The organism is Polyangium sp. 15x6, from assembly GCF_029960785.1.
Classification (GTDB): Bacteria; Myxococcota_A; Polyangia; order Polyangiales; family Polyangiaceae; genus Polyangium.
This window is the reverse complement of sequence record NZ_JASBQE010000066.1, coordinates 1-57,671: the sequence shown is the minus strand read 5'-3', so window position 1 is coordinate 57,671 and position 57,671 is coordinate 1. Positions and strand designations below refer to the sequence as shown.

Genomic DNA, 57,671 nt, shown 5'->3' with positions numbered 1-57,671 from the left:
CACGCTCACCGTATTGCTGTCGTGGTTCGCGACGGCGAGGTCGGGGTTGCCGTCGCCATTCAGATCCGCCACCTCCACCGCGCTCGCATTCGCGCCCGTGGGATAATCGACGACGGGCAGGAAGCCGTCGCTCCCCTTGTCGAGCAACACGCCGACGCTGTTTCGATTCACGACCACGAGGTCGAGCTTGCGATTGCCGTTCATGTCTGCCATCACGACCTTTTCGGGCTCCGAGGCCGTAGGGTAATCGACCATCGTCGCGAAGTCGCCATTGCCTTTGCCCAACAGAACGGTCACGGTATTGCTGCCTTCATTGGCGACGGCGAGGTCCTGCTTTCCGTCGCTGTTCAGATCCACCACCGCGACCGAGCTGGGACGCCCGCTCGTGAAGAGATCGATCATGGGTCCGAAAGTCCCATTCCCCTTGTTGAGCAAAACGCCTGCCCTGATCCCGCTCGCGACGGCGAGGTCGGGTTTGCCATCGCCATTCAGATCCGCCGGCGTGACGGCGCGGGGGTTCGAGCCCGCAGCGTAATCGACCTTGGCCGCGAAGCCGGCGCCCGGATTCTTGAGCAGCACGCTCACGGTCTTGCCGAGCGAATTGGCGACAACGAGGTCCTGTTTGCCGTCGCCGTTGAAGTCCGCGGCCGCGACCGCGACGGGGGCCGCGTCCGTGGCGAAGTCTCCCCAGTCGTCGAAAATGCCCTTGCCCTTGTTGACCAGCACGGTCACCCTGTTGTCGTCCTTGTTCGTGACCGCCAAATCAGGCTGATTGTCTCGATTGACATCTACAACAGCCATCGCCGAAGGGATGGAGCCCGCGCGGTAATCGACTCCGGCCGCGAAGGTGCCATTGCCGCGATTGAGCAGCACGGCCACGCCGTCGCTGCTCGCGCTGGCGAGGTCGGGCTTTTGGTCGCCATCGAGATCCGCCGCCGCCACCGCGAAGGGGTGCCACCTCGCGTGGGAATCAGCCTTGGCCTTGAACGTACCGTCACCCTTGTTGAGGAAGACGCTGACCTCGGATCCATCGCTGTTCGCGGCGACGAGGTCTGGCTTGCTGTCACCATTCAGATCCCCTGCAATGACCGAGCTCGGGGCCTTGCCCGTGGGATAATCGACCTTGACCGCGAACGTGCCATTGCCATGATTGAAGAGCACACTCACCGTGTTGCTGCCCTTGTTCGCCACCGCGAGATCGGGATCGCCGTCGCCATCGAGATCCGCAGCCGCGAGGGAATGCGGGTCATTACCCACGTTCACGAGCGGAACCCCAGGGAGCCCCAGGGTCCCTTTACATGGACGAGCGGCACACGCTCCAGCGACGCACCTCGCATCTCCGTTGCAAACGACAGGACGTGCGCCGAGACAAACACCAGCTCGACACGTATCGCTTTCGGTACACAGGTCCCCGTCGTCGCATGCCGTGCCTTCGGCCTTGCCCTGACAGAATGGCCTTTTTCTCTCCGTGGCGCTGGGTTTTACCTGGTGATCCTCGACGTGCCCCTGCGACCCGCCACACCCGCCGGCCGTCGCGCCGACTGCGGGCAAGCTGGAGATGGCCAGCAACGAGATCCCTATGCCACGGAAGGAGCACCGCATTTCGGCCATGATCGGCCGGGGCTTGCCTCATGTCAATACCGATGCGATATCTGTCCGTGCGAACGACTTCTCAGCGTCGCGCCGGGCTCTGCCCCGGACCCCGCGGGGGCCGTTCGCCCCTCGACCCGGATCCAGGGCGAAGCCGAGACGCAGAGATGCATGGTCGAGCGCCGGAGCGGAAGAATGGGGGCACAGGACGCATACGGCGTTCTCGGCCTCCGCCCATGCCTTCGCTTCTACCCTCAGCGTCCGGCGATTTCACCGCCTTCTGATTTTTACGCGCGGGCACGTCGGGCAACCGAGTAAGCTCCTTCAGTTGCCAAGTGTCTGCACTCGAAAGGCGCATGCCTAGAATCGCATCGAACTTCCCTTCGTTTGCCGCTTCGGTCTCTGACGAGACTCCCCGTTCGGCAAGTGCGCCACGCACGATGCAATCGATCTCGCGCCAGGCCAGAGTTTGGAGGTAACCGGCCAAGCTGCAGTTTCGGCCACTTGAGGCGGCTATGGCAAACCGCTTGCTGCGGAGTGACGTTGCAGGCCCCGCGATGAGGGGTGCAGGGCTGCGGGGCCGATCGCGGGAGGCCATTGCTCGCGGCGGCGCGACGGAATCGTGCTTCCGGGACCGGATCCATGGGAGAGGCGGGACCGAATGATATCGTCCATCCCGATATGAACCTTCGCACCTCGCTCGCGCTCCTCGCTCTGCTCCCAGCCTGTGGCGGCGAACCTCAGCCGCCGGCCGGCGCGCCCGAGGCGACGGTGGCATCGGCGTCTCCGGTGCCCGTCGCGAGCGTCACGGCCGCGCCTGCGGCGGCGCCCCCGCCCGTCGCCGCGGGGCAGAAGATGGCATGCCCGCCGGCGCTGCCGGTGCTGAAAACCGAGAGCACCGTGTGGGGCCCGCTCGTTCGCCGCGGCGCCTGCTGGACGCTGCTCAATCACACGAAGGGGGCGCCTGACTACGACGACACGCTGCTCGTCATGCCGTGGAACGTGCGCAAGGTGGGCAAGGCCGACGTAGCCCAGCTCAAATACACGCTCGGCCGCAACAGCAGCGCTCACGAGTCTCCGGACGACGTGCTCCCCAAGCAGGTCGCCGTCACGGACCAGGGCGTGTGGTTCCTCCCCGCCGACGCCGACGACGCTGCCATCACCGCCGCGCTCCGCAAACCCCCCACGCACGCGGCGAAGCCGAAGACGTTCGAGCCGACCCAGGAGAACGGCTACACGTTCGTGCGCGAGGCCAAGACGTCGGGTGGCCCGATCGTGTGCGCCGGCCACGCGATCCCGCCGGCGCAGGGCAATTGTGGGGACAAGTGCAATGCGATGGTCTGCTTCTCGGCGTCGAACGGCGTGGTGATCGTCGAAGGCACGGCGGCGCCGGCATCGGGCGTGTATGCGCAGAATGGGTTTCGGATCGGGCCGTAGGGCCGTGAGGCGCCGCAAGCGCCTCTCCGCCTTCGACCTCTCATCCACTCCCGAGCTCCACCAGCCGCAGCTCGATGCGGGTGACAACGGAAACCCGGCCGTCTTTGTCAGGACGCCCGTCGTCGACGCTCCGGCGCCGCAGGCTACTTGCCACCCGGTGGGGCTGTTGCGCTGCCTCCCGCGCTGCCCGCGGAGCCCCCGCCTCTCGGTCGCCTGCCGTCCGGTTCGGCCGCTCGCGCCTTGGCGCCGCGTCCGTCGGTCTAATTCAAGTCGAAGGCCGCGAGGATGCACGCCCCGACCTCGCCGCACGGCTTCTCCAGGCACGCCTGCGCCTCCGTCACGCAGCTCTCCCGCGCGGGGGTGGAGTAGCAGCTGTCCGCGGGCCAGGCATTCATGCATTCCATGCGGCGGGCCGAGCAGGCCTCGAGGTACGCCATGTCGACCGGGCGCATCTGAAGCCCGACGACGGCGTCCTCCCGGCAGGAATCGTACGAGGTCTGGCACTCGGGGTTATCGTCGACATAACATTGCACCGCACGGCAGCGAACCGGTCGGCTACGTCCTCCTCGCGGACGCGACGACGTTCTGCTGCCGCGAGCCCGTGACCTGACCTGGATCAGAACCAGTAGAGGAGCGACGCACCGAAGTTCGCCGTCACTGGCTCCGTGCGCCATCGCGTCGGCTTCTCTTTGGAGATGAACCTCGACCGAAACAGGTTCCCCGCGATCTCCGCGTCCATTCGGATCTTCAATCGATCGCCGATCTTGCCGAACACGCTGAAGCCGTACGCGAATGGCTGGGATGTCTTTCTTGAAGACCAGCGCATCGGGCATGTGCGAGAGCGCGGTCGTTCAGGAGCACTCGTCACGACGTGTGTGTTTTTTTCTGCCCGTCGCGACGCTCACGGAAGCCATAGCTCTCATCTTCACGGAGTATCGCCATGCGGTCGTGAAGCTGGGCGTAGCAGAAAGTACGTACCCGTCGGCCGAACCCGATAGCCGGAGATGACCATGGCGTGCGTGGAGGTGACACGCACTTGTCCTTGGCCGTGGGCACTGCCGGGCCCAGGGATGAGGAGCTCAATGCCTCGGTCGCGTCGCGAGCCATCGATTGAGCTCGGCAGCTTCGGGGATGTTTGCTTTCGTGGAGCGGGCGAAGGCATCCTTCGCCGCATTCGCGAGCGTGAGGGCGCGTTCGCGATCGCCTCCGCCCTCCCACAAGGCCCGCGCAAGAGAAAAACGTGCGTTGGCGAGGACCTCGGGACGACCCTCCCAGGTCGGCCCCTCGCAGAGAGCGAGCGCCCGTTCGAGCGGCGCAAGTGCATCTTTGGGGCGGTGCAGCGCGAGGAGGGCTCTCCCCATCGGAGTTAGCACCTCGGGAAGGGATGGGTGTTCATGACCACCGACTTTCTCCATAATGCCGAGCGCACGCTGGATATGCGGGAGCGCTTGCAAAGGTTTGTCGGCGCGGAGCAGCATGTCTCCCCAGTCGAGGCGAACGATGGCGTCGTTCTGGGATTCGACTGCGGATGCCTTCTCATACAGCCGGATGGAACGCTCGAAGCGAGCAGCCGCGGACGCATACAGCTTCTCCTCTGTATCGACCTTGGCCAGACAATGCGTCGCCAAGGCCAGCCGAGCGCTCTCCTTACCCATTTTCGCTTCCGTGATCGAGAGGGCCCTCTGGCAATATTCTCGCGCTTTTTCCAGTTGGCCTGTATACCGGTACGCATGACCGAGAACCTGGATGGCGTCCGCGATCGCTGGGGTATCGCCATTGTGCGTCTTCCACCAGATATCCAGGGCACGGCTCACGTAAGAAATCGACTCCTCCGCCTTTCCTTGCTCGAAGAGTGCAAGTCCGATGAGGAACAGGGCTTGGCCAGAATCGCGGTTGTATTGCCCGTACGACAGATCCGTGAGCGGAAGCGCGTTTTGGAGTAATGTTATGGCCTCCGCGTATCGACACTTCCCAAAGAGTGCCACCGCGATCCGACGCCGTATCCCCGCGGTCCGGGGGTGTGTCGAGCCGAGGTCCTTGACATAAATATCGAGTGCCTGTTGAAGGGCATGGTGGGCCTCATTGAACCGTATCCCCTGGTTCAGATACGTAGTGGCCAATTCTGCATGCGCCCTGGCCACGTTGATGTCGCCTGGTCCGAGCATCTCGAGCCGTAGCTCGAGGACACGCTGGAACTTGTCAACGGCCTGCATCATGTCGCCCTGCTGCCTGAAGGAATGTCCTTCGTACATGAGCAGATCCGTCTCGAACGCCTTGTCTCCACCGAGTCGCTCCAGCGCTGCCCGCGCGGCGCGATTGATGGGCATCGCCTCATCGAAACGCGCTTGCTGGGCTCCGGTGACATAGAACAGCTCCATCTGGGCGCGCGCAGCCACCCGGTCATGTCGGCCTGCTTCCGCGGCCAGGGCGGCCTCGGTAAACGTTTGCGCTGATGCCTTGACATCGACATTTTGCTCGAGGATGCCGCGTTCCAGAAGCGCCTCGGCCTCGAGGGGTCGATATCCCAACAGACGCGCTTCCTCGGTGATTTGTCGGGTGAGCTCGAGGCTCTCTTTGTACTGGCCTGTGCGGGTGAGCGCCTTGGCCTCGGCGAGACGGACGCGCAGCTCGTCCACCTTGGCGCGCGCCGTCGGGTCGCTGGGGGGCCGAACAGGCATCGTGAGCAGGTCCGTGCGTGCACACAGCTCGACGGGCGCCACGTTCCCCGCGGCCTCCACGGCCTTCTCCACCGTCTTTGCATTCGCGCGCTGGAATTCGGTGGTGAGCGCCTTGACCTCCTGGAGCCGGTCCTTCAAGCACTGCATCCGCAGGTCGAGCAGGGACTCGGATTGCTCACCGCGCATGTGTGTCGCCTCGCAAGCGTCCGTGTGCATCGCGACCCACTTCGATGTATAGGCGTCGATGGCGCGCTCCACGCCCTGCCAGGCGTCGCTGGCAAAGGACACACGCGTGGCGAGGAAGGCGTCACGCACCGATTGCTTTCGCGCCTGATCCCAGACACTGGCGAGGTTTTGCTCGGCGCCCTGGCACAGGCGGGGAGGCGTTGCCGCGTGCTTCTCGCGCGCGAACGAGAAGAGGACACTCGCGCCGAGCGCCAGGGCCGTGCCCGCGAGGAGCGCGATGCGGCGAGGACGAGCGCGAGGGTCGTGGGTGAGCGCCGAGAGCAGCTCATCCATTGACGGAAAACGCTCGGCTGGCTCCGCGGATAACCCACGCAGGAGGGCTTGGTGAATGCGCTTCGGAATGCGCCGGCTTTTGGGGGCCGCGCGTGGAAGGCCACGCGAAATGGACGCGAGCAGGCTCTTGTACGTATCGCCCGTGAAGGGGCGCTCGCCGTACAGTGCCTCGTACAGCGCTACGCAGAAGCTGAACTGATCGCTGCGTGCGTCGACCGAGTCGCCCTCGACTTGTTCGGGCGCCATGTACGCCGGTGTTCCCACCAATGCTCCGCTGCGCGTCAGGTTGGCGGCGAGCAGACGCGTGGGCTGCATGCCATCCAAAGCAGGGAGAACTTCCTCGTCCCTCTCCTCTTGCGGACCTGGGGTCGTACCCAGCGTGGCGCGCGCCAGTCCAAAGTCGGTCACGCAAACGCGTCCGTCATGCCCACAAAGTACGTTGTCGGGCTTGAAATCACGGTGAATCAACCCAGCCGCGTGGGCCGCGGCGAGACCGCGCCCTGCGAGCACGAAGCGATCGAGCACCTCGCGTGTCTTGCGTGGGCGCTCGCGGATCCATTGCGTGAGCGTCTGTCCGTCGAGGAGCTCCATGGCGACGAAGACGTGCTCTCCCACCGTGCCGCAATCATGAACGGTGATGACGTTCGGGTGCGAAAGGCGAGCCATGGCCTGAGCCTCCCGGAGGATACGCACCCTCGAGCCCTCGACGCCGAGCTGCTCGATGACCTCGGGGCGCAAGATCTTGAGCGCCACTTTGCGATCGAGCTCGGGGTCGTAGGCCGCGTGGACCACGCCCATCCCGCCCATGCCGAGGCAATCGAGGAGAAGATAACGTCCGACGAGCGTACCGCGCGGTAGGAGTGCAGCCGGTATCGGTGCATGATGGCTGTCCAGCGCGCCGAGGGGAGCGGTGGTGGGAGCAGCACCGACCTCATCCGGGAACAGGGACGAGCGCGCGAACTCCACCAGAGCGCGCCGGCATTCTGCACATCGATCGATGTGCCCTTCGACTCGTGTCGCCTCCTGCTCGGAGAGCACACCTCGAACGAACTTGAGGACAGTGTTTGCGTCGATACAATCCATGGGGAGCCGTCGACGAGTCTACAGCGCGGTGGGTGTCGCAACAATTGCCATCTTTCCGCCTGTGTTGGCCGGAGGTGACGGAGGATGAAGATTTTTTTGCGACAGGTTGCCGAGGTCGGTGTCCATCAGCGCGAGAGGCATCGGCTGTCCAGATCTGGAGTGGCGCTCCCGACGAAAGTACTGCGTGCGCGTGGTGTGGGTATGGCGCGCGCTCATGCGGGCCGGACGCTGCGTGCGTGTCCTTGCGCCTGGAAAAAGAGAACGAACGATGAACGATTCACGTTGGTTTTACCTTGCAGCGGTCTTGGCCATCCCGGTGATCGGCTGTGGGAGCAGCGATGGTCTTTTTGCATCGGGGGGGACCGCGGGAGCGGGAGGCTCCGGCGGCGGAGCGGCAGGAGCGGGAGGCGCCGGCGGCGGAGCGGCAGGAGCCGGAGGCGCCGGCGGCGGATGCGATACGCAGAGCTGCAACGAGCCTCCGCCAGCCGCGTGCGCCGATGAATTCTCAGTGCTCACGTACGAGAGCCAGGGCCTCTGCTGGGAGGGCGCGTGCAAGTACCCCTCGTCGTCGATGACCTGTGATGCCTCGCCTCCGCCCGCCTGCAATGCCGATGGCTCGCTCCGCACCTATTCATCCATAGGCACGTGCGCGGACGGGGCGTGCTCCTACCAGCCGATGGACGTCGATTGCGGCGCCGCGGGCTGCTGCGAGGACCATTGCTGCGAGCTCGAACCCTCCAACGCCGACACCCTCGGGCAGCTCGAGAAGAACGGTCTCGTGGTCTCGGCGCCCCAGGGCACCTTCGACACCTCGACCGACTGCATTACTCCCTCGGTGCTGGGCGACTGCAAGGTGGTCGCGCCGGCCGGTTCGCCGGAGGTGTGCGTCTGCCGGGCCGACGAGCTGACGATCAACTCGCTCACGATCGCGGGCAAGCGCGCGCTCGCCATTTTCGCGACCAGGAGCGTCACCGTGGGGACCCTCAACGTCATGCCGGGCGCGGGCACGGGCTGGACGTACGACAACGTCGACGGCACGTCGGCGAGCGGTGGGAGTTATGGTACGACCGGCGGAAATGCCGTGGCGGCACCCACGCAGGGGACGCCCGCCATCGTGCCGCTGATCGGGGGCATGAGCGGCCAGGATAGCGCGTCCAAGGGCGGCCTGGGCGGCGGCGCGCTTCAAATCAGCGCCGGACAGATGATTACCATCGAAATCGGGATCAACGCCGGGGGAGGGGGCGGGACCCCGGGCGGGACCTCGGGGGGTATGTTCGGGGGGGCCGGGGGCGGGAGCGGAGGAGCCATCCTGCTCGAAGCGCCCAGCATCCTCATGAAGGGGACGCTTGCCGCCAATGGAGGCGGTGGAGGCGGCGGTTCGAGCAATATGCACGGAATTGGCGCGTCCGGTTCGGCCGGGAAGCTCGGGACGACCGCGGCCTCGGGCGGCAGCGGCAAGGACGGCTGGGGTTGCGACCTCCAGGGTTACACCGTCGGGGGCGACGGCGGCCTGGGATCGAAGGGCGACGGAAACGGGCAAGACGGGCAGGCGGACGATTACGTCTACAACTGCCTGAGCGGCACGGAGTACGTGGGAAGGGGCGGCGGCGGTGGCGGCGCCGGTCGCATTCGCATCAACACGCTGAATGGCTGCAACTGCTCCGGCGTGACGTCGCTAACGGCATCGGTCGGGACCGTCGTGCTGAAGTGAATGCGGACGGGCGATGTCTTCGCTGGGTTTGTCGAGCCCCACACCCGGGCGCACGGGCTTCGCGGAGACACCACTCTGATCCTCGCGACGAAACGCTTCCAGGAGGAACTCACGTGAAGAATCATCGATTCAATGTCCCGCTATGGCTCGGGCCGCTCGTTTTGCTCGCGGGGGCCTGTGGCATCGATTCCCCGGGGATGGGCGCAGGAGGCGACGGGGGCGGGCAGGCCGCGCGTCCGTCGTCGGAGGTAACGGCCGAGGCGCAGGCGGCATTGACGGCGGGCGCGGGCAGCCTGGGTAACTGCGACGGGAACCCGGCGCGCTGCGCGGCGGTGAACGTTGCCGTGGGCTTCAATCACACGGTGGCGCTGAAGTCGGACGGCACGGTCTGGGCCTGGGGGTGGAACGGCAACGGCGAGCTCGGGGACGGCACGACCCTCGAGCGACACACAGCCGTGCAAGTGAGCGGGCTGAGCGGCGTCATCGCGGTGGCGGCGGGCGCCTCTTACACCGTTGCGCTGAAGTCGGACGGCACGGTCTGGGCCTGGGGGTTCAACCAATTCGGCCAGCTCGGGGACGGCACGACCCTCGAGCGACACACACCCGTGCAAGTGAGCGGCCTTGGCGGCGTCGCCGCGGTGGCGACAGGCCGGCAACATACCGTTGCGCTGAAGTCGGACGGCACGGTCTGGGCCTGGGGGTGGAACAGCTACGGCCAGCTCGGCGATGGCACGAACATCGATCGTCACACGCCCGTGCAAGTGGGCGGGCTGATTGACGTGACCGCAGTGGTCGGCGGAGGGTACCATACCGTTGCGCTGAAGTCGGACGGCACGGTTTGGGCCTGGGGGGAGAACAGCCACGGTGGTCTCGGCGACGGCACGACCACTTACCGAGACAAACCCGTGCAAGTGAGCGGGCTGAGCGGTGTCACTGCGGTGGCGGCCGGTTTCTTCCACAGCGTCGCGCTGAAGTCGGACGGCACGCTCTGGGCCTGGGGGTGGAACGCCCCCGGCCAGCTCGGCGACGGCACGAGCATCGAGCGTCACACGCCCGTGCAAGTGATCGGGCTGAACAACGTGACCGCCGTGGTGGGGGGCGAAGACCATACCGTGGCGGTGAGGTCGAACGGCACGGTATGGACCTGGGGGAGAAACGATTCCGGTCAACTCGGGGACGGCACGACCAACAATCGATCTACGCCACTGCAGCTGGTGGCGCCGACCGGTTTCGCCGCGGTGGCAGCGGGCCCCAGGCACACGGTGGCGATGAAGTCGGACGGCACGGTCTGGGCCTGGGGGTGGAACAACGAAGGCGAGCTCGGGGACGGCACGATCCTCGATAAACTCACGCCCGTGCAAACGAGCGATCTCAATCTCTCCCCGGCGTGCGGCGCCATGGCTGCCTGTAACGCAGGCACGGGCCTGTGCGCTGCCGTGCCCGTGGCGAACGGGACGGCGTGCGACGACAGCAATGCTTGCACGCAGATGGACTCCTGCCAGGCGGGCATCTGCACCGGAGCGAGCTCGGTGACGTGCGCTGCGCCCGACCCGTGCCACGAAGCGGGCACGTGCGACCCCGCGACGGGCGTTTGCTCCAGCAATCCGGTGAAGGCCGATGGCACGTCGTGCGATGATGGCAATGCCTGCACGCAGGCAGACACGTGCCAGTCGGGCACGTGCGTTGGCGCGAGCCCGGTGACGTGCGTAGCGCCGGACCCGTGCCACGAAGCGGGCACCTGCGATGTCGCGACGGGCGTGTGCTCAACGATCCCCAAGCCGGACAACACGCCTTGCGAAGGCGGGGTTTGCCTCGGCGGCGAGTGCCAGATCGAGGGACCGACGTCGAGCGCGAGCTCGACCGGGACCGGCGTCGGCGGCAGCAGCTCGACCGGGACCGGCGTCGGCGGCAGCAGCTCGACCGGGACCGGCGGGATGATGGAGACGAGCTCGACCACGGGCGTCGGCGGGGACACCGGGGAAATCCCCTCCAGCGAGAGTGGCTGCGGCGCCTGCGTCGTCGGTAGCGGATCGGCGACCGGGGCCCCTTGGATCGGTCTTGGGCTCTTGCTCGTGCTGCGGCGGAAGCGGAAGAGCCTAGCGTTTCGTCAACGCTCCGCTACCGTGGCGGCGATGCGTCTCCTTCCTCGTGTCCTGCATAGCTGCCTCCTCGCTGTCAGTCTCGGGTGCCTACCGGGTTGCGTTGACCTCCTTCGCGGTGGCGCTGAGCTCATTCGAGAGGCGAATGCCCCGGAGGAGGAGCCGGCGACACCCGAGGCTGCCGCTGCCGCGAAAGAGCCGAAAAAGCCCAAAGAGTCGAGCTTTCCTGTCGTCGCGGCGCCGTATCAGCGCCGGATCCTCTTCGCGAACAAGTCGCTGAAGGCGGACGCCAGCAACGCCTCGATCGCGATCGACACGTGGACGCTCGGAGACCCGCTGTACATCCATGCCTATGGGGGGGCCTACGGGGAGGAGGCCCCGAAATTCGTCGTGTTGTACGCAGAGGTCAACGGCGAGCCCGCCGCCTGTGCCGACAATGAGATCATCCAGGGTGCGGATTTCGGGGCGCTCGGCCGTGTCGAGCTTCACGGCGACTCGATCACGCCGGTTCAAGGCGGGGTTGGTCCGCAGGCGTTCGATACGCACATGGGCATGCCGGCGAGCGTCTATGCGGGGGTCTGGGCGAACAACCTGAAGAGCGATCGACCCTGGGCGCGGACCTGGGAGGAGTTCCACAAGCGCATCATCCCCATGCTGCACGTGGGCGACAACACGCTGAAGCTCACGCTCGCGGACGAGAAACGCACCGAGATCTTTGCCGAGGGGACGGTGACCATCAAGGTTCCGAGCGAGGCTGCGTTCAAGGCCGAGCTTTCGGCGAACGTCGAGACATCGGAGAGCGGAGACCCCGCGACCTTGCGCGAGATCGACAAGCTCGTGCGGGCTCATTCCTGGTTTCGTGGCCTTCAGATCGTGCGGGTCTCCTACGTCCTCGACAAGTGGAGAAAAGAGTACGAGGGCCGCGAGGTCGTCAGGGCCACCATGAACGTCGACGTGATTTTTCGCAAAACCGGGGACAAGTTCCCCGCGCGATGTCGCGTGAGAGGCGTCGTCGCCGCGCGCAATGCAGAGGGCAGCCCGGAGACGAAATTCGGCAAGATTTTCCTCGACAGTTACACCTTGGAGACGCGGTGGACCCCGTGTCCATGAGCCGACCGGCCCGAAGCCCTGACGAGATCACTGCGCGGCATCCGTCAGATACCGGTGGATGCTCAGGTTGAGCTCACTCTTGACCAAGGCGAGCAGACTGTTGAAATCCGCGTTGTCGAGCCCCAGCCGCTCGCGGAGGAGGCGTTGTGTCTCGAGGAGGATGGACTCCCGCGCCTGCGCAATCCACCGTGCGACGGTCGAACGGTGGACCCGGTGGATGGCCCCGATCTGATCGATGTTCAATCCATCGATGAAATGGAGACGTAGCAGGTTCCGATCACGCGCTGACAACGCTGCGACCGCCGTTTCGAAGGCATACTTGAACTCGTTCCTGTAGCGCGACTTGAGATATTCCATCTCGGGGGACGCGTGGGTCGCGAGTCCATCGAGGCGGTCGTCCGCGTTGACGTGCACGGCCTCTCGCTTGCGCCCACGCCGCGCGTTGAGCGCCATGCGCACGGCGGTGACCCGGAGCCAGGCGCCCAGCGACCCGATTCCGGCATACTCGCTGATTTTCGGCAGCTCATCGGGCTCTGCAGCAAACAGCTTCTGACGGAGGAGCTGGACGAGATCGCTACTGTCCTCGACCCCGGCGACGCGCGCCATCGCTGCATGGAGCCACGAAAAATAGCCGCGCTCGATCTCTGCGATGGCGGCCCCGTTGCCGTGCGCGGCCGCGCAAGCGAGGTAGAGATCACTGGTGTTCAGGGTTCCGAGGACCTCGAGTGGTTCGTGTGTCGAGGAGAGGCGCCCCCCCAGGTGGCGGGCGAAGGTTTCACCTGCCACATGAATGTCGGGATGCGCTGTATGCGCCGCCTCGAGGATCGCGCAGAGCTTCGCTTCGAGCCCTGGTGCTGCGGCTTCGGTCCGCGTGGACGCGCCACCAAGCACCTCGAGGAAGACGGCTGCGAGCGAGGGGGATGGTACCATGAATTACCAAACATTACCAGGAGGTCGACCCTTCATCAAGCGACGGGCTCCAGTACAGCGCCCCGACCGAGGTACGCCTCGCCGAGCTGCTCTTGGAGGATCCGCTGCTGCTCCGCACGCCCATCGTGCGCTCCAGGGCGCGCTCGGCGGTGGGCGCGGCCCTCACGCGCCCACCGCCGACGTCCGCGGAGGCGGCTTGGGCAGGCAGCCAGGCCACACCTCGAGGAAGTCGCGCAGCGCCGCGACGAAAGTGCTCAGGCGCGCGGGCACGTGCTGGCTGCGGGGATACACCGCGTACATCTGCTCCGCGGGCATCGTGTACGCGTTGAGCACCTCCTCGACCTTGCCCTCGGAGATCGCGGGCGCGGCCAGGTAGTCCGGCAGGCAGCAGATCCCGCAGCCGGCGACGGTGAGGTCACGCAGCAGCGCCCAGCTGTTCGCGGTCGCGTGGCGGTGGACGATCGACAGCTTCGTGCCGCCGCGGGTGAAGCGCCACGTTGCCGCCTCGCGCCGGGTGCCCATCACCAGGCACGTGTGCCGCGAAAGCTCGCGCGGGTGCGCTGGGACGCCGTGACGCGCGAGGTAGTCCGCGCTGGCAACGAGGCGACGACGCGAGGGCGCGCCGAGCTTGCGCGCCACGAGCGACGCGCTGTCGCACGGCTCGACCTCGATCACGACATCGAAGCCGTCGCGCACCGGATCGACACGCTCGGAGACGAGCTCGATCTCGACAGCGACGCCCGGGCATTCCTTCGCGTAGCGTCCGAGTACGCGCCCGAGCACCGCTTGCCCGAACTCGACCGGCGCGGCCACCCGCAGGCGCCCGCGGGCCTCGCTGCCGCGCGACGACACCGCGTCCTCCGCCTCGGCGATTGCGTCGAGCCCGGCGCGCACCTTCTCGAGGTACGCACGCCCCTCCTCGGTCAGGCGGACGCGCCGTGTCGTGCGCTCGAGCAGCCGGGTGCCGAGGCGCCGCTCGAGACGACTGACCTGCACGCTGACGGTCGACACCGGCGCGGATAGAGCGAGGGCGGCGGCGCGGAAGCTGCCCGTCTCGGCGACGCGAGCGAAGGCTTCGATGGCGGCGAAGTCGGGGCGGCTGTTCATGGCGCTGGACAGAGTGATCAATCCATCCTCATTGTTCAAGCTGCGGCGGCTACCTAGACTGCGGGCATGACCGAGACCATGAAGCTTTTCTACACGCCAGGGGTATGCTCGCTCGCGCCGCACATCGCGCTTCGCGAGGCCGGCGCGACATTCGAGCTCGCCCGCGTCGACCTGAGGAGCAAGAAGACCGCGGACGGCGACGACTTCGCGCGCTTGAACCCCAAGGGGTACGTGCCCGCGCTGCTGCTTTCGGACGGCACCTTGCTGACCGAGACAGCGGTCTTGCTGAACTACATCGCCGACACCTGGCCGGAGGCCAAGCTTGCCCCGCCGCGCGGCAATCTCGTGCGCGTTCGCTTCGACGAATGGCTGCAGTTCATCGCCACCGAGCTGCACAAGGGCTTCGCACCGTTCACCCTGATGCCAAATGTGAGCGAGGAATCGAAGCGCTGGGCCGCGCAGCGCCTCGCTGGCCGCGTCACCCTGCTCGCCGAGGCGCTCGCCGATCGCCCGTTCCTCCACGGCGACGCGTTCACCATCCTCGACGCTTACGCATACTTCGCGCTGCGAACGTATCGACACCTGCTGCGGGTCGATCTGCCCGGCACGCTTGGCTCATACCTCGAGCGGCTCTCCGCGCGCCCAGCCGTCCGCGCGGCGCTCACGGCCGAAGGCATTCACTAGCCGGAGGGGCTCGCGTGGCCGACATCACGTCGGCGAACATCGGAGCGCTCGCGACGATGATTCCACGGGCTGCTGGGGCGCTCGCGCTCGTGGTCCGTCGCACCGAACAAAAAACGCAAAAGCGCCCCTGCCTCCCCGTCTCTAGGGCGAGCGCCGGCGACCCGACGGTCCCGGCGACACCGTGAGGAGAACAGGGATGCGCAAGCTCGTGGTTGTCATGGCGCTGCTGGCGGTGGCCGGCTGCAATTCGAACAAGGGCGAGGAGGGGGCCGCCAAGCCGGCCGGCTCGGGCGCACCGGCGGCGAAGGGCGCGGCCGAGGCGCCGAAGGGGGGCGAGGCCAAGGGCGAGCTCGTGGACGTGGAGCTCACCCCGATGCCCCTCAAGATCAAGGTTCGGCCGGGCGGCATGGGCGCCATGGACATGAGCCTCGACGATCAGCACAAGAGCGCCACCGTGGACATCGGCGACGGGGCCTCGCTCAACGTCAGCGAGGCCAAGGACGATTTCGCGGCCCTGAAGAAGGGCTTCGAGGGCGACACCGTGCTCTTTCCCTTCAAGAAGTGGGCGAAGGAGGGCCCGAACATGGCCATCGTCCAGTTCGAGAACGCGGGCAAGACGGGGTATATCGGCTTCAAGCTGAAGGAGATCGGCGGCAAGAAGTACGTCTGCAAAACGACCGGCATGGAGGGGGTTCCCTCGGCCGAGGTCGCGGAGAAGAACCTCGAGCCCTGCGAGACCCTTGCGGGCAAGTGAGGCGCGGAGCCGCACCTTTCAAGGGAGCATCGAATGTCATCCGAATGGTTGTGTGCTGTTCTCGGAGGTTTCCTGCTCGCCACCGCCGCGGGGTGCGCGGCCGGCCATGCGGGTCAAGATCCGTCGAGCGGTGGCTCGGACCACGCAGGCGGCGCCGGCGGGGCCGGCGGGGCCGGCGGCGGCGGTCATGGGGGCGGCGGTAGCGGCGGCGGCGGAGGATCCCCGGGCCACGCGCTGCCGCCGCTGCCGCTTCACACCGAGGGGCGCTGGATCCTCGACGCCTCCGGGGAGCGATTCAAGTTCGCCGCGGTGAACTGGTACGGCGCCGAGGAGATGGACTACGTCCCCGCCGGCCTCGAGATCGCGGATATCGGCGCCATCGCCGCGCGCATTCGCGCTCTCGGCTTCAACGCCGTTCGGCTCCCGTGGTCGAACGAAATGGTCGAACTGAACCCGGTCGTCGCCGACGAGGTCGTCAGCGCCAACCCGAAGCTCGAGGGCAAGACGGCGCTCGAGGTGTTCGACGCCGTGATCGACGCGCTCGCGTACGAGGGGCTCGTGGTCATCCTCGACAACCACGTGAGCGAGGCCGACTGGTGCTGCAGCGATACCGACCAGAATGGTCTCTGGTACACATCGAAATACCCGGAGGCCACGTGGCTGAAGCACTGGGAGGCCCTCGCGAAGCGCTACGCGGCGCAGCCGGCGGTCGTGGCGGCGGATCTTCGTAATGAGCCGAGGCCGGTGCTCGAAGCCGGCTGCCAGGCCTGCACGCAGTGCCCCTGCGGGAGCTGCGGCTGCGTGACGCCCGTGTGGGGCGGGGGCGATCCCGCCACCGACTGGCACGGGGCGGCCACCCGCGGGGGAAACACCGTGCTGAAGCAGAACCCGAACCTGCTCATCGTCGTGGAGGGGCTCAACTATGGGTCCGACCTCGGGGGGCCTTATACGTTGCCCGTCACGCTCGACGTCCCGGGTCGGGTCGTCTACTCGGCCCACGACTATGCCTGGTTTCACGCGGGGCTCGGCGATTATCAGCAGCTCAAGACGGAGCTCGGCAACAAGTGGGGCTATATCCTCACGCAGGGGCAGCCCTTCACCGCGCCCGTGCTCGTCGGCGAGTTCGGCACCTGCCACAACGCGGCCACGTGCGTGAGCGACGCGACGGGGCAAGGGTTCTGGTTCTCGGCGTTCCGAACGTACTTGAGCGAGGCGGACATCGACTGGGTGTATTGGGCGGTGAACGGGACGCAAGCGCGCGGCACCGGCCGGGTCTTCGGCGCCGAGGAGACATACGGTATCCTGGACACGAAATGGGAGGCCCCGGCGTCGGAGCCGCTGCTATCGTCGCTGCAAGCGCTCCAGGCGGTGACGCAGAAGCCGTAGCTGCGGAGCGAGCGCCTCCTCGACACCTCAGCGCCTGACCTGCGAAGCGGCCGTGGTCACCCCACGGGCAGGCGCGCACCGATGAACTCGGCCGCGGTGAGGGCGGCCGGGTGCCCGCGGTTGCACAGCACCACGGTCGCGTAATCACGATAGATCGCCAGATCGCCGTTGACCCCGGGGGCGCTGCCGCCGTGCCCGTAGTAGGTCTCGCCGTTGCGGGTCCGCACCGCCAGGCCGAGGCCCCAATGCGACGTGCCCGCCACCACTCTGGGGGCCGTCATGGCCGCGAGCGTCGCTGCGCTGACCAGCGCCCCGCGGCGCAAGGCGACGACGAAGGCCTGCAGGTCCTCGACGGTCGAATAACCGCCGCCGGCGGGGAGCCCTTCGTAGGGCGCCAGGGCCTTGCGCCCGGTCGCGCCCGCGCCGGTGTACGGCATCGCGGTCGCGCGCGAGGAGGCGAAGGCTTGCGACGTCGCCGGCATCCCCGCGGGCCCGAAGATCCGCTCGTGAAACACCGCCTCGTACGGCTTGCCCGTCACGCGCTCGAGGATCGCACCCAGCAGGACGAACCCGTAGTTGCTGTAGCCCCACCGCGATCCCGGCTCGAACAGCGGCTCACGCGCGCCGTAGAAGCGCACCAGGTCGGCGGTGGTCTCGAGCGCGCCGGCGTTCGCGTCGTACTGCGGGCCGAAGATGTCGCCGGTGCCGCCGGTGTGGGTCAGCAGCTGCTCGACCGTCACTCGCTCGGCCAGGCTCCGGTTGGCGTAGTCGGGTAGATGCCGGGCCAGCGGGTCGCTCAGGCCGAGGCGCCCTTGCTCCACCAGCTGCATGATCGCCACCGCCGTGAACACCTTGCCCATCGAGCCGATGCAAAACCGGGTCGACGTCGTCACGGGGAGCGCCCGTTCGTCGTTCGCCGAGCCGTGGCCCGCGCTGAAGAGCACCTGTTCGCCCCGCGCGATCAACACCGCCCCGTTGAAGCGACCCGCCCGGGCTGCCTCGCCCAACTTCGTTTTCACCGCGGCGAGGGCCGACGCCTGGTCGAGCCGCTGGATCGTCCCCTCGGCAGGAGCGCCGGCGAAGGCGATGTCGTCGAGCTTGTCCGGGCCCGAGGCGGTGAGCACCACCTTCGAGCGCCGGTCCCACGCGTGATCCTTCACCCAGGCGGTGATCTCCTGCGGACCCGTCACCTGCGACGACAGCAGCTCGAAGCCGCCGGTGATTTCGCGGACCGCCAGGTCGTCGTCGACGTACGGGCGCACCGTCGGCGCGAGCGTCTCGACGAACCGCTTGTACACGCCCAGGTCCGGATCGTTGAACGCCGCCAACCAGCGTTCCAGCCACGATTCGAGCACGGGCGGCGGGTCGACGGCCGCCTTGCTCGCGGGCTCGCGCGGACGGGCTCGACAACCGCCGAGTGCGGCCCCCGCGATCAGCCAGCCGGCACCTGCGCCCACAGAGACGAGAAGATCGCGTCTGTTCACGATGTGGGCTCCATCCTAACCCGGTGCATCGCGACGGCCACGAAAATGTAGGGGCGTCGAACCTCAGGGAACCTCGCTGGGGTTTTTCGGATGACGCGACCCGGTTGCCGGAGCTCATCGATCGCCGCGATTCAATGCGGTCGCCGTATCGCTCGCTGAACGCGACCGGCTCGGCACCTGACGGCCGGGCTGCAGGCAATGCAGAAGAGGCATGGCTCGTCGCATGCACCGATCGCCTCGACGATGCGCAGGTCATCCCATGAGAGTTGCTGGAGCTGGTCGGCCATGGTCGTTCCCTCGGACGGAATGCATCGCTCCCGGTCGTGACGCTCCTGCTCGAGTCGACGTCCAGAACGTCACCGTTTGTCAGGAGCACGCTGACGAAACTCCGCATAGCGCATCTTCCTTCGCTCGCCAGAAGCAGCCGACCGAGCAGGGCGAGGGCGCGTTGCGCCGGGTCGAGGTTGAAACCTGCGAATCTTCGCCGTCATGAGGGAGATCGTCGGGATCCGTCATAGGGGGCGCTTTCCGCGAGGAATACCCTGAAAGATTCCCGTGACGTCATTTCCGGGCACGAGTTGCACATCCGTGGGCGGAAAAATGCCGCTTCGACGTCGGCACGCGACGTGTATGGCGAACCGCCGGACATCAAAGGGTGGGTAACCCCCCAGGAGCAAAGAAAAATGAAAACGTATTGCATGCTTTTCGCCATGGCGTTCTCTGCGATGTCGATGGTTGCCGCCGTCGGTTGCGGCGACGACGACTCCGACGGCATCGAGCAGGACAACAAGACGGTCGCGGACCTCGATCTCACCCCCGACACGAGCTCGATGAAGAAGGGCGAGACGCTTCAGTACACGCTGAAGGTGATGTATTCCGACGGGACGTCGGAAGGGGATATGTCCAGACACGCAGGTGTCGAATGGATCTCGAGCGACCCGGCGACCGCCACCGTATCCGCTGACGGCCTCGTGACAGCGATCGACGAGGGAACGGTCACAATCACCGCCCGCTTCGGCGGCCAGGAAGAGTCCGAGAGCCTCGTCATCATGCCCTGAAGCCAGAGGTGCGCTGATTCAGGTTTGGTGAAAGGCCCGCTCTCGGGGGAGAACGGGCCTTTCCGGCTTTGGGCCGCGTGTGCGCCAGCGGATCGGGTGACTGATCTCTCCGCCGCTTCCCATGCGGCGGCCTCTCGCCGGCCACGGGCCCCTCCGGCCCGCAACCGCCTCCGGGCGCTGGTTTGAGCGTGCGAAGGCCATCGGCACCGTCACACTCTCCCGCTCTCCCTCCATCTACCAGCATGCGCCGCATCCTTTTCGCCTTCGCTCTCCTCGCCGCCTGCCGCTCCGAGCCCCCGCCGTCCGTCGCTCTCCCTCCCGCCCCCTCACCCTGGCCCTCCGCCGCACCCCTCGCTGCGCCCTCCGCCACCGCCGCGCCGGAGCCCACGCCCGCCGCCGGCGCCCCTGAGCCCGTGAGCACCACGCTGGCCCTCGGCCGCGCCTTCTCCTGCCTCCTCACCGCGCGCGGTCAGGTTCGCTGCTGGGGCACGAACGACTCCGGCCAGTGCGGCGGCGACGGGCTCGGCGGCGTGCTGGCCCTCGGCGCCGGCCCCGATCACGCCTGCGCCGTGCAGGAGGACGCCATCCGGTGCTGGGGGAAGAACGATCTCGAGCAGCTCGGCGACGGTACCCGCCTCGAACGCCCGAGCCCCGTCCTCGTGCGCGCGATGGGCCGCGCCGGCGAGCACATCCAGCACGAAAAGACCCAGCCGGTGCTCACGCGCGACGGCTCGTGCTTCTTCTGGTCCGAGGAGTATTCCGGCTCCTTCGCGGCGTGCACCGGCGCGCACCACGACATGGACATCTTTCGCCTCACCGGCCGCGGCCCCGCGCCGCCGTGCCCGTCGGGGACGCTCTGCCCCAAGGTCTACGCCGCGAGTGGCGCTGCCTTCGAGTCGGCGCTGTGCACGCTGAGCGATGCCAACGGCGTGCCACGCGTCGCCTGCCCGTTCGGGCCGCCGAGCCTCGCACCGCGGCAGCCCGAACGCGACCCCGGATCGCAGGACGACGGCAAGACGGTGTCCGTGCTCGCGGTGGGGCGAAACTTCGCGTGCGGGCTCGGGGCGGGCGGCGTGCTCTGCTGGGGGAGCAACACGCGTGGCCAGCTCGGCCGGAGGGCGCCCGCCGATACGAGGGATCCGCTGCCAGTCACCGGGATGGCGGGCGCGGTGGCGTTGTGCGCGGGCGCGGAGCACGCGTGCACGCAGAAGGCCGATGGCCGCGTGTTCTGCTGGGGTGACGGGCGCCGCGGGCAGCTCGGGACGGGCGATCCCGTGGCCGCAGGGACGGCGGTGGAGGTGCCCGCGGCGGCGGGCGCGAAGGCGATCGGCTGCGGCGAGGCGCACACCTGCGCGGCATTCGCGGACGAGCGCGTGGTGTGCTGGGGCGCGGACGAAGCGGGCCAGTCGAGCGGCAGCGGGAAGGGGCCCACCGCGGCGCCGCGGGTGGTGGCGATCTCGGGTCGCGATCCGGGGATCAGTAATCGAAGATGACGAGATCCACGCCGAGCTCGATGGTCTTCGCCACCCAGCCCGTGAGCACCTCGATGAACTCGGCGCCGTCGCCTTCGTGTGCGGCGGGGATCTTGGCGGCGAGCGCCGCGAGCCGGCCCCGGGGGACGATGGTCACGAGCGGGTACTCCGGGGTGTTGGGGATGGGAACGGGCCAGGTTTGGTCGGGGTAGTTGAGGTCCGGGCTGTCGACGTCGTCGATGCCAAAGATCGCCTCCATGCTGCGTACCTCGCGCTGGAGCCGGGTCCCGAGCGTGTGCATCAACGCCACCACCGCGTAGCCATACTTCGACGGATCGCGATCGCCGATGGCGCCGGCGAGGATTTCGTCGAGCGCGCCCGCGCTCGGATCGTCGATCGTCGCGAGATACTTGCTGTATCGCGCCGAGAGGACGCGCGCGCGGAGGCTTTCGTCGTTCGAGCCCCATGCCGCCTTCACCCGATCGATGTCGACGGCGACCGCCGTGGTGTTGCTTCCCATGCACGGCACATAACACGAAGGGGGGCGGATGGCCTCGTCTGGTCGCCTTCAGGCCGCTAGCTGCTCGTGATCCACGTGAGCACCTCCGAAAACACACGATCCCCTTCCGCCAGGTTGCCGTGGGTACACCCGGGCATCTCGAAATACGACGACCTGATGCCCGCCCCTTCGAGCATTCGCACCGCGCCCTTCATTCGCCGCGGAGCGTCGAGCGAGCAGGCCATCGTGGCCACCGCGCGAGCACCCTTCAGCCGATCGAGCCGCGGATCGTGCGGCGAGCCGATGAGCACCACGCGCGGATACCGATCGGGCGACGCCTTCACCAGGTTCTCGATGAGCGTCGCGCCCAGCGAATAACCAACCAAAACGACATCGGCGGACGCCGGCGTCGCGTGACCGGCAGCGGCGAGAGCCGCCTGGATGCGCGGCTCCTCGTGTTTTGGATCCGAGGAGATGCTGCGAAAATCCTGCAAACCACCACATGGTCGATCGCCGTCGATCGCGACGGCTCCGCCATGCGCACGCGCCGCTTCCGCAAAACCCCATAGGTAGGCGCCCGCGTTCGAACAAACACCGGGCAAAAACACGATGCGCGGCGGGCGCCCATCCGCGCTCTTCACGATCGACGCCGGCAGGTCGCCAGGCACAGCAAGCGTCTCGACGACGGCCGGGTTCGCGGGGGCGCTGGCAACTCCCGCCGCGGATGGGCCCGGCGGTGGGACGGAGGCGCTCGCGTTCGCGGAGCCCGCCGCGCTCGCCGAACCCGCGGCATCGATTGCGCCCGCAGCCGCCGAGCCTTGTGGTGCCGCCTCCGTGCAGCTCGCCGCGCAGGGAAGCGCCACCAACATGAGCACGAACAAACGCTTGGTGGACCGTGACGACGAAGACACGAACGGGTGAGGCGGCTTCATGGGGCCTTCATCGTCGCGCGGGATGCCGAAAGTGTGACGCCGGTCCGGTCCAGAGGCCCCCGCGGGAACATATGGCTGTCGCCGTGCCTGCCGCGAGCTCGCCGCCGGCGGGCCCGGGCCCAGCCCCCTCCGAATCGAACGGCGTCTCCACGACCCCGAGCGGATTCACCGCGTCCCGGAATTCGCGCACCATCGCGCCTCGCGGGAGCCTCGGCCTGAAGTTCGCGCCTCGAGAAGCGGCGTCGCGGGCGAGTGAAGGACCACGCGCCCCACGAGCTGCTAGGATGACATCGATGTCGCCTCGATCCCGCGCTTCCTTCACCGAGCTCGTGGCGATGCTCGACGACCCCGAACGCGCCCCTAAAGCCGCGCGAGCCCTCGGCCGAACACGCGATCTCGCCGCGATTCCGATCCTGCTCACCCGTTACGACCTCGCCGTCCGCACCTTCGATTCGTGGGAATGGTGCGGCACGATCGACGGGTGGATGCCCGAGACGAGGTTGGCGCTCCTTCGCGCCCAGGCGCTTCGTCGAGCGATCGTGACGGCGCTCGGGGATCTCGGGCGGCCCGCGCTCGAGGCAGCCCTCGCGCTCCCCCTCGGAGCCCGTCCCCGTACGTCCGATCTCGTCGAGATCGCGCGACGATCGGGCCCCACATCCGTCGACGTGATCACGCGAGCGCTCGACGGCCGCAATACGTCCGAGATCAAATGCAACATCCGGCTGCTTCGCGATCTCGGCGATCCCTGCGCCATCCCCCATCTCGTCCCGCTGCTCGGCCACCCCGCGAGCAGCGTCGGGGGCATCGTCTGGGAGACCCTCGTGAGGCTCGGACGGCGGGATCTCGATAGCCTCGCGGCCCTCCCGGAAGCCGCATTGGATCCCCTGTGGAAACTCGCCCTGCGCGCGAGGGCGGGTGATCGGCGTATTTTACCGCAGCTCCTCCGCACTTGCGAGGCGGGTGAGAATGGGCGAGCTCGGAATGCCGCGCTGGGCGCGCTCGGCCATCTGCGCGCCGCCGAAGGCGTGCCGTGGCTCCTGCGTGTCCTCGACGAGGGCTCGCCGGACGCAACCGTCGAAATCGCCGTGGAGGCGCTCGGTAAGATTGGCGATCCGGCGGCCATCGGGCCGCTTCTCCGGATGCTCTCGCATGACCACCTCTACTTCAGGATCGGCTGGGAGGTCGGGCGTGTGTTGCGCCGGCTCCTCCGCTCGCCGCGCCCGCTGCTCGATGCCGTGGCGAATGGACTCGCGCCCAGTCGAGCCGCCGGGGTGCTCTCACTTCTCTCGCCCATCGAGGATGGAGATGCGCTCGCCGAGGCGCTCGCGCACCCGGCGGTCCAGATACGCGAGGCCGCCGCGATGACGGCCCACCATGTCGAAGGGCGAGCGCGACGGCATGCATTGCTCCCGCGGCTCGAAACATTGGCGCTCGAAGACGGCGAGCCGCGCGTCCGGCGCCAGGCCGCGTATGCCCTGGGCCGCCTGCACGTCTCGTCGGCGGTGGCCACCCTGCGGCGGGTCCAAGGTGATCCGAACGAACAGGTGCGCGAAGCTGCCACGCGGGCCCTCGAATGGCTGGCGTGGCGGCACTAGAAGTCATCTCACGACGTTGAAGGCACCCCCGGCCGGGCTCCGTTCCTCGAGCACCCGCACGAGCCAGCCGGCGCGCACGTCCGGCTCACAGCGCCACGCTGGCCCACGGTACGGCATCGAGAAGATTGTACTATGACACTTCTTGGCCTATACTAGTACATACCCGATGCGCAGCCATGCCTGGAGACCACGCCTTCGACGCTCGAGCGCGCCGCTGTACGCGGCGATCGTCGATGCGCTCGCCGCCGACATCAGCGCCGGCAAGCTGCGCGCTGGAGACCGACTCCCGACGCACCGCGAGCTCGCGAACGTGGTCGGGGCGTCGCTGGGAACCATCACGCGCGCGTACGCGGAAGCGGAACGCCGCGGGCTCGTTCGTAGCCAGGTCGGGAGCGGCACGTTCGTGAATGACCTCACCGATCGCGACGCGTACTCGCCCATGCTCGACCGGGGTCGAATCGACCTCGGCCCGACCGCCGCGCCGATCATGTCCGGCGATCTCGGACACTGCGCGCTCGCTGCTGCACTCGCGAATCTGAGCTCGCGCGCGGACCTCGGCGCGCTCAGCGGCTACCAGTCGCATGGCGGTACCATGGCGCAACGGGCCGCAGGCGCGCGCTGGCTCGGCTCGACCGGAGTCGCCGCGTCCCCCGATGAGATCACCGTGTGCAGCGGTGCGCAGCACGCCACCGCGATCTTGTTGTCGGCGCTCGCGACGACGACCGGAGTGCTGGTCGAGGAGCTCACCTATCCCGGAGCGCTCAGCGCCGCAGAGTGGCTCCGGCTGCCGACGCATCCGGTCGAGGTCGACGAGGATGGGCTCGTCCCCGATGCGCTCGCGCAGGCATGCCGATCGAGCAGGGCCAAAGTGCTTTATTGCACTCCGACGAACCACAACCCGACCACGTCGGTCATGCCGCTCGAGCGGCGTCGGGCGATCGTGACGATCTGCCGCGAGTACGGGGTCACGATCATCGAGAACGGCGCGCTCGCTCCGCTCGTCTCCGACGCGCCGCCGCCGCTTTCCGCGCTCGCCCCTGAGACGACGTACTACATCGGTAGCCTGTCGAAGGCGACGGTTCCTGCCCTCCGTGTCGGCTTCATTCGTTCACCGAGCGAGGTTCGACGCAGCCTCGAGATTGCCGCCGGAGCAACGGTGTGGTCGGCCTCGCCCTTGCTGGCCGAGATCGCGACGCAATGGATCGAGGACGGCACGGCAGCAGCCATCCGAGACGCGCGGCGTATCGAAGCCGCCGCCCGCCAGAGGATCGCAGAGGCGATGTTGAAGGGATATCCGTATCTCGCGCATCCCACCGCGTATTTCCTCTGGATGAGGATTCCGGATCACCGGCGAGCGATGGAGGTGGTCGAGCAGGCAGCCGCGCGGAACGTGTTGATCGGGCCGGCGCACCTGTTCGCGGCCCGCGCGGGAAGCGCGCCCAATGCCATTCGGGTTTCGCTCGGCGCGGCGAGATCACGCAACGAGCTCGAGCGGGGCCTCGCCGTCCTGGCGAAGCTGCTCGACGAATCGCCCACCTCACCCTGGAGTGTCATGCCATGAGACTGCTCGTCGTGTTCGTGTTCGCGGTGCTCGGCTGCCAGCCTCCCACGACGGCGACTCCGCCTCCCACGACGGCCACGGCCCAAGGCGATCCATTGCAAGCGCGACTCGACGTCGCCGAGAAGTATTACCGCTTCATCGAGCGCATTCGAGACACCCTCGTCGCGCCGCGATGGCTCCCCGATCGTGATCAGTTCGTGTACTGGTCTGCGGTCGGTCCGCATCGCGGGACGTGGGTCCTGGTCGACGCGCAGCAGCGGACGATGGTACCCGTCCTGTCGAGCGACGCGCTTTCGGCCCAGCTCTCGCAGCTGGTCGGGCAGAAGATCCAGCTACCGGAGAACGTCGACTTCGTTCTCGCTCCCGGCCTCGCGCCCGATCAGCGCCGGATTGTGTTCCAGCTTCAGGGCCGGCCGTTCGCGCTCGGGCTATCCGATCGCCGCGTCGTGGCCCTCGCCCCGACCGATCGCGCCGCGTCGATGCTGTCCGCGAGCCATCACCTGTCTCCCGATGGCCGAACCATCGCGGTCCAGCGCGGATCTGGGTTCGCCGTGGTCGGCAGCGACGGCGGCACGCTGCTGGAGCGGAACGGGGAAGAGAATTACGAATGGCAGATCCCCGAGCGGGCGTGGTCGCCCGACGGTCGGTTCCTCCTCGTCTGGCGCAATGACACGCGCGGCGTCCACAAGATACCGATCGTCGATTACGCATACGCAACGGGCATCGAGCGGGTGAAGATGGTGCCCTATTCCAAGGTCGGGACGCCCTTGAGGCGTTCGGAGCTCTACGTGGTCGAGCCTGCGACCGGCCGCGTGACGCAAGTTCCGCCCGCGCCCGGGGAGACCTACGATTGGCTTTCGGGCTGGCGCCCCGATGGCAGCGAAGCGCTGGTGCTCCATCTGTCCCGCGATGGCAAGCGGCTGGAGCTCTCGGCGGTGGAGCCAAAGGCCGGCAAGACCCGCCTCGTGCTGCGCGAGGACCGACCGAGCAGCTTCGTCGGTGCGCTCGACTTTGTGGAGAACGGGTGGCCGCTGCAGGTCACTCCGCTCGAGGACAACAAGCGCTTTCTGTGGATGTCCGAGCGCGACGGCTTTCGGCACGTCTATCTGTACGATTACGCGGGGACGCTCGAGCGTCAGGTCACCAGCGGCCCGTTTCCCGTGCATCGAGTGCTCGGCGTGACTCCGAACGCAGACGCGCTCTTCCTGCTGGCCTCTGCCGACAGCGCGGCTCCCTACGATCGACTGCTCTATCGCGCGAGCCTCGCCGGGGGCGATTTGAAGCGGTTGTCGCCGGACCCTGGCATCCATCGGATCTCCCTCGCGCCGTCGGGGCGCTATTACATCGATGGTCATTCCACGCGCGTGCAACCGCGGGTATGGGACGTGGGTTCGACCGACGGCGGGGCCCCGCTCCGCTACGCCGAAGCGGACACGACCGCGCTCGCGGACCTGCATTATTCGCCGCCGGAGTCCCTCACGGTCCTGGCTGCCGATGGCGCGACCCAGCTGTACGGCGTGCTGCACAAGCCGTGGGACTTCGACCCGAAAAAGCGTTACCCGGTCATCGACGTCATCTACGCCGGTCCGTGGATGTCGGTCGTGCCCTGGAGCTTCGTGGGGACCGAGGAGTCGCGGTGGGCGAATTCGCTGGCGCAGATGGGGTTCGTCGTCATGGTGCTCGACGCGCGCGGCACACCGGGGCGGAGCAAGGCGTTTCAAGACGCGAACTATGGGCAGGTGGGTCAGACCGAGATCCCCGATCACGTCGCCGGGCTGCGGCAGGCGGCCACCACGCGGCCCTACATGGATATGAGCCGCGTCGGGATTTATGGCCACTCCTGGGGCGGCTACTTCGCGCTTCGCGGCATGCTGACGGCGCCGGAGCTGTTCAAGGCAGGCTACGCCGGGGCGCCCGGGGCCCTCGAGGAGGAGGCGGTCGTCATGGAGCCGAATCTGGGTCTCGTGAACGAAAATCGAGCTGGCTACGAAGCTGGGTCCAACGTGTCGCTCGCGCGAAACCTTCGTGGTGCACTCAAGATGATGCATGGCACGAGTGACGTGAACGCGTCGGTATCCACGACGATGCGCATGGCCGAGGCCCTGATTCGCGAGGGCAAACACTTCGAGTTGCTCATCATGCCCGGACAGCCACATTCCCCCGAGGGATCGGCGTTCCAGTATTACAAGGACGACGTACACCGGTTCTTCGTCAAGGAGCTGGGCGGTCCGCGCTGAGCGACCATCGCCCGCGCGGCAGGCGCTTTTTTCCCACGGAAGGCGTAGCGACGACGCCGGAACGGCTTCTACTTTCTCTTCTTTTTCTTCTGCGGAGGCTTGGCTTTCTTGGGATCTTCCGGCAACCAAGGCGCGCGCCGGTCGATGGGCTTCGGGGCGCCGGGCAGCAATGGTTTTTCCCAGGTTCGTTTGACCTCGAACGAGACACTCACGACGTTCACCTCGTGCGCGCCGATGTCCGACAGATCCCCTATCCCGCGAAAGCCGACCGGGATGCAGAAGTACCGGAGTATCTCATCGTCGAACGCGTCGTTGTCGGGAATGAAGCGCCCCAGAGCGTCAGTGTGGCCGGGCACCTCGCCCGCCTTCGTGGCTTCCCTCGCCGCGGCGGCGAGCCGCAACATCTCCTCGTTGGCGCACTTGGGCTTGATGGTGACCGGCGCCTTGCTCCCCGACGGAAGCTGGATCCTCGACTCGACTTTCACGACGACCGTGACGCTCTGTTTGTCGGAGCCCATTTGCAGCGCCTTGCCGTCGAGCGAAGCGCGCACGGACTCGACGACGCCCACCCAGTGATTCGCGTTGTTGTCGGTGGAGCTGACGAGCCGGACGCCTTCGACACGCCCGTCTGCGCTGAGCTTCACCTCGAACGTGGCGCGCGCGTCCTTGACCGCAGAACCACGCACCGCCGAGGCGACGGTCTGCGCGACGCGGCCGGCGGCAGGGATTTCGATCCCCTTTTCTTTGTCCTGGGAGTGCAATGTGCCGGAGAGAACGCGGCTCGCGGCCTCACGATCGACGGGAGCCGCTTCAATCGTCGTTGCCGCGGGTTTGCCCGCGGAGGGCGCAGAGACGACGCCGGGAACGGACCAGATGGGCGCACCGAGGCCGGGAAGGCTGGAGCCAGGATTCGTGGGCGGAGGGCCGGCGTATTCGTCCCCGGTGGCACGGGGAGCGGGAGCGGATTCGGGAGCGGGCGCGGATTCGGGAGCGGGAGCGGGAGCGGGAGCGGCGGCGCGTGCGGGAGCGGCAGCGCGCGCGGGGGCGAGGGCGGTCGCGGTCGCGGGCCTGGGCGCGGTCGTGGGCGCGGTCGTGGGCGCGGGCGTGGGCGCGGGCGGCGCTGCGAGCTCGATATCGATCGTCGTATCAGCCTCGATGGCCGGTGGAGGCGATGCCGGGGGCGGAAGTGGCGATTCGCGGAGCGACAGCCTCAAAAATAGGGCGTGCGCGAGGAGCGCGACGGCGATCGTCGAAATCTCACGACGTCGATCGTTCCCATGGTCGGAGCCTAGCATCGGCTTTCAGGCGCGGCGAATCGAGGAGCAGGTATCCTATCCGGGATGAGAGAGGCGTGCGCAGCGCTGGCGGGTCCCACGCTCCGCACCTTTGCGAGCGCCATGCCATGCGAAACAGCCGCCCCGGGCTCTACGTGTACTCGTACGCGAGCGCAGGCATGCGAGCCAGCCTCGAGCGCTGTCGACTGGGAGTCCACAACCGAAGCGGGGAGTGAACTCCAAGTCCACAGCGATGTGTCGGCGGTGGAGTCGGAGCCAGCGGCGTGCGGTGAATCGGGGACCCTCGGGCTGGCACGATAGCTGCCTGGGCGGCGCGTGCACGGTTCCATCGAAACGTCTGCCGGAGAATACATGGTATGCTCGGACAAAGAGCCCTCGGGCGCGAAGCGCTCGTGACAATGCGGTTTCACGTCCTCGTCCTCGTGGGGTGCGCCGCTTTCGTCGGCTGCGGGCCTCCCCCGCCGCCCTTGGCCGCGGAGGACTGCCCGGTCGCAATCGTGAAGGGGCAGCCCTCGCAGATCACGCTCGTCTCGAGCGCCGAAGGGGTCTCGTTCGAGCCGCTGAAGACCTGTAAGGGCTCGTATCCGGACGCCCCGGAGTATTACATTCGCGTGCACGGCCACGGGAAGCGCCGGATCGAATACAGCAGTCGCGGTGGGAATGAATGCGACGCCCCCGACGCCGACCCCGTCGCGTGCCCGAATGTGCACTTCATGGCGATCGGCGGGTCGGTGCTCGGGGCGATGAGGAAGAAGCTCGGGGAGCTGAACGCCCATACCCTGGGGCTCGGGGCCTGCGCCGACTCGAACGCGCCGCTCGAACAGTGGAACATGTCGAGCCGCATCGGCGATTTCCGCCACGCCGACGAGGCGCTCCGCATCATCGACGCCGAGCTCCGTCGCTGGGACATCGGCGACGATTGGGGGCTGTCGATCACCGGGATCGTATGCACGACTGAAATCTAGAGCGCGGAACGGTTCGGCGCTCTGCGACGGTGCCTCATCGGGATCCGTTCGCCGAGCGGGAGGCTCGACGTTTCAGGGCGAAGGCGATGCCTTCCTGGAGGGTGCCGAGCGTGGCGAGCCCGCGGAGGTCTGCGCCCATTTCGATGAACGTACGCGCGATCGACGGCTGGATCCCCGTGAGCACCGCGGTCGCCCCGAGCAGGCGCACCCCCTGGGCCGCCCGCACGAGCGCGTCGGCGACCTGCGTGTCGACCGCGCGCACGCCCGTGATGTCGAGGATCGCAACCTCCGCGCCATGCTCGGTGATCGCGTGCAGGAGATGCTCGATGATCCGCTGCGCCCGCTCCTCGTCGATGAGGCCGACGATCGGCAGGAGGATCGCCTGCTCCGCGATGGGCAGGAGCGGCGTGGCGAGCTCGCGGATCGTGGCCTGCTGCGCGGCGATGATCTCCGCCTGGGCCGCCGCGCGCACCGCCTCGGCTTCCTTGATCGGGGTGATATCGATCGAGACGCCGCCGAGCGCGCCATCCATGCCCTGCATGCCGGCGATCGGAAACTTGATGGTGAGGTACGTGCGCGTGCCCTCCGGGTGTGGGAGCTCGTCCTCCTTGCGCAAGACATGCCCGGCGGCCATCACCTGCCGGTCGAAGGCGAGAATGCCCTCGGCGACCTCCGCAGGGAAATTGTCGAAATCGGTCTTCCCTCGCATGCTCCCGGGGATCTGACCGAAAAAAACATCGTGCTCCTTGTTCGTCAGAGCCAACCGTCCCTCGGCGTCCTTGACGTACATGACGGCCGGCGTGTTGTCGAGGAAGGCCTGCAGCATCAGCTCGCTGGATTGAAGATCCGCAATGCGCTGCTTCTGCACCTCGTTGTCGCGTGACATCTCCTCCATGCGGCGGCGGAGCTCCTGGTTCTCTCGCCGTAAAGCGTCGTTCTCGGCTTGCAGCTCCTCCAGCGTCGACGTGCTCATGGTTCTCCTTACGCGCTTCCCTCCGACCCGTCCATCCTGGCGGCTGCTCTCGCTTCGAGCCGCGCCCTCGCCGAGCCATTGCCGCGCGAGCTCCAGCGTGCGCGCATTCTCGGGCACCACCTGAGGGTCGTCGACGCTGCCTTGGTCTCCACGAGCGCCGACGGCACGGCGCTCCTCGAGGCAGCCCGCCCTCGCCGGCGGCCGGCGCACGACCTGCTCGGCCTGGACGAGCGTGGGCCCAGGCAGGGTGGACCCCCCGCGACGAGCGCACCCGTCGCGCGGTCCATCGCCAGGAACACATCACCCGTCCGCATGGCCCGACGAGTATCGGCGGGCGGGACGAGGCTGTAAAGAGCCGGCGGGAGGGGAAGGGAGGATCGCTGGGAGAGCGGGGGCGGAAGCAGGAGTGCCCTAAAGGCCGAGCGATTCCGTACACTTGACCACGCTCGAGGAAAACTTTGACACGCCTTTCGCCCCCGCTTCCGCTTCCGCGCGGACGCGCGCGCCCGGAAGCGGAGGGCTTCCGCGCCCGGATGGCCCCGGTAGGATGGGCGCCTCCGGGATGGCCGCGCTACGCCATGGGAGGCCCGTCTGGCCCTCGTCCGTGTCTTCGTCGCACTCTTCCGCGCTTGTGGGGTCATTGCACGGGATGCGCCGAGCAGAACCAGCCGCTCGTGCGGGAGCTGTCGAGTCGTTTCTCACGAGCGAAAAGAACGCTGTATTCCTCTCGCCCAATCCCCAAGCACTCGCGTCGCACCCGGTGCCGGAAGATACCTCGACTTGTCGAACTCGCGCGACAATTCGTCGTCATTGGTACCTGTGAACATGAACATCGGCACGACATCGAGCGCTGCCGCAATGCGGTAGATCGGGATCATCGTCGCGTTGACGCGGGCCCGCTCGATGCTCGATAAATACCCCCTGGACGAGCCGCTCGCTTCCGCGAGCTCCGCCTGCGTCATCCCGCGGTGCAGGCGCAGCTCACGGACGCGGGCACCCACCCGGACACGAAACGCTCGAGCGTTGCTTTTTCCTTGTCGAGGCACAGGCGGGTCCTTCCCGACGGAGATCGTAGGCCTCCCCATGCCACGTCTTCCCTACACCGACAAACCTTTCCGACAAACCGTGCTCGGAAGGCTGGCCGGACAACTGCCTCCTCTACGGACAGGTCGACGATCAGCGGCAGTGCGGGACCTGCTCGTGCGATCCGCCGACGGTCGCGAAGTGTTCCGTCAAGGTGCACGTCTATCGTGACGCGGCATGCTCCGTCCAGCGATCGGAGGTTGACATTTCGTCCGACATGGGGGGTGGCTGCCAGAAGGAGCGGCGGACGGAGGCGTGAGCGGGATTGTCTCGGCGTCAGCCACCGGATTGCGCCTGCACCGCGTCGCGCACTGCCCACCCGATGGCCGGGCGGAGCGCGAGGCTCTCTGGGGCCTGGGAAATGCCCACGAAACCGCCGAGCAATTCCATGGGAAAGCGCGCTTCGACAGGCGGCGCGCCGATCTTCCACTGGAAAGGCGCCACCGAGATCCCGGCCGGGAAATCACCCGATTTGAGCCCCGGGTCGAGATTCTTGGCCCGCGTGAGGAATGGGTTTCGCCTGAGGACCCGGCGGATGCGATGCTCTGCTGCATCCCACTCGCGCAGGTTCACGTAGGGGAAGAGGGTCTTGATCCACCCACCGATGAAAGGACCGCCGGATCCACCCGGCTGCTTGTAAAACGATTGCCAGAACGCCTCGTCCACCTGCCCGCTCGACGCGGCGACAAACTGGTCCAGGACCGGCACCAGCTCCTTCGTCCAGAAGCCGAGGTCGAACTCGGTGAAGACCTCGGCCCGGCGGCGGATCGAGCGCCAGTCCTCGGTCGTCCCGAGCAGGGTGATCTCCGGGATCCCGCACATGCTCGAGAGCTCGTAGACGAAGTAATGCTGCATCGCGTCCATCAGCGTGATCTCGGAGGCGGCGCGCTCGATGGGGCCGGTGGTCGAGAAGTCGGCCACGACGAGGTCGCGTTTCTTTCCGATATGACCGGCGATGGCGTCCGAGAACGCGGCCAGGCATGCCGGCCAGTCATTGTCCGGCGAGCCCTTGACGAAATCGTCCCGGCGCACCTCCAGCGTGGGCTTTCCCTCCCCGCCGACGAACCGGCCGCGGAGCGCCTCGGCGTTTTGCGTCACGTGGAGCGCGAAACCCTGGGCGAGGCAGAGCCACACGTCGTCCGGGGAGAGGATCAGCGGAAAGTGCTGGGCGAAGGCGAGCGCGACGGCATCCACGAAGGCGTGCTGCGTAGCCGCGTCGAGGAACTCGCGCTTGACGGGCCGCGGCTCGACGAGGTTCGCCAGGTTGGCTGCGCCCGCCTCACAGGCGCCCGGCGTCCGCGCGGCGAGCGAGTCTGCGAGCGTGGTCGGGGTGAAGGATTTGGACGACAGTTCGACCGCAGAGACACGGAAGGTGTGCATGACGGGCGGCCCCCCTGGCCTCGCGACAGTCTACATGCCTCCCGCGCTCGCCGAAAGCGTCACGACGTAGACCGGGCTGGCCGGACGGGGACCACGTGCCGCGAAGTCATTCCCCTCGACAGAAGACGACTCCCGCCTTGCGCATCTTCGTCAACCACATCGGGTACTCCTCGGGATGGTAAACGTAGTGGCGGGATGCCGGCTTGGGATCCGGGATCACGCACCACGATTCCACACAGAACTCCCAATGGCTCATCCTCCAATCTTCTCTATCGGCCTCGTCCACCGTATCCGGTGTTATCGCGTATCCGTACTGTTGTTGAAACTATTCGTATTTATCCAGCAGCCGGCCAGAGAAGTAGCCGGTCATCACGTAGGTCGTCGAACCGGCGCTCTTGCTATGCTCGAACAAATGACCATCGATTAACTGCTTTGGAAAAACCGCATGTACGAAGGGTATCATCATGATATCGACATCCTCCAGTTTTACCACGTCGTCCGTCTCGTAATCACTCACACTGAACGTGGGGAGCGAAGAAACGCTCACAGGGTGGTGGAACCGCAGGCGCACCCTACGAGGGTGTCCGGCCAGGCTCTCCCGCACCAATCCGGCCATGTCTGGCTTGCGGGTGAGCGGAGGCGATGGCTTCTTCGCTTGGCTCGCGGCATCGAGCACCATCGGGCATGGTGACGTCCTGGACTCCACCTTCGAGGTCGCGGGCGCAGCGGTCCCCGTGTCCGGCTCTGCATCTTTCAGGTGGGGGCTCGGAGCCACGACGGACGGCCTGGAGTCGTCCCCTGAACTCGACGCGTGGGTCGGCGCAGGCTCTCGCTGCATACAGGCAGGGAGCAGAATGGCCATGATGGGAACTGCGATCCGGAGTAACTGCATTATGGCCTGATGTTGTTTCTCGGTGACGTCGCGACGATGCGATGACGTGGCGAAGTGACTTACAGGCAGGGATGCTAGCACCACAGGAGCCCCGGGTCAGGGGCCGGAGGTCTCCTCGTTGCTTCGAGGCGCCGGCCTGGGGTAGGATCACGCGCCTTACGGGTGAATGGGCGAGTGATCGACCATCCGCGCAGAAAGTCGAAGGTCAACAATGCATCGTGTCCACGCCTGTAGCCTCGCGCTCCTCTTGACCACATTCCACGCAGGATGCAGCTCAAACCCCGCGGATTCGAGCTCGGGCGGCGGCGGAAATGGCGGCGACAGCACCGGCAGCGCTGGCGGCAGCTCGACGTCCAGCAGCGGGAGCGGTGGCTCCGGCGGCTCCGGCCAGAATCAAGCTTCATGCTCCTCCGGCAAATACATCATCTGCGAGGATTTCGAGGCCACCGAGGTCGGCGCGATCCCGCAAGGGTGGACCAAGCACGGCGACCCCGCCGCGGTCGCCGACGATGAAGCGGTGAGCGGCGCCCATTCGTTGAAATTGGGCCCGATTGCCAACGGGGAGCGCCGCATCTATCACGACGGCTCGAAGCTCGGAAGCGGGCACTGGGGTCGCATTCGCTACAAGGTGGCGCTCCCCGTTCCCGATGCCTTCGTCCACTCGACCATCGTCGCGCTTTACGGCGACGGTCCCACCGCAGGGCCGGAGGAGGTCCGCGTGGTGGATACCGTGAAGGAGGACAAGGACGGCTGGAATAACGACGGCAACGGCTCTCACGTCCAGTATCTCTACAACGTCCAGCCCAACGGGGCTGAGTTTGGCAAGGGAAGCGAGTACAACTGGATGTTCGACGACCAGTGGCATTGTGCCGAATGGCACATCGACGGGCCGACGCAGAGCTACGACTTCTACATCGACGACGTGCACGTCGAGCAGATCAGCATCGCGAACGGGCCCGGCAACTACGAGGGTTCGCAGATTCCAAATGCTTTCAGCGAGGTGCGCATCGGCTGGACGAACTATCAGCAAGCCCCGCCCGGTTTCACGGCGTGGATCGACGATATCGCGCTGCATGGCGAACGCATTGGCTGCCAAAATTGAGACGCCTACACCGGTCCCGCAGCTCGAGAAACTTCGATCGGGCGGCGCTCGGGCCTCGCGCGTGAGGGTTTTTTCGGTCCCGTTTTCGGAGCAGAGCCGGTGGGTGTCGACACCCGAGGCGGGGCTCATGGCGTCATCGGCATACGTAGGGGGTAGGGGACCCAGTGGCATTGCATTCTTGATCCGAATTGCAACCCGTGTCCTTGCACAGACCATTCATGCAAACGAAGTTGTCTGCGTCGAGGGTCGGCGGCGCACCCGCGGGGGCGCAATCGGCTGCGACGCTGCACTTGTGTACGCATTTCTTGAGGGGATTGTCGGGCAGCTGCGCGCACACCAGGTCGGGATCCTTGAGGGCATCGATGCATTCCTGGGTGGAACCACAGCCCAGGTCTCTACACAGACCATCGACGCAGGCGAAGTTGTCGGCGTCCTTGGTCGCAGGGGCACCCGGATGGAAGCAGTCGTCGACCGTGGTACACGGGAAGTAGCATTGGTTGCTGGTGTACGGGGCTGGGCTCGGCGCGCACACCGACGTGGTTTTGAATTGCTCGGTGCATTCTTCCGACGAGTTGCAGCCCTTGTATTCACATGCGCCCGCGACACAATCGTAGTTGTCTGCGTTGTACGTCGGGAGGCTGCTCTTGGTGCAGTCGGCCGCGGCGCTGCATGCCTTACGGCAAGATTTCACCGGCCCTCCGCCGCTGGAGCCGCCGGAGCCACTGCTGCTGCCCGAGCTGGATCCACCGGCGCCGCTCGACGCCGAACTGCTGCTGCTGCTGCCCGAGCTGAATCCACCGGCACCGCCGCTCGACGCCGAGCTGCTGCCCGAGCTGAATCCACCGGCACCGCCGCTCGACGCCGAGCTGCTGCTGTTGCCCGAGCCGGATCCACCGGCGCTGCCGCTCGACGCCGAGCTGCTGCTGTTGCCCGAGCCGGATCCACCGGCGCTGCCGCTCGACGCCGAGCTGCTGCCGCTGCTGCCCGAGCCGGATCCACCGGTGCCGCCGCCCGACGCCGAGCTGCTTCCGCTGCTGCCCGAGCCGCCCCCTGCGTCCGGGGAAGCGACGCTCGTCGATTTGCTGCTCCCCGCGCCCGTGTCACTCGAGCATCCGACCGATACATGGATGGCCAGTGCGAGACCAGTCGCGAATAGACAGAATTCCGTTTGAGCGAGGTTTCCCTTGTCGCGCATCACTCCGAGCGTGTCGCACGCTCGAAGGAGCGTCAACCAAGCGTGAATCGTCCGTCCCCGCGAAACCATTGTCCCCGTGAATCTTCATCTCCCCGAACCGTTCCACGTGCACAACCAGAGCCTCCCCCATTTTCCGGCACCCTTCGGCGCCGAGGGGCAACAGACGTGGCGAGGCGGGTTTTTCCCAGCCTATGAGAGCCCGACAGCGATGCCGCGTTCTCGGCCTGGCTCGCCCGGTGGAGCGAATTTTGTCGGCACGTCCACAGGGTCGGTCGACCCTCGATGCGGGTTGATGCGGCCGTGCTATCCTGGCGGCCCAAAGGAGCCGGCAAAGCAATGACAAAACAGCTCGAAACCGACGAGGAGCTGGCGGCCGTCCGCGTCGGTGGGACCATCGCGCCACACAACGCCACCGTTCACCTCGTTCCTTACGATCCCACGTGGCCGGCGCAGTATGCGGCCGAGGAGGCGAAGATCCGCGCTGCGCTGGGCGACGCTGCGCTCGTGCTGGAGCACGTGGGATCCACGTCCATTCCGGGGATCAGCGCGAAGCCGATCCTCGACATTCTGCTGGCGGTGTCGGATTCGGCAGACGAAGACGCCTACGTGCCAGCGCTCACGGCCCAGGGCTATCGCCTGCACATACGAGAGCCGGACTGGGAGCAGCACCGGTTGATGAAGGGCGACAATCCCCTGGTGAACTTGCACGTCTTCACCGTGGGCTCGAAGGAAATCTCGCGGATGCTGGGGTTCCGGGATCGGTGCCGAAACCATCCGGAGGAGCGCCGGCTCTACGAGGAGACCAAGCGCGATCTCGCCGCCCGCACCTGGCGCTACGTGCAGCACTACGCCAATGCGAAGGGCGAGGTTGTCGAAGCCATCATCGCGCGAGCGCTGAAGGGGGGCGCCGAATGAAGCAGAAGCGGAACGGCGCGCGCTCGGCGCGATTCCGCGACGTCGTGGATGCTGGGCTCGGCGGGCGCGTGTCCCGCCAGCGCCCTCACGCCATCGGCGCTTGTCCCCGCACGAGCCCGTGCCCGAGATCGGCGTAAAAGTCTCCCTTCCCCAGAAGCTCCTCCGCCCCTCCCTGGTCCAGGATGATCCTCGAATTGACGACCTCCTGCACCCGCAGCGCGACCCTCCCGCCCAGGTTCGCTTTGATCTCTCCAGGCACCGTCGTGCGGTCGGGCCGCTGCGTGGCCAGCACGAGGTGAATCCCGGCCGCGCGAGCCATCGACCCGAGGCGCTTCACCGCATCCAGGAATGGCTGCCGGGTCGCCCTCGACGCAATCAAGTCCTGAAATTCGTCCACCACGACCACCCGCCGTGGCAGCGGTGCAGGCGCGGTCTCATTGTAGTCGTCGATGCTCTGCACCTTCCGGTACTCGAAGAGCGTGTATCGCTCCTCCATCTCGGAAACGAGCGCGTCGAGCTCCGCGAGAAGCGCCTCCACATCGTGCACGATCGGCCCTGCCAGGTGCGCGCCGATCCCCGCAGCGAGCCCGCCGAACGTCACGCGCTTGGGATCCACCAGCGTGAACCGTATGGCTGCCGGCGGATGAAAGTGACAAAGCCCGACGACGAGGGCACGCAAGAAAACCGATTTGCCGCTCCCCGTCTGACCGGCCACGAGCAAGTGGCACGAGCTTCCGTCGGCGAGGTCCCCGGCGATCACCTCGCCATCGAGCCCCTCCCCGAGCACGAAGCGCCCCGGCCGCTCCCGCAAGAATGCGGCTTTGCGCGCGAGCAGGGTTTCGAGGTCGACCTTGCGCGGCACCTTCCGCGGGGCCGTGAAGTATCGCCGCGCCTCCTCCCGCTCGAACCGCACGTTGTACCCGGCGAGGTGATGCTCCACGTCCTGGGCTGCGCGATCGAGCTGCGCCACACGCTGCCGCGGGCTCGTGACCTCGATGCGCAGGAGCCGCGGTCCAACGGTCTTTCGGCCAAGGCTCGCGATGACCCCCTGTCGTTTCAGCTGCGCCACGATTTGCGTGGCGAGGGCCTCGGCCTCCGCCATGCCCTCGGAGTCGTCCGGCGGAGCGCCCATGGGCTCGCGCGGAGGGGGCAAGGTGAGTCGTCCGGCCGGATCCGGCATGGGGCGAGCTGCGCCCGCAGGTGGCTGATCGCGAGGTTCGAGCGCGTCTCGGTACGTCTCGACACACGCCGATCGTACAGGGCACGTCGGGCAGAGGTCCCGGCGCGAGGTCGCAGGCGCGTTTTCGGGGCGCTCCGACCAGCTCACCATATTGCCGAGGAGGGGCAAGAGGGTCCGCTCCACGATGCCATCCGCAGCCACCGGCGAGAGCTTCGTCTCGATGAGCCCTGGTTTGAAGCGCAGGATGAGCGGGTCGGCGTCGACATCGAGCGCGCAGCGCAAGAGGTAACGGTAGAGCGCCACCTGCGCCTGGTCGAGCTCCTGGTTGGCCTCGTCCGTGAGCTTGTATTCGACGACATCGACGGCGCCTCGCGCCCGGCCATACACGGCGTCGATCCGGCCCGAGACACGTACCGGTACTTCCCCGGACGCGTCGAGCACGGCGTCGACCGCGAGCTCGGCGTGCTGAATGAACGCACGCAAAGCCTCCGCCGGCCCGCGTCCCGTGCCCTCGATTTGTTTCGCCAGGTAGCGCGCGAGCTCCCGCAGCGCCTCGGCCAGGTCGTCGATCTCGCCGGGCATGCTCGCCGCGCTGGGGTTCGCTTCGAGCTCGTCCACGAGGTGGTCGAGGAGCCAGGCCGAGAGGGCATCTGCTACACGTTCGCGCGGCGCATGCGGAGGGAGCGCGCGCACGGGCTCGGGAGGACGCTCGAGCTCACGCGAGAAACGCTCCGCGATGCGATGGAAGAGCGCGCCCAGGGACGAGGCGCCGATCGGGAAAGCGACGGCCTGGCCACGTGCGCGCCCGAGCGCGAAGACACGCGGGCAGCGAAGAGCGTTGCGGATCTCGGTGACGGAGAGCTCGCGGGCGCCGCGTCGGGGGAACGACTGGGGGCTCAGCGCCATGGCTCCTCCAGCGCGACGATCGCGCCGCCGAAGCGCTTGATGGGCAGCTTGGCAAGCTCCTCCATGACGGTCGCACGCGTGGCCATGGGATCACACGCGCGCACCTCTCGCACGAGGCGATCGATCGAGGCAACCCGGAGCTTGCGCAGCTCTCGGAGCACCGGACCGTCCGCCGGGGCCTTTGCCGTCGCGCGAGCAGATGCTTCCTCTGCGCGCTCTCGGGGATGGGCGGGAGGCGGCGGAGATGCGGGGGGCGCGGAGACGGGCAACGTTGCCACGAAAAGCAGGGCTTCCACCGGCCTCCACGCATTGCATCCGAGTGTGCGCCGGGCCCAGTCCATCACCGTGTCGTACGGAATGCCCCTGCCGACGTCGTCGCTCAGATCCTGCGAACGTGCCGCGCCGAGCAGGTGTTCGACGGCGAGGAGCCGTGCCAGAGCCTCGCGTTCGATCGGCAGGAACGAAGCATTGGCCTTCCCCGTGAACGTGCCGAGGAGCTTGTGAACCTCTTTCCAGGTCGGCGGGATCGCGAACGCTTGCTCGCGCAAGAGCAGGACCCTGCGCTCGTCGGCGAGCGCGATCGCTGCGCGCAGGACCCGGGCGAGGGAGGTATGGTGTGCGTGCTGCACGAAGAGCATGTCGCAGCCGCCGTCGGCCCTGCGAATGCGCAGCGCAGGAGCCCCTTCCGTCTCGCCCGTCTCGGCCTTGACCTGCGCGACCGAAAGCGCCGCGAGGAGCCCTGCGCGGACACTCTCTCCTGCCACGCCCTGGGCCTCTGCCGCGGCCTCGTCGATTCGCTTCCGTGCTCGCCCGAGGAGCTCTTGCCAGGCTACCTCGAGGCGTTCGTCCGGGGAGGTATCGACGGGCTCGGTTTCTTCTGCTTCGGGCAGGGCTCGACGCTGGTACGCCTCACCGCAGCTTTGCATCAGCATACGCGGCGTCATTCCCGGCATGACCAGCCATGAATCGACTTGTCTCGTCGAGAACGGATGCGGAAACGGCTTGCTCTTGTCGGGCAGCGCGCTCCTCCAGCGTTCGATGAGCTCTCGCCGCTCCTCGGGGGTCGGGAGCGCGAGGTGTTCGATCTTCTCCTCGAGCCGATCCCGCATGCTGGCGTGGAGCACCGGATGGATGCGCTGCATCCAGACGGCGTCGAGCGCCATCTGCACGATCACGAGCCCGCGCACCGTGTCGCGGAGCTCGCTCACGAGGCGCGCGTGCCGGATGATCCGGCTCGTCTTTCCCTCCTCTTCCGCGAGGTTCTCGAGCTGATCGAACACGAGCACGATAGGCGCACCGAACGTCGCCACCACGCCGAGGGTGCGCAGCGCGAGGATGAGATCGTCCTCGCGCAGGGCAGCGCGCTCGCCGATCATGTCGAGCTGCGCCTGGCTCGGCTCCTCGCCCGAGAGCCACGCGAAGAGCGCACGCTGGCTCAGACGGTCTGCGAAGGGCAGGCGCAGGAGGTGCTCGAGATATCGCGCGGATGTGTCTGGAAAACGATCCTCTGCCCGCGCGACGGCACGCTCGATGATCTCGCGCTGCGTGTCGGGCGGCTGCCTCGAACAGTCGTCGATGAACGACAAGGGGAAGTGAGGGCGGCCGCCCTCGAGCGTCGCGAGCATGGCCCCGACGATCACGTCGATCTGCCGGTGTTGCTGCTGGATCACCGGCTGCCTGAGCGAACGCAGCGTCGCAGAGAGCACGTGTCGGGGCGACGGATCGACGCCGACCTCGGGCCGGGTGTGCACGAAGACGGCGCGTGGACCCACCTGCTTGCGCAGTCGCGTGAACAGGTGCGTCTTGCCGATGCCAGCAGGGCCGAGCAGCAGGATCGACGTCGAGCGGGCGGCCGTTCCTTCGCGAGCCCCGGCGTCTCGAAGCTGTTCGATGTGCGCGCGAACGAGGGAGCTCGCGCGCTCGTTGATCGAGGGGACATCGATGGGCGTCGGATCCCATGCATCCGCGTGGATGGCCTGAAACGGGTTCTCCATCACGGCGAAACGCGCCTCGCGTAGGAGAGGACGGTGCCGCGGGGGCCAGGCGGGCAGAGGGGGACGTCCTCGGGCTTCAGGAACTCCGCGCCGGCTTCCGGCCGCAGCTCGAGCGTCCCGTCCTTCGCGCCCTCGGCAAGCGCGCGGTGGATGGCGTCGAGCGGGAGACGACTGCTCAAGGAGCGCACGAGATCCGGGATGCGCACGAGCTTGAGCGCCGGATCTTCGAGGCGGCGCAGGGCTTCGTCGACGAGATGCGAAGGGGCCTCGCTCGGCGTGGCTGCGGCGAGACGATGCGAGGGCTGGAGCGGCGCGAAGAGCGCCGCGAGATCTTCCTGCAAAATCGAGCGTGGTAGGCCCTTGGCTCGAGCCTTCTTCAGGGTCTTGCCGAGCTGGTCCGCCACCTTCGAAAGCTGCGCGATCTCGGCTGGATCGAGCGCACGTTCGTCGGGCCCGACCAGCACGTCCACCTGCGTCCGCACCACGACGCGCGCACGCCCTTCACGGGCGAGCTTGCCGAGCGCGGCGTTGATTTCAGCCGTCGTGGCTCCCTTGACGCGCTTGCCGACGTCCTTGAGCGGAACACGCGCGCCACCCTGGAGGAGGCTCTCGATCTGCGCCGCGAGGGGAATACGGATCGACTTCGGACCGCGCTCGAGCCCGCGTGCGACGAGCTGTCGCACGAGCTCCGCGCTGGCTTCCGGGGTGAGCTTGGTCCGCGTCAGGCGCGCGGGAAGCAGGGCTTTCGCAGCCCGTACCGCACGCTCGGCGTCGTCGACGAGCTGCGCATCTACCTGGTCGAGAAGAACGGTTTTTCGGGGCACGCCCGCCAACGTAGACCAGGTTTGTCCGCGGAGGGAAGATGGAGATTGCCGAAAGCAGCGGCGTCGAGCCCGTCAAGCCCGTTCGTCGGTCCCGGGCGGGAGCCCGGCAGCTCTCGTGGTCTGGCCGCCGACGCCCTACATGGCGATGTTGAAGAACGTGGTGATGGGGGAGGTGTTGTTGTCACACTCGAAATAGCCCAGCTCGTCCGGGTAGGGGTCCGGGGAGGGGTTTGGATCATTGTACAGCAAGCACTCGTCCGAGCACGCGCCCACGCTCACGATGTTGCTGCAGTAGGCCGTCGGCGAAACGCTGTTGTCTCCCGCAGCGCAGAATCGGACCTGGCTGCGAGCGTCCGCCACGTTGTTGGGGTCGTAGCACGAATAAATCTCCGGTGTCTCGAGGAAGAGGTTGCCCCAGAAAGCCCCCTCCCGGAGGGGGTATTGAACCCGCTCCGTCGGGCTGGTGGCCAGCGCCGTATTCGTGGGGTGACGGGCCGAGAGCGTCACCGAGGTCCCGTAGAGGTTCGTCCTGGCGGCCAGGCACGCCGTGACCGCCCGCTGGCCGCCCAGCGACAGCGAGCCTGTCGCCCAACCAGACGCGAGCCCGATGGCGCCCCAGTAGGTTTCATTGTGCACCACGCTCAGGCTGTCCGTCCAGGAGAAGCTGAATGACTGGGAGCTGGTGAAGGCGCAGCTCACCGCATACTGGACGAACAACCGAGAGTATTCGCCCCCCTGGCCCGCGTCCTGAATCGCGGCCAGCGCGCCCGACGAGAGCGAGCCCGGCGCGAGCGCATTCGACACGAGCGAGCTCGGCGCGAGTCCGTTCGACACGAGAGAGTTCGGCACGAGTGCGTTCGGCACGAGCGCGTTCGGCAGCAGCGAGTTGAGGATGTTGATCTCGTCCTCGGCCGTGCCCACGTCCTCCGACCCGGCCTCCTCGGCCGCGTCGCCCGCCATCGCGCATCCGTACAGCGCGGGAGCCACAACCAACAATAAAATGACGAAACGGTTCATGTGTCCTCACCTATTCATTCGATCACGTCGTCCAACGCGGGCGCCTTGCAGCGGTGCACCTGGTCCGGAGACTCCGAGGCGAGGTTCAAGCAGCACGGCGCTGTGATGAAGCACAGCAAGCTTGTACAATAATTTTGTGTGTTATGTCAAGAACGTCACAAAGTTCATTGGGGACAAATGAGCCTGGATTTCAGCCTCCGTGACGCTGAGCACGCTTCCGGCGCAGCGGTGGTGCCCACGTCGAGGGCCCCGGCGAGGACCTCGACCCTGTCGCCCTGGTCGCTGAGTTCAGGGCGCCGGTGCTGCTCGCGATCCCAGGATAGGCGAAGAGTCTTCGCGCCTTTGGGTTTGTCCACGGAAGGGGGCTCGCCTCGTGGTGCGCCTTCGAGTGACGCCGCGGATCGACGCCGGGCGTGCGCCGTTTCACGCTGCGTGCCTTGCGCGGATTCCGTTCCCCGCGTACGCTCGCGATCCTCATGTGGAACCGCTCGGGAATCCATGTGGCGTGCGCCTGTGCACTTCTGGCCATACCCGCGTGCGGCGGTAAGACCAAGGAGGCCACGACGCCAAGCGATACCGCGTCCACGGCGCGGAAGGTCGAGTCCGCGCAAGCGCAGACGCCGGCAGGGCCAAATCCGCTCGCTGCCCTCGACCAGGGACTGCGCCCCAACGTGATCGCGCTGAGCGATGCGGCGCCGCGCTGGTCGTTGGCCGAGCGCATGCGTCACTACAAGGTGCCCGGGGTGGCGGTCGCGGTGCTGAGAAATGGTGAGGTGGTGCAGGCGGTCGGCTACGGCGTGCGCGAGATCGGCACGCAGGACAAAGTCGATGGCGATACGCTGTTCTCGGTCGGGTCGATCAGCAAAGTGGTGACGGCGGCGACGACGCTGCGGTTGGTCGCGCAGGGACAACTCGAGCTGGACCGCAACGTCGACGATTACCTGAAGCGCTGGAAACTGCCAGCCTCCGCCGAGGTGCCCCAGCCGCGGGTGACCTTGCGCATGCTGATGTCGCATACGTCGGGGCTGGGCGTGCACGGATTCGCGGATTACCAGCCCGGCGAATCGCTGCCGACGCTGGTGCAGGTGCTCGACGGGCAGGCGCCCGCCAAGGGCGAGGCGGTGCGGTTCAAGCACGCACCGGGGATGCTCAACGATTACTCGGGCGGCGGCATCACGGTCGAAGAGGTGGCGATCGAGGATGCGACCGGCAGGTCGCTGCGGCAGTTGGCCGAAGAGCAGGTGTTCGCGCCGCTGGGCATGCGGCGCAGCACGTTCGAAAGCCCGTTGCAGGCCGCGCGCGGCAAGGTCGCCAAGGCGCACGACAGCAACGGCGCACCGACGGCATTACCGCGCGGTTGGCAAAGTTTCGCCGAGACCGGGGCGTCTGGCCTGTGGACCAGCGCATACGATCTGGGGCGGTTCGTGGGCGGCTTGATCCAGAGCTATCAGGGCCGCGCCGATTTCCTGCCGCAGCCCCTGGCGATGGCGATGATGACCGAGGTATCGCCGAGCGTGTTCGGCCTGGGGCCGCGCCTGGGCGGCACCGGCGTGGGCCGACATTTCTTCCACATGGGCGCCAACGATAGCTACCTGGCCTTCATGGAAGGGTATCCGGAAACGGGCGACGGCTATGTGATCCTGACCAACGGCAGTGGCGGCGGCAAACTGGTCGTCGAGATCCGCAACGCGCTGGCCGACGCGATCGGCCTGGGCGCGCATCCGCCGCTGCGCACCGTGGCGCTGCGTGTGCCGCCGCCTCCGGACTACGCCGGCCGTTATCGGCTCGACGCTGCCGTGCCGATGGATCTGCGCCGCGCTTTGGCCGACAGCTTCGAATACGACTCCATCCAGGTGCGTATCGTCGGCGACGCGGTCGAGATCGCGCAGCCGGGCCAGGGCAAGCCGATGTCGCTGCTGCCGCTGGGGCCGGCGCAATTCGTGCACGACGGCCTCTACATGTACGTGTTCGATTTCCGCCGCGACGCCTGGGGCAAGGTGCGCGGGGTGACGGTGTCGATCCCCGAGGCGGATTCGGTGGCGTACTACGCCCGCGAGTGATTCCACGCGGCGCGCGGCCGGCGTCGGGCGTACCTTCGGAAAGCCGGTCGAATGCATGTCGAGGCTGCCGCTTGCCGACGAAGCGAACCCGCGGCCTCATAACCTCGGGGTGCCCTCGGTCGACCCCGAGCGGCGCCGCCGCGCCCGGCGCGCACACCGGATCGGCATGGAGCCTGCTGCATTCCACAGCATGAGGACGAAATCGATGTTCCTGCTCGCAGCAGCGAGCCTCGTGTGTCTGGTCTCCGCTGGGGGCCGGCGCGCCCGGGCACAGGACAACCACGTCGAGATCACGGGATCGGTTGCAAATGTATCCGGAACCTGCCCAAACCTGGTGTTCACCGTGGCGAACCTGCGGGTCGCGACGCACGCTGGCACGAGGTTCGACGACGGCACCTGTGCCGATGTCAAGGCGGGTCGGCGGGTCGAGGTCGAGGGGACCGTGCAACCTGATGGGGCGCTGCGTGCCCGCGAGGTCGACCAGAGACCCTGAACCGGGGGACCGACGGGTGCCCGCTGCCTGGGCGAGGCCCTCCCGGCCTGACGCTGCTAGCCATCCGCGCGCAGCGGCCGTACCTCCGCGCCCTTGATCTCCAGGACTTCGGGTTTGCCCCCGTAGTACTTCGACATCCCCACGTCGATGCGCCAGACCTGCTCGTCGCACGCCGAGGTGATGCCGCCGCGCTGCACCGTGTGGCCGACGACCATGCGCTTGGCCGAGAGCATCGCCAGGGTCTCCTTCAGCACGCGACAATCCTCCGGATCGCTCGCAGCCGAGTACCGCCGCAGCCAGACAGGGCCGTCCTCTGCGGTGATGATCGCGGGCACATGATTCACGGAGCCGTCCATCCACGCGCTCGCCTCGCGGTTCATGCGCTCGAGGCCATAACGAACGTGCTTGGGCGAGATGCCCCCATGAACGAAGATCGTGTCGCCGACGATGGCGAAGAGGTTGCGCTTCGCGAGCTTCCTCGCATACGGGCCGCCAGGAAGGAATGCGGCGGCGCGCGCCTTGCCCGGCTCCGACACACGCCCGAGGCGCGGATCCGTGGTCGTGACGCCGGGCATCCCGACGAAATCCTTGAATGCGTCGTCGGTCACGTAGCGGAGATCGAGCTGGACGTTCATCAGCTCGTGGTTGCCGTTGAGCGCGATCACGGCGCCGCCCGTGAGTTTGGCCTCGTCGGCGAGGCGCTCGAAGAGATCGATGATGTCGCGATCCTCGTCGCCACGATCGATCTCGTCCCCGGTTTGCACGATCATGAGATCCTTGCCAACCCAGCGATCCTTGTCATCGATCGCCCCAGCGATCCGGAGCGCCGCGCGTGTCGCCGCGAGGTCGCCGTGGAGGTCACCAATGGCGACGATCCTTGCCGGTGCGGGGATACGCTGCACCGGCTCGGGGGACGCCGCGGCGGTCGCCGTGGGGGCGCTGGAGCCGGAGACCGCCTTCGGCCCCATGGTGGTCGGGGGGACCGCGGGATTGGGCTCCGGGATGCTCTTGTCGCAGGCGGCGAGGGCGAAGGTGAGGACGGCCAGGGAGAGCGTGCGGATCCGCGCGTGCATCGTCCTCGGGTCTACCACACCGCCCGGGATGAGCGCATCCGTGCAGCTTGAAGAGCGCCATCTTTGTCTCGCCAGCCCTGATCGTCACGTCCCGCGTGCGCGACCAACCGGAGCGTCTCGGCTGGGCTTCATCGAACGAGACGTCGGTGGTCTCCTGCTTCTCTTGCCCGAGCATGCCTATCGTCGTTGCTCGTCTGCACGCGCCAAATGTGCCTTCGCCGAGTCGGCCATCGTCACGAGCGCGGCTCCGAGCATGATGACGTCCTTGATCACGAGGCGCCCTCGTCCGCTCAGATAAGGAAAGCCGTGATGGGCGTCGCCGAGACTCGGCACCCACGCCTCGGGCGTCGTGACGAGGAACGAGAGTGTCACGAAGGACATCCCTACGACGAGGAAGCTTCCGACGGCTCCGATCGCCGGCCGCCACCAGTGCGCGGCGACGAGCACGCCAAGTGCCACGATGACGACACCCAGGCCGATCGCAAAGCTGTACGTGTGATTCGCCTCGTGCCAGGCGCGGTTTGCGGCAATGAGCTGGCCCTCCTGGTTCATGTGGCTCAGGTATTCGCGCGCCGGGTGATCGTAGAAGAAGCTCATGAACGGGCTGTTCGCGACGAACGGGACGATGCCGTCGGCCTCGTATTCCACGAACTTGAGCGCGCCGATCCACACCAGAACGACGATGAGCCCGGCACGGAGCGTGTTCATTGCGACGCGGTCCGCCCGCGCGGCCCAGCCAAAGAGCTTCGTGAGATCGATGCGCATGTCCCTTCTCCGGTTACGTGCCCGCTCCGCGCTGCGGTCGGCAGGCGGGCTTCACCGGTAAAGGTCGCGAGCGCGGGACGGATTACGCGCGCCGGATCATTTTTCCGCGTCGCCGTCGGGCTCGCTCAGGCACGCACGAAGCTCGAGTTTTGCGCGGTGCAGCAGGACCGCAACATGGCCGGGGGTGATTCCGAGCAACGCTGCGACATCCTCCCCCGGGCGGCCCTCGAGGAGGCGGAGCGTGACGACGCGCCGCTGGACTTCCGCGAGCTTCTCGATGCAACCGAACGCAGCGACGTGCGCCTCGGCCTCGAGGATGAGGTCCTCGACCGTCGGCGCGCTCTCGGCGAGCCCGGCAAGTTCCTCGTCTCCGAGGTGGACGCGCGACAGGTGGTGCTTGCGACGGCGATTTCGTGCCTCATTCCTGACGATCACGGCAAGGAGGCTGCGGCTCTCTTCGAAGTCCTCACTCAGCTTGCGCGCGTGCGCGACGCGCAAGAACGTGATGAACGCAGCTTGCGCGGCGTCGAGCGCATCCGTGCCCGTGAGCCCCTCCCTCCGCGCAATGCCGACGAGCTCCCCACGATGCTCGCGGACCAACCGCGTGATCCAGCTGATGAACCCATATTCACGCGGCGGAGTGCGCTCGGTCACGACGCGCTCTTTTAGCACGCCGCACGCGAGGAGCACGGCTGAAGGCCGCGGCGTCGTTCATCGGCGGGTAGACCGGCCTACTTTTTCATGGCTCGATAGCTCACTCGGATGTCCCCGTGTCCGTAGCTCTCTGTTTACGACATCCGTCCGGTCAAGGTCGGCCCGGCGCATGGGAGCTCGAGGGTGAATGTGGATCCCACGTCCGGCTCACTCTGGACACGGAGCGTGCCTCCGTGCGCCTCCGCGATCGTCCGGCTGATGTACAGGCCGAGCCCAAGGCCGCCGTAGTTCTTGGATACGGCGCGTTCGAAGCGCTCGAAGATCCGGCCCTGCCTCGCCGGGTCGATCCCGATTCCATGATCCGTCACCGCGAGCCGCGCCATCCCGGCCTCCTCGCAGAGGGAGATCTCGATGGGCTTGCCGGCCCCGAATTTGATCGCATTGGAGAGGAGGTTGATGACGATCTGCTCGACGCGGCTGCGATCCCAATGTCCCACGATCGGCGCGCTGTCCCGTACCGAGACCGCGCACCTGGCCCGCGCCAGATCCAGGGTGAGTTGCTCGACCACGTCATGGGTGAGGATCCCGAGTTCGACGTCCTCCGGCTCGAGGGTGAGCCGCTCCGCGTGGATTCGCGAGACGTCCAGGAGATCATCGTTCAGCCGAGCCAGGCGCGCCCCTTGCCGCAAGGCGCGCTCGACCAGCTTGCCCACGGCTTGTCCGTCGGAGAGTCGACCCGATTGGATGGACCTGCTCATCGACTGCAACGCGAGCGTGAGAGACGCGATCGGCGTGTTGAGCTCGTGTGATGCCACCGAGAGGAACTCGTCCCGCACGCGGATGGCCTCCTGAGTCTTGCGGTAGAGGCGCGCGTTGTCGATCGCGATCGCGGCCCTTCGCGCCACTTCCTGGGCCAGCGCGAGGTCGGCGTCCCCATAGCGGCGCCCCGGCGCGGACGAGGCGATGCTCAGCACCCCGAGCGTTTGCCCGCGCGCCACGAGCGGCACCACCAATCCCGTCCGGGTCCCCAGCGCGCGGATGAGCTCCGTGTGCGCGTCATCCTCACAGGTAGCCCGGATGTCTTCAATGGAGAGCTCGGGGAGCAGGAGCGCCTTCCCGGTCCGCAGGACCGTGGCAGCCGGGTGAGGGGAATCCATCCGAGGAGGGTAGCGCTGCTTCAGCTCCTCGAGCAGCGGCTCCTTCGCGGCGTCCTCGTGGGCCCCGGAGATACGCTGGATCTCGTCACCCTCCAGGATATCGATCACGCACCAATCGCAGAGCGAGCGCACGCAGAGCCGCCCCAGTCGGGCAAACGTCTCTTCGCAATCGAGGGACTCGGACAGGATGGCTCCCGCCTCGGCCAGGAAAGCCGCGCGGCGCTCCGCCTCCTCGGCCGCTGCCCGCGCCGCCTGCTCCTTGCCGTGGAGGAGCGCCTTGTCCAGGGAAATCGCCGCCTGCGTCGCGAGGAGCTCGAGGGCGACGAGCCGGTCGGGCGTGAAGGCGCCGGCGAGGAGGTTATTTTCGAGATAGAGGAAATGGACCACCTCGGTCGGCCTCAGGATGGGCATGCAGAGGACGGATTTGGGCTTGTGCCGCGCAAGGTAATCGTCGCCCGAGAACTTTCCTGCATCGGCGGCGGCATCGCCGAGGATGACGCGCTCCTTCGTCCGATGCACGTAATGGACGAGCGACACGGGGACGCGCTGCGAGACATCCTCCGGCGAAGTCACGGGGAAGCTCGTCATCGCCCCTCTCTCTTCGAGTGCGGCCTCCGCTTCGATGGATAGGCTTTTGCCCTGACACAGGATGAGGCAAGCCCTCTGCGCGCCGCCCTGCTCGAGGACGACCGTGAGCAGCGTGCGTATCAGTTTGTCGAGGACGATCTCGTTCGAGATGGTCTGCGAGGCCTTGGTCACCGAGAGCAGGTCGAGCTGCTCGGGTCGGACCGCGAAGGTGGTGGTAGGCGCGATCGGCTTCGTCTCCAGCAATCGGGGGTAGCGCTGATCGAGCTCCAGCACCTTGCCGTCGGCGCCCCAGCGAAGATAACGGGCGCGGGCCTCGCGCAGATAGGTGTCGGCGAAGAGCTCGAAGCCGCGCGCACGGTAGAACCGCGCGGCCGTCTCGTAGGCGACGGCCTCGTTGTGGACGAACCCATTGTCGCGCGCGGAGCGGATGGCCTCCTCATAGAGCTGCTCGGCTTCGAGGTGCCGCCCTTCGATGCGCGCGATCTCTGCGCCGACCAGCGCGGCGCGGTTCCGGAAGTTCTCGGGGCAGTTGTCGGCCCACACCTCGAGCGTCTCGTGGTGGGCGACGATCTCCGTGAGGCGCCGGGGCCGCTCGCAGGCAGGCGCCGTGTCGAGGTGCGCAGCCCGCGCGAGCGCGCCATGGAAATGGTATTCGGCCTGCTCGAAGCATGATGGCAACGTCGAGAGGAGCCGCTCCGCCTTCGACGCGGCCTCGACCGCGGAGGCGTGATCGCCCGCGAAGAAGCGCGCCTCCAGCTTGCGGATCCAGTACCAGCAGGTGGCAATCGAGAGGCGCGGATCGCTCTCGAGGTGCCGCTCGAACCGACCCTCGTCGAAGTCGGCGTCGTCGAAGGAGGCGAAATCCAGCGTTTTGCCCCGAAGAACCCGGATGAGCATGAGCTGTCCGGTGATGGAGTCGACGACGTGGCCGAACTTCGCCTTCCGCACGAACTCGAGTGCGTCCTCGGCCTCTCGCTGCACCTCGCCGAGCGGATCTCCCGCAGCGAGCAGCAGCGTCAAGGATTGGTTTCTGGCATAGGACGCATACGTGAGGTCGCCGGTCTCCTGCGCCGCGGCGAAGGCGCGCCGCAGGCACGCCAGGCCGGTGCGGAGGTGCCTCGTCCATGGATTGATGCTCTTGCCGAAGAGCAGGTAGACGCGGGCCTTGAATCGGAGCAACCCGCGGTTCTCCAGCAGATCGAGGCCGAGCTTGCCGAAGCGGAAGCCCGTCGCATAGTCGCCGAAGAGCGGTCCGAGGACCGTGCCGAGCCAGCTGTAGGCGAAGCACGAGGCGTCGCTGTTGCCGTGCTCGAGGCTGATGATCGTCATACGAGCAATGACGATGCAGCTCAGGTTCTTGTCGATGAACGTGGCCGGGGGCGCGAGCATCGTGAGGACATCCATCGCCGCCCGAAAGCGCGGATCCGAGAGCGACGGCAGGTCGATGAGCCCCTCGATCGGCCGTCCCCCGAGCTTTTGCCACATCCGCTCGTATTCGCGCTGGACCTCCTCCGCCGTCGGGTGCGGCGACCACTCGATGTCGATGAGCCGGAGGAACTGGAGGCCAGCGTCGACGGCGCGGTCGGTCCGATCCTGGGTGGTATAAAGGTTGAGGCGCGCGCACGTGACGGCCGCGAGGTCGACGAGGTTCGCAGCGCGGCGCCAGAGCGTCGAGAGCCGCTCTTCCGCGGCCGCTAGCTCTCCCGTCAAATACTCACACTCGGCCCGGTGGAGCTCGAGCGCGAAGACGAGCTCGTACCGCCGAACCCAGCTCTCCTCCGCGAGGAGCGCCGAGCCGGCGGCGAGGTATTTCAATGCCGAGGCGTAAGCCGCGTTCGCCTTGGCGCGCTTGCCCGCGACGAGGTTGAGCTCGGCGACGCGCTCGTTCTCCTCCCGCGACGTGATCAGCGCGGCGCCGAGGTCGAGCTGGTTCACGATTTCGAAGAGCCTCTCCTCGAGCTCGTCGGGCGCCGTGCGCGCCGAGAGCAGCCGGCCTATCTCCAGGTGCACCGCCGCCCGCTCGCCTGTGGGGATGAGCGAATAGGCCGCCTCCTGGACACGGTCGTGGAGAAACTTGTACGTGCCATCCATGCGTAGGATGAGCCCCGCGCGGACGGCCTCCCACAGGTCCGCATGCGACGCCTCCGCCGAGCGGCCGCGGACCATTGCGAGGATGGCGACCTCCGCGGTGTTTCCCAGACAGGCGAGCAGCTTCAGCGCTTCCTGGGCGCTCCTGGGAAGCCGCACGAGCTTCCCGACCATCAGGGCGACCACGTTGTCGGTGAAACCTTTTTCGCGGATCTTCGCAGAGTCCCACCGAAAGGCCCCGGCGCGCGTGTCGAATTCGATCAGGCGCTCTTCGTGAAGCGCGGTGAGGAACTGGATCGCGAAGAAGGGGTTACCGGCCGTCTTCTCGTGGACGAGGCTCGCAAGCGGCGCGGCGTCTTCGCGGGGGCAGTGGAGCGTATCACTGACGAGCGCCGCGAGGTGCTCTCGGGAGAGCGGGCGGAGCACGATGTTCGAGACGCGCGCGCCCGCCTGCCGCACCTTGTCGAGGGACGACACGAGAGGGTGCGAGGTGGTCACCTCGTTATCGCGATACGCGCCGATGACGAGGAGGTGGCGCGCCTCGGGGTGGGTCATCAGATCCTCGAGGAGTCCGAGGCGCGCCGAATCGGCCCACTGCAAATCGTCGAAGAAGACCGCGAGGGGCTGCTCCTTTCGGGCAAACACCCCGATGAAATGCCGGAACACCATGTGGAATCGGTTCTGCGCCTCGGCGAGGGGCAGCTCCGGAACCGGCGGCTGCCGGCCGATGATGAGCTCGACCTGGGGGATCATGTCGACGATGAGCTGGCCGTTCACCCCGAGCGCGGCCCGCAGCCGCTGCCGAAAGGAATCGATCCGGTCCTCGCTCTGGGCGAGGATCTCGAGCACGAGCTCCCGTAGCGCCTGGACGATCGTGGCATAGGGGATGTCGCGCTTGTACTGCTCGAACTTCCCCGAGACCAAGACGCCCTGCTGCCGGAAGATCGGCTTGTACAGCTCGTGCACCAGGGCCGATTTCCCGACGCCCGAGTAGCCGGAGATCAGCACGAATTCGGGGTTTCCGGTGGCGACCACCCGCTCGAAGGCCCCGAGGAGCGCGGAGAGCTCGTTCGCGCGACCATAGAGCTTCTGGGGCGTCTGAAAGCGCTCCGCCACATCTCGCTCCCCCAGGGGAAAGGGCTCGATCCGGCTCGTCGATTGCCAGGCCGCGAGGCATCGCGCGAGATCGTGCCGGAGACCGGCGGCGCTCTGGTAGCGCTCCTCCGCCACCTTGGAGAGCAGCCTCATGACAATGGCCGAGAGCGCCTCCGGCACCGACGGAACGACCTCCCGAGGAGGCGAGGGCGAACGCGCGATATGGCAATGCACCCACTCCAGGGGATCCGTCGCCTGAAAGGGCAGCCTGCCCGTCAGCATCTCGTAAAACGTCACGCCGAGGGAATAGAGGTCGGAGCGGTTGTCGATCCCCCGGTTCATCCGCCCCGTCTGCTCTGGCGATATGTAGGGCAAGGAGCCCTCGATGAGGCGGAGCGGCTGCGCGGCCTGCGGTTCGCGGGGAAGCCGGGAGGCGATCCCAAAATCGGCGATTTTCACCTCGCCGGCCTTTACATTGACGAGGATGTTTGCAGGCTTGAGATCCTTGTGGACGAGGTTCTGGCCGTGGACTTCCGCGACGGCCTGGGCGATGGCAACCGCGAGGGGGAGAAACTGCTCCACGCCCATGGGCGCTCTGAGGAGGCGGCAGAGCGACTCGCAGCCGGAATCCTCCGTGATCAGGGCGGGCATGCCCTCGAGCGTCTCGAGCGCGAGCGGCTTCGCGACCGCGGGGATGTCGAGCTTCCGGCCAATCTCGTACTCGTTCTTCAGGCGCTCGAGATCCCTCGGCCGGCACCGCCTCGGATCGAGCGTCTTGACCACCACCGGACGGTGATCGCTATTCCTGAGGCCGCGATGAATGGCGACTCCGTTATTCTCGAAAAGCAGCTCTGTCAGAGTGTACATGCCACGCCCTTGGCTTCCGGAAGGCGCACCACCTCTCCTTCCCCCCGCGCGAGAAGCGCCACCGGTAAGAGCTCCTGGTCCAAACCCCGACCATCCCCCACCGATGACCCTGCACGCCATGCCTGACAAACGGGGTAAGCCGACCCCGCCGCGTAGATATGTAGCGTCAATCCCTTGTCACGTAAACGGGGCCTCGATGCCTTGTGTGCCAGCAGAGCTTGCGCTCAGGCAGCGAGGCAAGCGAGACCCAGACCAGCCTATGACTCCTCGTGCGGCTCCGTCGAGCGCCCTACCGCCTAATCGACGCTTTCACGAACTCCGGCATTTGGCAAGCCTGTCCAACGCGGATCCCGATCGTGGCCGGGCCATGGAACCCGTTCGGCCGAGGTCTCGGTCGTCACGAGGTGGAGTCACCATTCGGACCCTGTGGTCAATCGAAGGTCATGGGGCACAAGGCGAAGGGCAAGCCGGGGGCTGCGCGGGGCAATTGTGCTTGACTTTCCGATCCGTTTGGATTCACTACACGCCCGGTGCTGCATACTGGATCCGTAGCTCCGTCGACACTGCAGCACGGAGAGTTCTTCGGCACGCGCGAGGTGCGTCGCGACGTCGCGGGCTTCTCGCTCTCGATTGCGGCGGCGGATCCGGCGCGGCCGGTCGCGCGCCACACGCACGAGGACGCGCACTTCATCTTGCTGCTCGACGGCCATTATCTGTCGTCGGCGCGTGGTGCGGGGCACCTGCACGCGGAGCCCGCGCTGATCTACAACCCGCCGGGGACGACGCACGAGGACACGTTCCCGGAGCACTGCGGCCGGTTTGCGGGCGTGTCGGTATCGGCGGCGCGCTTCGCAGAGGCGGCGGAGGTGGCGGCGCCGAGCGAGGCGGCGATCCGCATGTGGGAGCCGCAGGCCCTGGCGATCGCGCACCGGATCGCGGCGTTCGCAGCGCAAGGGGGCGACGCGCTGGCGCTCGAGGCGCTGTGCCTGGAGCTGGTCGGCGCGTTCAGCCGCGCGCACGCGGTGGAGCGGCGACCGCCGCGCTGGCTCGCGCGGGCGCGTGAGGTGTTGCACGATCGGTCGCGCGAAGAGCTGACGATGGCGGAGGTCGCGGCGGCGGCGGGGGTGCACCCGGTCTACCTCGCGCGCATGTTCCGGCGGTTCTTTGGCTGCACGCCGGGCGAGTACGTGCGGCGCTGCCGGATCGAGCGCGCGGCGCTGCTGGTGCGCACGACCGGGCGGCCGCTCGCGGAGATCGCGACGGCGTGCGGCTTCGTCGACCAGAGCCACATGACGCGCACGTTCACGCGGAGTTTCGCGACGAGCCCGGGGGCGTACCGTCGGCAGTACCGTGGCTAGCTGCGACCCGCATGCGCGGATCGCAGGCGGAGCACGAGGTTGCGCGCGTACAAGACGCGGAGGGCGCGACATGACACGGCGATGGCATGTGGATCTTGCTCATCGCCTTGTTTCTGTGGGGGTGTGGCGCCAGCCCGGCGCGCTACGACGGCATCGCCGGGGCGCTCACGCGCGGCGACGCGCCGAAGACGACGAGCGTGCTCGTCACGCGCGGCGGTCAGGTCGAGTACGAGCGATACTTCGCCGACGCGACGCCGGAGACGCTGCACGACACGCGCTCGGCGACGAAATCGTTGACCGCGCTCGCGGTCGGGATCGCGATCGAGCGCCACGCGCTGTCGGGGCTCGACGCGCCGGCGTTCGCGTACCTGTCGGACCTCGCGCCGTTCGCGCACGACGAGCCGGGCAAGGCGGCGATTACGATCGAGGACCTGTTGACGATGTCGTCGGCGCTCGACTGCAATGACGACGACGATGCATCGCCCGGCAACGAGGAGAACATGTACCCGAAGCAGGTATGGGCGCGCTGGGCGGTCGACCTGCCGGTGCGCGCGGACTATCAGCGCGACGCAAGCCGGCGCGGGCCGTGGCACTACTGCACCGCAGGGGTGTTCCTGCTCGGCCAGATCGTCCAGCGCGCAGCGCACCAGCCAATCGACCGCTTCATGGCGGAGCACCTGTTCGCGCCGCTCGGAATCACGCGCTGGGAGTTCTCGAAATCGCCGACCGGCGAGATCATGACGGGCGGGGGGCTGCGCCTGCGCACGCGCGACCTCGCGGCGCTCGCGCGGCTCGTGCTCGCGCACGGCCGGGCGGGCGGAGCGCAGGTCGTGCCTGCGGCCTTCGTCGACGCGGCATTGAAGGTGCACCGCGAGGCGATGCCCGAGCAGCACTACGGCTACCTGTTCTGGACGCGGGTGTACCAGACGCCGTGCGGCACGCAGACGGGCTGGTTCATGGGCGGCAACGGCGGCAACGCGGTGGTGATGTTCCCGGCGCTCGACGCGGCGGTGGTCGTGACCCGCACGAACTACAACATGCGTGGTATGCACCAGCAGACGACGCACCTGATCGAGGACGAGATCCTCCCGGCGCTGACCTGCGGGCGGTGAGCGGGGTTCAGACCGGGCCCCGACCCCGGCGGCCGTGACGGCGCCGTAAGGCCAGGAGGCCCAGGGCGATTCCGCCGAGGATGCCTGCGCTGTTGCTCGAGCGGCTGGAGGCACCCCCGGCGGTGCGGCAGGCGCAGCTTCCCTCGGGCGGTTGTTGCCCGCCAGTGCCGCCGCTGTCCTCGCCGCCAGCCCCCGAGCTGCTGTCGGCGGAGCTTGCGCCACCCCCACCCGAGCTACCCGTGGAGCCCGACCCGCCGGAGCCGCCCGTACCCGTGCTGCTGCTCGTGGAGCCCGACCCGCCGGAGCCGCCCGTACCCGTGCTGCTGCTCGTGGAGCCCGACCCGCCGGAGCCGCCCGTACCCGTGCTGCTGCTCGTGGAGCCCGACCCGCCGGAGCCACCCGTGCCCGTGCTGCTGCTCGTCGAACTCGAGCTACTCGTGGCGGCGTTCATGCAGGTGCCTCCCATACACGTCCCGGAGGCGCACGTCGTGCCATCGGGCGCGCTCCCATCCGCAGGGCAGCTCGTCGAGATTCCATTACACGTCTCGGCCATGTCGCATTCGCCCACGGCAGGCCGGCAGGGCGCGCCTAGGTGGCTGGTGTCGATCGCGAGCCCGTCGAAGAGGTCGTGGCCGCTCGTGTTCCCATGGCCGCCAGGGTGCATATCGGACAGGTCGCCTGACGGCTGATAATGGTTTGGATCGTCTTCTGGTC

At 67.3% G+C, this 57,671-nt stretch carries 42 protein-coding genes (1 of these 42 running past the window's edge); 20 read left to right on the top strand and 22 right to left on the bottom strand.

Annotated elements, in window-relative coordinates:
- A protein-coding gene (locus QHF83_RS35790) for a VCBS repeat-containing protein (RefSeq protein ID WP_348980502.1) crosses the window boundary here: on the bottom strand, positions 1-1,602 show its 5' portion. 738 nt of this gene lie to the left of the window's left edge; only the first 1,602 of its 2,340 coding nucleotides appear in the window; its start codon is at positions 1,600-1,602; the stop codon falls past the left edge of the window.
- 669 nt (positions 1,603-2,271) lie between these two features.
- Here QHF83_RS35790 and QHF83_RS35785 point away from each other — a divergent pair.
- Positions 2,272-3,027 (top strand): hypothetical protein, encoded by a 756-nt coding sequence (locus QHF83_RS35785; protein ID WP_282422519.1) that lies wholly within the window; start codon positions 2,272-2,274, stop codon positions 3,025-3,027.
- Positions 3,028-3,287: 260 nt separating this feature from the next.
- Here the strand turns inward: QHF83_RS35785 and QHF83_RS35780 are convergent, their stop codons facing one another.
- The 3 genes from QHF83_RS35780 to QHF83_RS35770 all read right to left on the bottom strand — a co-directional run bounded on the left by QHF83_RS35780 (position 3,288) and on the right by QHF83_RS35770 (position 7,307).
- Positions 3,288-3,560 carry a hypothetical protein gene (locus QHF83_RS35780; RefSeq protein WP_282422518.1) on the bottom strand — a complete coding sequence of 91 codons (273 nt, stop codon included), beginning with the start codon at positions 3,558-3,560 and terminating at the stop codon, positions 3,288-3,290.
- An 83-nt stretch (positions 3,561-3,643) separates the two neighbouring features.
- Positions 3,644-3,802, bottom strand: coding sequence for a hypothetical protein (locus tag QHF83_RS35775; RefSeq protein WP_282422517.1), 159 nt, complete (start codon positions 3,800-3,802; stop codon positions 3,644-3,646).
- A 304-nt stretch (positions 3,803-4,106) separates the two neighbouring features.
- The gene (locus QHF83_RS35770) at positions 4,107-7,307 is read right to left on the bottom strand and encodes a serine/threonine-protein kinase (RefSeq protein WP_282422516.1); all 3,201 of its coding nucleotides are present in this window, start codon (positions 7,305-7,307) and stop codon (positions 4,107-4,109) included.
- A gap of 268 nt (positions 7,308-7,575) precedes the next feature.
- Between QHF83_RS35770 and QHF83_RS35765 the strand changes: the two genes are divergently transcribed.
- Both QHF83_RS35765 and QHF83_RS35760 read left to right on the top strand, forming a co-directional pair.
- Positions 7,576-9,018, top strand: a complete 1,443-nt coding sequence (locus tag QHF83_RS35765; RefSeq protein ID WP_282422515.1) for a hypothetical protein — start codon at positions 7,576-7,578, stop codon at positions 9,016-9,018.
- 113 nt (positions 9,019-9,131) lie between these two features.
- A complete protein-coding gene (locus tag QHF83_RS35760) occupies positions 9,132-12,227 on the top strand; it encodes an RCC1 domain-containing protein (RefSeq protein WP_282422514.1) in 3,096 nt (1,031 codons plus the stop codon).
- Positions 12,228-12,254: 27 nt separating this feature from the next.
- Here QHF83_RS35760 and QHF83_RS35755 read toward each other — a convergent pair whose 3' ends face one another.
- Together QHF83_RS35755 and QHF83_RS35750 are read right to left on the bottom strand one after the other, a co-directional pair.
- Positions 12,255-13,157, bottom strand: a complete 903-nt coding sequence (locus tag QHF83_RS35755; protein ID WP_282422513.1) for a sigma-70 family RNA polymerase sigma factor — start codon at positions 13,155-13,157, stop codon at positions 12,255-12,257.
- Between the two features lie 162 nt (positions 13,158-13,319).
- Positions 13,320-14,264, bottom strand: a complete 945-nt coding sequence (locus QHF83_RS35750) for a LysR family transcriptional regulator (RefSeq protein WP_282422512.1) — start codon at positions 14,262-14,264, stop codon at positions 13,320-13,322.
- A 66-nt stretch (positions 14,265-14,330) separates the two neighbouring features.
- Here QHF83_RS35750 and gstA point away from each other — a divergent pair, with 66 nt between their 5' ends.
- The 3 genes from gstA (at position 14,331) to QHF83_RS35735 (ending at position 17,088) form a co-directional block, all read left to right on the top strand.
- On the top strand, positions 14,331-14,948 hold the full coding sequence (gstA, locus tag QHF83_RS35745) for a glutathione transferase GstA (RefSeq protein WP_282422511.1): 618 nt from the start codon (positions 14,331-14,333) through the stop codon (positions 14,946-14,948).
- A 196-nt stretch (positions 14,949-15,144) separates the two neighbouring features.
- Positions 15,145-15,702 carry a hypothetical protein gene (locus QHF83_RS35740; protein ID WP_282422510.1) on the top strand — a complete coding sequence of 186 codons (558 nt, stop codon included), beginning with the start codon at positions 15,145-15,147 and terminating at the stop codon, positions 15,700-15,702.
- A 33-nt stretch (positions 15,703-15,735) separates the two neighbouring features.
- Positions 15,736-17,088: a glycoside hydrolase family 5 protein gene (locus QHF83_RS35735; protein WP_282422509.1), complete on the top strand. Its 1,353-nt coding sequence runs from the start codon at positions 15,736-15,738 to the stop codon at positions 17,086-17,088.
- Between the two features lie 56 nt (positions 17,089-17,144).
- Here QHF83_RS35735 and QHF83_RS35730 read toward each other — a convergent pair whose 3' ends face one another.
- Positions 17,145-18,572, bottom strand: coding sequence for a serine hydrolase domain-containing protein (locus QHF83_RS35730; RefSeq protein ID WP_282422508.1), 1,428 nt, complete (start codon positions 18,570-18,572; stop codon positions 17,145-17,147).
- Positions 18,573-19,282: 710 nt separating this feature from the next.
- On the opposite strand from QHF83_RS35730, the gene QHF83_RS35725 reads away from it, so the two are divergent.
- Both QHF83_RS35725 and QHF83_RS35720 read left to right on the top strand, forming a co-directional pair.
- The gene (locus QHF83_RS35725) at positions 19,283-19,630 is read left to right on the top strand and encodes an Ig-like domain-containing protein (protein WP_282422507.1); all 348 of its coding nucleotides are present in this window, start codon (positions 19,283-19,285) and stop codon (positions 19,628-19,630) included.
- Positions 19,631-20,043: 413 nt separating this feature from the next.
- Positions 20,044-21,123, top strand: coding sequence for a hypothetical protein (locus QHF83_RS35720; protein ID WP_282422506.1), 1,080 nt, complete (start codon positions 20,044-20,046; stop codon positions 21,121-21,123).
- On the opposite strand, the gene QHF83_RS35715 is transcribed toward QHF83_RS35720, so the two are convergent.
- Complete coding sequence (locus QHF83_RS35715) at positions 21,107-21,622, bottom strand: hypothetical protein (RefSeq protein ID WP_282422505.1); 516 nt, start codon at positions 21,620-21,622, stop codon at positions 21,107-21,109. The genes QHF83_RS35720 and QHF83_RS35715 overlap by 17 nt on opposite strands.
- Positions 21,623-21,678: 56 nt before the next feature.
- Entirely contained in the window at positions 21,679-22,533 is an 855-nt protein-coding gene (locus tag QHF83_RS35710) for an alpha/beta hydrolase (RefSeq protein WP_282422504.1), read from the bottom strand.
- 293 nt (positions 22,534-22,826) lie between these two features.
- Here QHF83_RS35710 and QHF83_RS35705 point away from each other — a divergent pair, with 293 nt between their 5' ends.
- The 3 genes from QHF83_RS35705 to QHF83_RS35695 all read left to right on the top strand — a co-directional run bounded on the left by QHF83_RS35705 (position 22,827) and on the right by QHF83_RS35695 (position 27,926).
- On the top strand, positions 22,827-24,128 hold the full coding sequence (locus QHF83_RS35705; RefSeq protein ID WP_282422503.1) for a HEAT repeat domain-containing protein: 1,302 nt from the start codon (positions 22,827-22,829) through the stop codon (positions 24,126-24,128).
- 166 nt (positions 24,129-24,294) lie between these two features.
- The gene (locus QHF83_RS35700; protein ID WP_282422502.1) at positions 24,295-25,689 is read left to right on the top strand and encodes a PLP-dependent aminotransferase family protein; all 1,395 of its coding nucleotides are present in this window, start codon (positions 24,295-24,297) and stop codon (positions 25,687-25,689) included.
- Positions 25,686-27,926: a DPP IV N-terminal domain-containing protein gene (locus QHF83_RS35695; protein WP_282422501.1), complete on the top strand. Its 2,241-nt coding sequence runs from the start codon at positions 25,686-25,688 to the stop codon at positions 27,924-27,926. Before QHF83_RS35700 ends, QHF83_RS35695 begins: the two co-directional genes overlap by 4 nt.
- A gap of 68 nt (positions 27,927-27,994) precedes the next feature.
- Here the strand turns inward: QHF83_RS35695 and QHF83_RS35690 are convergent, their stop codons facing one another.
- The gene (locus QHF83_RS35690; RefSeq protein WP_282422500.1) at positions 27,995-28,687 is read right to left on the bottom strand and encodes a hypothetical protein; all 693 of its coding nucleotides are present in this window, start codon (positions 28,685-28,687) and stop codon (positions 27,995-27,997) included.
- A gap of 890 nt (positions 28,688-29,577) precedes the next feature.
- Here QHF83_RS35690 and QHF83_RS35685 point away from each other — a divergent pair.
- On the top strand, positions 29,578-30,186 hold the full coding sequence (locus tag QHF83_RS35685) for a hypothetical protein (RefSeq protein ID WP_282422499.1): 609 nt from the start codon (positions 29,578-29,580) through the stop codon (positions 30,184-30,186).
- A 34-nt stretch (positions 30,187-30,220) separates the two neighbouring features.
- Here the strand turns inward: QHF83_RS35685 and QHF83_RS35680 are convergent, their stop codons facing one another.
- The 4 genes from QHF83_RS35680 to QHF83_RS35665 form a co-directional block, all read right to left on the bottom strand.
- The gene (locus QHF83_RS35680) at positions 30,221-31,159 is read right to left on the bottom strand and encodes a PAS domain-containing protein (protein ID WP_282422498.1); all 939 of its coding nucleotides are present in this window, start codon (positions 31,157-31,159) and stop codon (positions 30,221-30,223) included.
- Positions 31,160-31,857: 698 nt separating this feature from the next.
- The gene (locus QHF83_RS35675; RefSeq protein ID WP_282422497.1) at positions 31,858-32,244 is read right to left on the bottom strand and encodes a helix-turn-helix transcriptional regulator; all 387 of its coding nucleotides are present in this window, start codon (positions 32,242-32,244) and stop codon (positions 31,858-31,860) included.
- Between the two features lie 274 nt (positions 32,245-32,518).
- On the bottom strand, positions 32,519-33,622 hold the full coding sequence (locus QHF83_RS35670; protein ID WP_282422496.1) for a DUF4419 domain-containing protein: 1,104 nt from the start codon (positions 33,620-33,622) through the stop codon (positions 32,519-32,521).
- A 325-nt stretch (positions 33,623-33,947) separates the two neighbouring features.
- Positions 33,948-34,301: a hypothetical protein gene (locus QHF83_RS35665; RefSeq protein WP_282422495.1), complete on the bottom strand. Its 354-nt coding sequence runs from the start codon at positions 34,299-34,301 to the stop codon at positions 33,948-33,950.
- Positions 34,302-34,761: 460 nt separating this feature from the next.
- Here QHF83_RS35665 and QHF83_RS35660 point away from each other — a divergent pair, with 460 nt between their 5' ends.
- From QHF83_RS35660 to QHF83_RS35650, 3 genes are all read left to right on the top strand, one after another.
- Positions 34,762-35,616: a hypothetical protein gene (locus QHF83_RS35660; protein WP_282422494.1), complete on the top strand. Its 855-nt coding sequence runs from the start codon at positions 34,762-34,764 to the stop codon at positions 35,614-35,616.
- Positions 35,617-36,260: 644 nt separating this feature from the next.
- On the top strand, positions 36,261-36,788 hold the full coding sequence (locus QHF83_RS35655) for a hypothetical protein (RefSeq protein WP_282422493.1): 528 nt from the start codon (positions 36,261-36,263) through the stop codon (positions 36,786-36,788).
- 305 nt (positions 36,789-37,093) lie between these two features.
- Positions 37,094-37,726: a GrpB family protein gene (locus QHF83_RS35650; RefSeq protein WP_282422492.1), complete on the top strand. Its 633-nt coding sequence runs from the start codon at positions 37,094-37,096 to the stop codon at positions 37,724-37,726.
- 85 nt (positions 37,727-37,811) lie between these two features.
- On the opposite strand, the gene QHF83_RS35645 is transcribed toward QHF83_RS35650, so the two are convergent.
- The 4 genes from QHF83_RS35645 to QHF83_RS35630 all read right to left on the bottom strand — a co-directional run bounded on the left by QHF83_RS35645 (position 37,812) and on the right by QHF83_RS35630 (position 43,647).
- Positions 37,812-39,812 carry an FtsK/SpoIIIE domain-containing protein gene (locus QHF83_RS35645; protein ID WP_282422491.1) on the bottom strand — a complete coding sequence of 667 codons (2,001 nt, stop codon included), beginning with the start codon at positions 39,810-39,812 and terminating at the stop codon, positions 37,812-37,814.
- On the bottom strand, positions 39,803-41,809 hold the full coding sequence (locus QHF83_RS35640; protein ID WP_282422490.1) for a hypothetical protein: 2,007 nt from the start codon (positions 41,807-41,809) through the stop codon (positions 39,803-39,805). The genes QHF83_RS35645 and QHF83_RS35640 overlap by 10 nt, the downstream gene beginning before the upstream one ends.
- A complete protein-coding gene (locus QHF83_RS35635; RefSeq protein WP_282422489.1) occupies positions 41,806-42,630 on the bottom strand; it encodes a hypothetical protein in 825 nt (274 codons plus the stop codon). Before QHF83_RS35635 ends, QHF83_RS35640 begins: the two co-directional genes overlap by 4 nt.
- A gap of 135 nt (positions 42,631-42,765) precedes the next feature.
- Positions 42,766-43,647, bottom strand: a complete 882-nt coding sequence (locus QHF83_RS35630) for a hypothetical protein (protein ID WP_282422488.1) — start codon at positions 43,645-43,647, stop codon at positions 42,766-42,768.
- A 413-nt stretch (positions 43,648-44,060) separates the two neighbouring features.
- Between QHF83_RS35630 and QHF83_RS35625 the strand changes: the two genes are divergently transcribed.
- Both QHF83_RS35625 and QHF83_RS35620 read left to right on the top strand, forming a co-directional pair.
- Complete coding sequence (locus QHF83_RS35625; protein WP_282422487.1) at positions 44,061-45,707, top strand: serine hydrolase domain-containing protein; 1,647 nt, start codon at positions 44,061-44,063, stop codon at positions 45,705-45,707.
- A 205-nt stretch (positions 45,708-45,912) separates the two neighbouring features.
- Positions 45,913-46,200 (top strand): DUF5666 domain-containing protein, encoded by a 288-nt coding sequence (locus QHF83_RS35620; protein ID WP_282422486.1) that lies wholly within the window; start codon positions 45,913-45,915, stop codon positions 46,198-46,200.
- Positions 46,201-46,256: 56 nt separating this feature from the next.
- On the opposite strand, the gene QHF83_RS35615 is transcribed toward QHF83_RS35620, so the two are convergent.
- From QHF83_RS35615 to QHF83_RS35600, 4 genes are all read right to left on the bottom strand, one after another.
- Complete coding sequence (locus tag QHF83_RS35615; protein WP_282422485.1) at positions 46,257-47,273, bottom strand: metallophosphoesterase; 1,017 nt, start codon at positions 47,271-47,273, stop codon at positions 46,257-46,259.
- A 177-nt stretch (positions 47,274-47,450) separates the two neighbouring features.
- Positions 47,451-48,038: a DUF417 family protein gene (locus QHF83_RS35610; protein WP_282422484.1), complete on the bottom strand. Its 588-nt coding sequence runs from the start codon at positions 48,036-48,038 to the stop codon at positions 47,451-47,453.
- 96 nt (positions 48,039-48,134) lie between these two features.
- Positions 48,135-48,692, bottom strand: coding sequence for a sigma-70 family RNA polymerase sigma factor (locus QHF83_RS35605; protein WP_282422483.1), 558 nt, complete (start codon positions 48,690-48,692; stop codon positions 48,135-48,137).
- A 134-nt stretch (positions 48,693-48,826) separates the two neighbouring features.
- On the bottom strand, positions 48,827-54,487 hold the full coding sequence (locus QHF83_RS35600) for an ATP-binding sensor histidine kinase (RefSeq protein WP_282422482.1): 5,661 nt from the start codon (positions 54,485-54,487) through the stop codon (positions 48,827-48,829).
- A 596-nt stretch (positions 54,488-55,083) separates the two neighbouring features.
- On the opposite strand from QHF83_RS35600, the gene QHF83_RS35595 reads away from it, so the two are divergent.
- The 3 genes from QHF83_RS35595 (at position 55,084) to QHF83_RS35585 (ending at position 57,646) form a co-directional block, all read left to right on the top strand.
- A complete protein-coding gene (locus tag QHF83_RS35595; RefSeq protein ID WP_282422481.1) occupies positions 55,084-55,845 on the top strand; it encodes a helix-turn-helix transcriptional regulator in 762 nt (253 codons plus the stop codon).
- 86 nt (positions 55,846-55,931) lie between these two features.
- Entirely contained in the window at positions 55,932-56,957 is a 1,026-nt protein-coding gene (locus QHF83_RS35590; RefSeq protein WP_282422480.1) for a serine hydrolase, read from the top strand.
- 80 nt (positions 56,958-57,037) lie between these two features.
- Positions 57,038-57,646, top strand: coding sequence for a hypothetical protein (locus tag QHF83_RS35585; protein WP_282422479.1), 609 nt, complete (start codon positions 57,038-57,040; stop codon positions 57,644-57,646).
- The last annotated feature ends 25 nt before the right edge of the window (positions 57,647-57,671 follow it).

Excerpts from the sequence above, each read along its gene's own strand:
- QHF83_RS35785 (WP_282422519.1), top strand. The coding sequence starts at position 2,272 with ATGAACCTTCGCACCTCGCTCGCGCTCCTCGCTCTGCTCCCAGCCTGT.
- QHF83_RS35770 (WP_282422516.1), bottom strand. The coding sequence starts at position 7,307 with ATGGATTGTATCGACGCAAACACTGTCCTCAAGTTCGTTCGAGGTGTG.
- QHF83_RS35765 (WP_282422515.1), top strand. The coding sequence starts at position 7,576 with ATGAACGATTCACGTTGGTTTTACCTTGCAGCGGTCTTGGCCATCCCG.
- QHF83_RS35755 (WP_282422513.1), bottom strand. The coding sequence starts at position 13,157 with ATGGTACCATCCCCCTCGCTCGCAGCCGTCTTCCTCGAGGTGCTTGGT.
- QHF83_RS35750 (WP_282422512.1), bottom strand. The coding sequence starts at position 14,264 with ATGAACAGCCGCCCCGACTTCGCCGCCATCGAAGCCTTCGCTCGCGTC.
- gstA (WP_282422511.1), top strand. The coding sequence starts at position 14,331 with ATGACCGAGACCATGAAGCTTTTCTACACGCCAGGGGTATGCTCGCTC.
- QHF83_RS35740 (WP_282422510.1), top strand. The coding sequence starts at position 15,145 with ATGCGCAAGCTCGTGGTTGTCATGGCGCTGCTGGCGGTGGCCGGCTGC.
- QHF83_RS35735 (WP_282422509.1), top strand. The coding sequence starts at position 15,736 with ATGTCATCCGAATGGTTGTGTGCTGTTCTCGGAGGTTTCCTGCTCGCC.
- QHF83_RS35725 (WP_282422507.1), top strand. The coding sequence starts at position 19,283 with ATGGCGTTCTCTGCGATGTCGATGGTTGCCGCCGTCGGTTGCGGCGAC.
- QHF83_RS35715 (WP_282422505.1), bottom strand. The coding sequence starts at position 21,622 with ATGGGAAGCAACACCACGGCGGTCGCCGTCGACATCGATCGGGTGAAG.
- QHF83_RS35710 (WP_282422504.1), bottom strand. The coding sequence starts at position 22,533 with ATGAAGCCGCCTCACCCGTTCGTGTCTTCGTCGTCACGGTCCACCAAG.
- QHF83_RS35705 (WP_282422503.1), top strand. The coding sequence starts at position 22,827 with ATGTCGCCTCGATCCCGCGCTTCCTTCACCGAGCTCGTGGCGATGCTC.
- QHF83_RS35700 (WP_282422502.1), top strand. The coding sequence starts at position 24,295 with ATGCGCAGCCATGCCTGGAGACCACGCCTTCGACGCTCGAGCGCGCCG.
- QHF83_RS35695 (WP_282422501.1), top strand. The coding sequence starts at position 25,686 with ATGAGACTGCTCGTCGTGTTCGTGTTCGCGGTGCTCGGCTGCCAGCCT.
- QHF83_RS35685 (WP_282422499.1), top strand. The coding sequence starts at position 29,578 with ATGCTCGGACAAAGAGCCCTCGGGCGCGAAGCGCTCGTGACAATGCGG.
- QHF83_RS35680 (WP_282422498.1), bottom strand. The coding sequence starts at position 31,159 with ATGAGCACGTCGACGCTGGAGGAGCTGCAAGCCGAGAACGACGCTTTA.
- QHF83_RS35675 (WP_282422497.1), bottom strand. The coding sequence starts at position 32,244 with ATGGGGAGGCCTACGATCTCCGTCGGGAAGGACCCGCCTGTGCCTCGA.
- QHF83_RS35670 (WP_282422496.1), bottom strand. The coding sequence starts at position 33,622 with ATGCACACCTTCCGTGTCTCTGCGGTCGAACTGTCGTCCAAATCCTTC.
- QHF83_RS35665 (WP_282422495.1), bottom strand. The coding sequence starts at position 34,301 with ATGGTGCTCGATGCCGCGAGCCAAGCGAAGAAGCCATCGCCTCCGCTC.
- QHF83_RS35650 (WP_282422492.1), top strand. The coding sequence starts at position 37,094 with ATGCGGGTTGATGCGGCCGTGCTATCCTGGCGGCCCAAAGGAGCCGGC.
- QHF83_RS35645 (WP_282422491.1), bottom strand. The coding sequence starts at position 39,812 with ATGGCGCTGAGCCCCCAGTCGTTCCCCCGACGCGGCGCCCGCGAGCTC.
- QHF83_RS35630 (WP_282422488.1), bottom strand. The coding sequence starts at position 43,647 with ATGAACCGTTTCGTCATTTTATTGTTGGTTGTGGCTCCCGCGCTGTAC.
- QHF83_RS35620 (WP_282422486.1), top strand. The coding sequence starts at position 45,913 with ATGTTCCTGCTCGCAGCAGCGAGCCTCGTGTGTCTGGTCTCCGCTGGG.
- QHF83_RS35615 (WP_282422485.1), bottom strand. The coding sequence starts at position 47,273 with ATGCACGCGCGGATCCGCACGCTCTCCCTGGCCGTCCTCACCTTCGCC.
- QHF83_RS35610 (WP_282422484.1), bottom strand. The coding sequence starts at position 48,038 with ATGCGCATCGATCTCACGAAGCTCTTTGGCTGGGCCGCGCGGGCGGAC.
- QHF83_RS35600 (WP_282422482.1), bottom strand. The coding sequence starts at position 54,487 with ATGTACACTCTGACAGAGCTGCTTTTCGAGAATAACGGAGTCGCCATT.
- QHF83_RS35590 (WP_282422480.1), top strand. The coding sequence starts at position 55,932 with ATGTGGATCTTGCTCATCGCCTTGTTTCTGTGGGGGTGTGGCGCCAGC.
- QHF83_RS35585 (WP_282422479.1), top strand. The coding sequence starts at position 57,038 with ATGCCTGCGCTGTTGCTCGAGCGGCTGGAGGCACCCCCGGCGGTGCGG.